We start from the raw sequence: 57,592 nt of genomic DNA on the forward strand, positions 1-57,592 counted from the left end.
AGTATCCTAATTAAAGGTACAATGCCACAAATAGAGGTACAAGCAGCCATTGAAAAGTCAGGGAAAAATTAGCCTCTATTCTCTTTAATTAGGGCACAACGACACGAATTGTGGAAAAGGCGTTGATGTTACTCAAATTTGAACTTGACACCCATAAAATTAGACCTCTACGTTTATGGTGGAACGGCAGGAACAGAGGAGGCTCCCGTCATCCATGAACACAATCTGGAGGAACACCATGTCACGAATTTCATATCCGACCGACCTGCGCACGCAGGCCAGAACTTGGGCGCTCTGCCTAGCCCTGGTGGCTGGCCTTGCCGCCCCCGCCATGGCGCAGGACAAGACGTCGTTCAGAGAGCACAGCGGTGTATTGCCCGATGGTACGTCCTGGCTTATCCGTGTCCCCGCAAACTGGAACGGACGGCTGCTACGCGACCTTGATTTCGCTAGCTTCATCCATGTTCCTGGCTTCGCCCCGCGTTACGACGATCTGTTGGCGCGCGGCTATGCCTTCGCCGGTCTGGCCCGCCATCCACTGCGGCTCTGGCAGTACGATCCGCAGCGCGAGATCCTGAACCTCGAAACCGTGCAAGACACGTTCACCAAACTCGAGCGCGAGCCGGACATGGTCCTTCAGTACGGATGTTCCGGCGGCGGTCTCGACAGTCTCGCCTCTGCGGAAGTCTACCCCGACAAGATCGACGGTTCTGTCGTGCTTGCCGCCCATACGCCGGTCTGGATCATGAGCAGTTTCCTGGATGGCTGGTTCGCCATGCAGACCCTGCTGGGCGAAAGCTATGAGGCCGCTGGGCACGGTCCGGCCAGCGATCTCGCCATCGTCGGCCTGCCCAATGCCGGAGCGGGTGGCGAGCGCAGCCTTGACGCGATCCGTGCGTCCTGGATGGCCGCCATCGAAACGGCGGGCGAAAGCCCGGAGGGCCGCGCGCGGCTGGCGCTTGCCTTCGCCATCGGACAGTGGTCGCCGTGGATGGTCGAGGGGACCGAACTACCCGACACCGCGGATGCCGGCGCCATGGCCGACATGATCGTGGCCTCGGCGCTGCGCATCGGCGGTAATGTTGGCGGGTCCTCGCGGCTTCTGTTCGAAAACGCCGCATCGGGGCAGCAACTTTCCGGGAACGAGGGGGTCGACTATGCCGCCTTCTACCAGAATGCCGCACCCGCGATGGCGCGGACGGTTGAGGCGCTCTACGAACAGGCCGGTTTGGACCTTCAGGCCGACATTGCCAGGATCGACGCCGCCCCCCGCATCGCGGCCTCGGATTATGCGCGCGATTTCTGGGCCGCAGACGGGCGCACGACGACCGGCGATCTGCAGGTTCCGGCGATCCGCATCCACATGCTGGGCGACTGGGCCATTCCCTACACGCTGATGGAAGGCTACGGCGCGCTGGTGCAGGAGCAGGGTACCGGCGATCTGTATCGGCAGTCGCTGGTCCAGGGCACGGGCCATTGCGAGTTCACGGCTGCCGAAAGCACGGCCATCGTCGAGACCCTGGTCGAACGGATCGAAACGGGCGCCTGGCCCGAGACATCGCCCGAGGCGCTGAACGCCGCAGCCGAGGCGCTGGAAACCGGGAGCGCCCCCCGGTTCATCGAACACGGTGATTGGCGCGTGGCAGCCTATAACCGGCCCTGGGTTCCGGCAGAATGAGCCGATGGGGAACTGGCGCTGCGCCGGTTCCCCCACAGGTCCGGTGGCGCAAGTCATTGGTGGACCGTCGCCAACGCGCAGTGGGCATCTCTGGCGAGGGCAAGTGTTCCCATGTCTGGACGACCCCTGCTGCGCAAGCTGGGAATTGACGCGCCTATGCCGAAAGCAGTCATGTCTACGGCCTTTGTGGTGCGGTCTAGCCGCTGGCCCAGATGAAGTCCGCGGATCGGGTCCCAATCAAAATTGCGCGCTTTCTGCGCCTTGACCCCCTGGGGTGTCCCGATCCCCGGTTCGACCGGTTTGTCATCTCTTCTCAGCTTCACGCATTCCGTCAGCGGTTCCGCGCTCAGGAGACAGGGGCCGCGTAGATCTCGTTGCGGCGCAGGAGCGCCCAAGCGATCCGGGCAGTCTTGTTGGCGAGCGCGACCGCAACGACTTTCGGTCGCTTGCGTGCTTTAAGCCCAAGCATCCAAGCCTTGCCGGCATCGCCCTGCCTTGCAAAGCGAAGCACCGCAGTCGCGCCGGAAACGAGCAGTCGCCGGATATATCCATCACCCTGCTTGCTGATCCCGGTCTGTCGATCCTTGCCACTGCTTGAGTTCGCCCGTGGCGTCAGGCCTAGCCAGGCCGCGAACTGTCGTGCCGAGCGGAACAGGCTCGGATCCGGAACATTTGCAGCAATTGCGCTGGCGGTGATCGGTCCGATACCGGGAATGGTCGCCAGTCGCCGGCTCGTCTCGTGCGTCCGGTGCCACTCGAGGATCCGTTTCTCCAGGGCCTCAGCCTGATCGGCAATCGCCTCCGCTTGGCAGATCAACGCATGGATGGCAGCCGCAGCATGGTCAGGCAACTGTCGCGTTGCCCTTAAATCTGAGACACGACGCGTTCGGGGATATTTTTTGCCCTTAATTATGAGATTCCACTGCCATCGCGCCTATGCTTTTCGCGCGCTGCCGGGCGATGTAATCGACCGCGGCAAGCAGACGTGGCTCCTTATCGAAGGCGCGCAATAGAGCAACCCTTGCATAGTCGTCGATGCCGGAGCTTGAGATGGCCGCTTTGACCAGTGGACGGGATTGGGCTGCATCAATTGCAGCAAGGCAAAACAGCCTTACTTCCAGCCTGTGGCCCTGAAGAGCGTATAACGGATCTCCGCGGAAGGCCTTTAATGATATGGCAAAGGTGACCGCGCGCATTGCGCGCCGAAATTGCTTGGAGCTGCGTAATCGCGCGGCGTATTCAAGCCGCGCGGCGCCGTTGCGCGCACGATTTATCAGCTTTTCGGGCATCTGTTCGCCACTGGCCTTGCCGAGCGTCGGCACAAGTCTCGTCCCACAAACCTGGCAGTCGAATGCCCAGGCTCGCCTCCAATGCTTGAGCGAAAGGCCCTCTCTGGAACATTGCAGGCAATGCTGGAATGGTATCTGGGCCGTCAGCGAGGCTTCTCGTGTCGTCATTGCTGGGAAGGTCAAAGATCGCACAACATCTGGGTCAATCCGTGCGGCGTTGGCAATCTTCGCCGCCGCAGCCGCGTCGACGTTGAAGTTCAAGGCGGTGCCATGCGCGGTATCGATTCTGAGATGAGCCAGTAGTTCCGCATCATCACAGTAGTTGGCCGCCGCCAGCCTAGACAACCAACCTGACAACAACTCGTCGGGCAGCGGCGCGACAGTCTTGGGCAGCGGGTGCGGCTTCACACCCCGGACTTCTCGAGCCGCCGATGGGGGTTCGCATGGCGCGACCAAACCGGCGTCCATTTTGCGATTGCGTCATCGGTGATGCATTCATCACCTGTGACAATGGCGTCGATGGAAAGATCCTTGATCAGGGCGAAGATGCGCGAGGTCACCCCGCCGGTCAGCGCAAGTATCTGCTTTAGTGACTTGACCTTCAGATTGGATTTCTTCTCGAGGGGCATTGCCGCGATGAGTGTCTGGATCATGTCCGAGAACTCGGCGTCGTCGCGCCAGTTTGGAAGGTGATGTTCGTCCAGCCGCCTGGCAAGCTGGATATCACCACGGATGGCATCGACGGCCTCGCTGACCCCCAGGCAGACCAGCGACACTTCGAGTTCATTGCTGAGATACCGCAGAACATTGAGAAAGCGGCGCTGTTCGCGGTGGGTCCCGGCCAAGAGGTTGTGGACTTCGTCGATCATGATCATCCGCAGGCCAAGGTCGCGCAAGAGCGCGACGACACGGACTTCGAGGGAGGCCACATTTTGAGCGCGCGCGCTCAGTGCCGTGGCCGGTGCCCCGACGGTCGCCAGGATGTGCAGATAGAACCGTCGTTCGTCGGGAGCTGGTGGTGCTTGTAACAGTAACAGCGGCGTTCGCGTAATTCCCGATGTTGGGTCATATTCCGGTGCATATCTGCGCGAAAGATTGCGGGCGATCATCGTCTTTCCGATCCCGGACGCGCCATGCACAAGAAGGCCAGGCATACGGGTTTGCCTTGGCGCTTCGATCATACACTGCAAACGGTCCAGAACTTGTTCGGCCCGCGGAAAGCCAATCCAGATATCCGATTGAATGAGGGTGATCCGACCGTCTTCCTCTGTTTTTCCTGCCCTCAATTCACCATCTCTCCACCTTGAACAATGGGCGCGATGTATCACCCGTATCGATCGCGCGCAGCCCTTCGGTTGTTGAGACGGCCGAGTTGGCGCCCTCCAATGTCCCTTTTCTTTCACGGGATCGGCGTTCGGCCCTCGTCAGGCTCCGGCTTTCAGACTCGATTTGGCGTTGCTGTCGGATCAGCTCAGCCAGGACCAGCTCATTGGACCCGGACTTGCCAAGGGCACGGGCATTCCTCATGGCTTCGCGATATTCCCAGAGCGACACAGGCGGAATTTCCAGGTTTCGGTACCGAGCTTCGACGTATCGGTCATTATCCAGTTCGACCCAGATCACCGAGAGGTCGCGAGGGTCGTAGCGGACGACCACCTTTCCATCCCCGCGCCCGATGTGGCCTGCAAGCGCATCGGACCAGTACCGTATCTGGAACAGATGGATGCCGTCACGCCTGACCTTGCGCAGTTCACTTGGCAGAAAGCTCACCCGAAAGGCTTCAATCTCGAAGGGGATATCGCCCATCATTTGCTCTGAGAGCGCCTCCCATTTGGCAACGGGCGTGCAGCCAAGACTTGAATGAATGCTGTTGTTGTAGCGGCAGATTTCCAGAGCAAACCAGCGATCGAAGTCGCTTAAGGTCATCGTGGCCATGCCCTCGGCGTCATAGTCGCCCTTGGCCACGACCGAGGATTGCGTTGTTCCAGGCAACAGGTGCACGGCCCCCATCATCGTGCCGATCAATCGTTCGATGTGCCCTCCGAAATGAGGACTGCCTGGCGGCCGATAGACCAGATCGATCCCCCATTCTGCACATGCCGACCGAAAGGCATGCGACCGGAAATCGCGCCCGTTATCGACGTGGATGCTATGCGGTTTACCCTGCGCGGGCCAAGGAACATTGCGCACCAATTCCGCCAGAAGTTCCGCCTTGGGGGCCACAGCCTGTGTCAGGCAAAGCGCCACCGACAGACGCGAAGGTGCCTCGAGAGAGGTGTAATATCCGGTCACCATCCGCGTTGCGACGTCGATCGCCAGCGTGACCCAAGGCCGCCCAATTGGTTTGCGTTCAAAACTGTCGACGAGAATGATGTCCGCAGACGTATGGTCGATTTGCACGACCTCCAGTGGCCGGTTTGCCTTGTTGTCGCCTACGACCGGCGCAAATTTCTGGCGGGCCGCCTTTGCGCCTTCGCGTGCCTTGGCAATTTCACGGGCATCCATTGCATCCAGCCTGCGCTGAACCGTCCGACGTGTCGGCGGTTGCAAGCCCTGCTGCCAGCACGCGCTTCGGATTTCTGTCACGATGCGCGACAGGCTTGGGCGTTCCCGCCGTAAGAAATAACGGCGAAGATGTTCTTCGATCACCGCTTCCACCTTGCCGGATATCAAGGTTGTACCAGTCGGGCGGCCCCGTTTCCGAGAAGCCAGCGCGCTGGTGCGCCCACCCTCTTCGGCCAGACGCTTTATCCAGCGCCAGACAGTCGCCCTGCTGACACCAAGCTCCCAAACGGCGTCATTGATGCCTCTTTCCAGACTGCCAGTTCCTTTGAGATATGCCTGAACAAGCGGACGCAGAACGGCCGCCCTGCGCGCCTCCTCAGCACCAGCGGCAACGAAGTCTTCGCGATCATCATCCATCAATATTTGCCACACGAAGCTGCGAACCCTGTCTCAGGTTTAAGGGCAAAAATATCGGATTTAAAGGCAAAATATCATATTTAAGGGCAAAGCAAGGCCGTTGATTTCGTTGGATTTCTCATCTCACAATTAAGGGCTACGCGACACCAGGCCTTCGTCCATCAGACGATAGATCTCGGTCAGCATGGCGAACTGGATCCGGTTCACAAGAAAGCCTGGACGTTCGAGGATCGCGACACCGACATGTTCGATGTTCTGCACCAGCATGCGGCTCCATGCCACCAACTCCGCTGGCGTATCGGCCGCATGGATCAACTCGATTACGGGAACGATATGACCCGGAGTAACATAGTGAATGCCCATCATCCGCTCTTTGCGTGTCATTTGAGCGGCGATGTCGGAGATTAGGAAGGACGAGGTATTGGTCGCCAGCACCACGTTTTCCGGACAGATCCTTTCGAGTTCCGCGAACAGGGCCTGTTTGACTTCCAGGGATTCCTGCACTGCTTCATGCACGAGGAAGACCCCTTCGATCGCGCTCGCAAGATCCGGCTCAAGTGTCACTCCGGCTAGCATGGCCTCCGATGCATCCGAATCCTCGACCAGTCCTGCCGCGATCGGGCGGGCCCGCTCTACGTAAGTGTCAAGCATGGTCTGATTGCTGTCGCAGATCACCGCATCATAGCCGTGATGCGCATAGAGTGTCGCGATGACACATCCCATGAATCCGGCCCCGACGACGCAAATCCTACCGGACCCGGGCGGCTCCGTACCGAACGCAAATTCCTTCAAACTTTCCTCCTCCCTTCAAATGGTATGAACCTTCGACTCTTCTGGACGACAGGCTTCTAGCCGACTGTATCACTCGAGCCGCTGCGATAGCCGCGCAAGGATCAGGAATGTTCCGATTGTGCGATGCCGAGCGGTCTCGGGTCCAATACGCAAACGTCGACAATATATATGGCTATGGTTATGATTTAATGCCGGGCACTCAATCAATAGAGTTGATTCCTGAACTTGCCCGACTGATTTATTGTGGTTTTGGTATGCTTCCGAGCCATCAAACCGGATGCCTGACACGGGAGAACAGGAATTGCGCAAAGATCGGCCAGAAGAACCGAACGACACGCCGTCGAAAGACTTGCTTCGGTCGCGCAATCTCACGCTGCACAAGCTGCACGTCTTTTGCACGATCGCCAAATTCAACAGTGTAACCCGCGCGGCGGAGTATTTGAATATTGCGCAACCCGCAGTAACCGCCCACCTGCGCAGTCTTGAGAAGAGCCTTGGTGTCAAGTTGGTGCGCAAGGCCGGGCGCAACATCGAACTGACACATGCCGGGCGTCGCACTCTTGCCTGGGCGAAGGAAACTATTCAGCGCAGCTCAGATATGTTTCTTGACCTCGCAGACATCAAGAAAGGTCTGATTGGCCGAACGCGGATCGCCTCGTCGATGGTGGCCGGCACCTACAAGTTGTCTGAAACTATAATTGCGTTCAAAAAGGAATTCCCATCGGCCAGGATTTCGGTGTCGATGGCCAGCCCCTACCTGGCCACGGAATCAGTTCTGCTTGGGGATTGCGACTTCGGTATCACTTTGGTTGATCACAATCGCGACACCTCACGGTTGGAAATCGAATTGCTCTGGCGCGAGCCGCTTTATCTGGTGGCCGCGATAGAGAGCCGACTGGTCGGCGATGTCGCTTACATCGATGAGCTAGGGACATTGCCGCTGATCACCCCGCCGAAGGGGCAAATGGCTCGAGAACTCATCGATGAGGTGCTGCGCGCCGCTGGGGTCGTGAGAACCAACAGCGTACTGGCCTTCGGGCATCCCGAGCCGATCTTAAATGCGATCCGCGCCGATGTCGGGGCCGGTTTCGTCTTCAAGAGCGCATTGCCGAGGGACCCAGAGGTGTCAGGGCTTCGCCTTGTGCATACACCAGAGCTGGAAATTGCGATGCCGCTGTTCCTGGTCTACGACAAGAAGACGGTGTTCTCCGCGCCGCAAATTCAGCTCATGGACCGAATCCGTCAATCCTTCGCCGAGCCTGCATGATCATGGACAGAAGGCTCCGCGCGGGGGACGACACTGCTAGCCACGCAAAGGACGCCCTCCGAAAGGCGCGACGATGCGGTCAGTGGGACATGAACACCGGCACTTGGCTGTTCCTGATGACTTCGTGGGTAACGCCACCGAACAGGTCTTGTGAGAATTTGCTGTGTTCGTAAGCCCCCATCACGATCAACTTTGCCCCCAACTCGGCAGCGGTCCGTTGAATAACGTCGGCTATGCCGTTCTTGCCTTTGGGGCGCTCGACCTGTTCCACGTCAACACCATGGCGTTGGAGGTGGGTGACAATGTCTGTTCCTTCGGGCATTTTCGGCAGGCTCGCGCCAACGCTCAAGATCGTGACCTTGCGCGGTCTCTCCTCCAAGATCGTCATTGCGTCGTTGAGCGCTCGGGCTGCCGAGCGCTTTCCGTCCCAGGCGACGAGAGCATGTGAACCGAGTTTGTCAGTAGAGTATCCATTGGGTACAACAAGGACTGGGCGGCCGCTTTGTAGTGCCATAAGATCTGGGTTCACAGCGCGAAATTCATCGGTAGGAAGGTTCGATTGGTAGCCTGTCACCACAAAATCAAAATTACGTGCGATTTCGGGCAAACTTAACTTTCCGATCTCGCTTGGCATAACAAAACGCGACCGTTCGGCCACTCCTGCCGAAGAAGCTTGCTCCTCAAAAAAGGCTCGAGCAGCTTCGATTTTCTCATTTCGCACATTTCCGAGCTTGTCGAGAAGTTCCTCGGTCAGGCCGAGAACATGTTCGAAGTAGGAAGAAGTGCTGCCATAAACCGCCGTCAGCCATGCATCGTGCTTGGCCGCAATTTTTGTCGCATGACCTACGCCACTCGGGAATCCAGCACTCCCGGAATGCGTAATAAGGATATTCTTGATGCTCATCTTCGCCTCACTGATCGAACGCTAAGACATGCTATCATTTGACTACTTAGATGTCTATGTTTTTTGCCGCGCTTCAAGAGATAGCTAGGTCGCGATAACCGCCAGACATACTGCGTGCCGTTCAAGCATGAAAGAGGCCACCCGGATGTTCTCCGGGCAGCCTCGCAGTGATCCGTATATGCGTGTCCTGTTGAAGACGGACGACGAGAACGGCGTCAACCTTTGGCGTTTGCCTCCAGTTTCCACTCGGACATAACTGGGTCAAGATTGAACAGTTTCTGCGCGTTTCCACCTAGAATGCTCCGCTTGGCCTTCTCGTCCAAGAACGGAAGGTCATAGATCGTGCTCGGAAGATCCATATCCCAATGCGGATAGTCGGACGAATAGAGCAACTGCGATTCTGCGTTTATCATCTTGAAGGTGACTTCCAAGGCTTCGCGGTTGTCCACCAGCTCCATCGGCTGCGTAGAGTAGTACATCTCACGCATGTAATCGCTGGGTTTTTTCTTCAAGAGCGGAGCATCGGACGTACGCATCATGTACTCGTTGTCCAGCCGTTGCATCAGGAAAGGAACCCAAGCCAGACCACTTTCGATCCACATGGTTTTCAGCTTTGGAAAACGCTCGGGCATGCCGTTCATAACCCAGTTGGTCATGTGGATGATGTTACAGAAGCTGAAACCAAGCGCGTGAACTGAGATAAACTTGTTCAGCTGTGCCAACGAGGTGTCGGCCCAGTGATAAGCCGCGTGGAAGCCAAGAGGCATTCCATGCTCTTCCAGTTTGGCATAAATACGCATGTTTGCGCTGTCATGCACTGGCCGCTTGAGATACCCAGTCGAAAGGAACCCAACGACGCCTTTCTTTTCGGCGAACTCGTCAATCATCTTCTCGGCTTCGTGCGGCTCGTTCATGGGCAGATAGACCATGGATACGAGGCGATTGTCTTCTTCAAGAATGCGCTCGCTCAGCCAACGGTTATAGGCGCGGGCCATTGCCACCTCGACCTCGACTTGGGGGTGCGTTGCCAACAACAGCATTGGGGTTGGGAAAAGGCACGCCATATCCGTACCCATCGCGTCCATCCAGCGCCGTGCCAAAGTGATGTCGCGGTGTGGTTCTTCGGGGACAATTTCCTTGTTCCGACCCGCATAGCGCGTCACGCGCCCAGCCATGTCCTGCGAACCGATCGCCTGCGGAATAAGGCCGGCGCGGCCAACGTTACCGGCTGACAAGCCAAGATGGCGCATCACCGGGTCGTCCATGTATTGCAGGATTTCCGGCAAGGCCTCAGTCTCATAGTGGTGGCTGTCCACATCGCAAATGAAGAAGTCTTTGTAATTACGGTCTTCCGCTTGCTTACGTGCGTTCTTCAGCAGCTTGCTGGTGTTAAATTCCTGTATCGCCGGATCGTTATCCGAGCTGTAGTTCATCGTGTTGCCCGTCAAAGACATTTTATCTCTCTCCCCTCGTGTTACGGATTCAGCGTCTGCCACATGCCCAACTCGAACACCGCCATATCGGCGGCATCGAGAATGCCGGTCGCGGCGATGGCGACAGCTGTCGCCGAGACATCGTTGTCTCGTGGGAATGCGGGCAAGCCGTCATTGGTTTCGCGAAGTTTCGCATATGCGGTCACAGCGTGTGAAAGCAGCGCCTGAAGTTGCTCGGCGCGCAGGCCACTGCTTTCGGGGTTGCGCAGTGCATTCAGGACAGCATCGACCGATGCCTCCAGAGCAGGAGCTTCAGCGGCTATCTGGTCAAACTTCGACATAGACCTCACCTCCTCTTTCCACCACGTTGTAACGTTTCATTTTGTACTTTGGATCGCCAACGGCTTCGCCCGTCGCAATCTTGAATTCCCAGCCATGCCACGGGCAAACGAAATGCAGTTCGTCTTCGTTGAAGGTCTGCCGGAGCGCGCGCTGCTGGTCGTCGAGTTCGACGCAGACCTGCGGCATCTTTAGGCCTTCGCATACCGGGCCACCTTGGTGCGGACACACGTTCTTATATGCAACGATGTCTCCTTTGTGCCGAATGACCCCGATCTCGACCCCGTCGACCTCGCAAATCTTTGCCGTCTTGTCGCTCAAGTCCGACACCGCACATAGCAATCTTTCTGGCATCTTAGCTCCTCCGTCTGTTGCCCAGTCTTGCTTCAAGTTAGTAAGATTGCCTTACTATAAGAGTGGCTTTAGAATTGTCAAGAAATAAGACATCTAAATTAGGGGGGCGCAAATCGTGCCGCAATCACCTTCTAGGAAACGTGGTCTTGGGGCGTCGCTCCGCCTGGCGCATCATCTTTATGGTAAGCTGCTGCAGGAGCAGTTGCGCGAAACCGGGCTCAGCATGGCGCAGTACATTCATCTCCGGTGCCTGAGAGAGGAAGGCAAACTAAAACAATCCGAGCTTTCCGGGTTGCTGGGCATCGAAAAGGCGTCATCTACACGCGTACTGGACGAGCTCGAAAAGCGAGATCTTATCACGCGTAACCGCAGCCAGTCCGACCGGCGCGTGGTTCATGTCGACCTGACTGACACAGGCCTTCGAAGGATCGATGGCGCAATGAAATCTGCGCGTCTCGCGGCAGATCACGCCTCGGCGGGATTTGAACCCGACGAGTTGGGTCGCCTTTTCGCTGCGATGGACAAGCTTCTGGATAATCTCGCAAGCGTGTGTTGCCAGTCCCGCTAACCAAACCTTGGCGCAAGGGCGAGAAGTGTCACACCGGTCGCGGCCAGTGCAGACGCCAGGTAGAATCTGGGACCTGGGCGCCGTTCGGTTTTGAAGATATGGCCTGCGAGCCAGGCGGCAAAGAACATCTCGATCGATGACATGATCGCGACGACGGTCACATCAGTAAATATAAGCGAAAAGAACAGCGCCACTTGTCCAACGGTCATCGAACCGCCAGCCAGAAGTTGCCACCCGCTCGGCCGCTGAATTCGCCAGGACAGCGCGTTGCGCGATTTGAACCGGAACACCCAGGAGACCGCGAACCACATTAGACCCGTCATCGCACCGATGAACACGCCGGCCAGAGGGTCTGGCAAAGTCTGCATCGCGAGTTTTCGGGAGACGAAAGAGCCACCATATCCGGCGGCCGACGCTACGGCCATCGCGCGGCCCTTGTTCCTCTCTAGAGGGGCGGGCTCTCCGACCGCTAAGTCAGAAGCCGATTTGACAGAAGCGCGTGACATCATGACCACCACGCCGCTGGTAACCAGAAAGAAGGCGATGACCACAGGTGTGGTGATGACCTCACCCAGCAGAAAGAACGCCAACAGCGCCGCAAACACCGGTATCAGGCGTCGGATGAAACCGGTCTCGATGGCTCCGGCAAGCTCTACGGAGCGAAACAGCGTAAGACGGCCGACAACGTTGCCAAGCACCCCGGCTGCAACGAAATAGGCCACACCAATGAGTACACCGCGTCCAAGTTCCGGCATCGTTGGACCCAGGAGCAGCCAAAGCGCCCCGGAGACAACGGCGGTCATCAGCACAGAGATAAGAACGTCGTTGCCGCGGCCCTGAACCGATTGGGAGCTCTTGGCAATGGAAACCGAACTCAAGGCGTAGCAGAACGCTCCGAACGCGGCCAAGAGGCCACCGAACCCCGCGGTCATCGCGCCTGTCGGCGCGGATTGTTCCTGCTACTCGTCATGGGCCAGCAACTGATCCAGGAAGTGGCCTGAAGACATAACCTCGCGCATTGGCAGCGTCTCCTGCTGCTCCATCAGCTCGGTAGAATAGGTCAACCCTTGGCCGTCCCAGAACCACCAATAGATGATCTTGCCTTGCTTGTCGCGAATCGGCATCCGGAAAATCGGGAAGCTTCTTTCCGAATGCGGAATGTCCGACCTTCCGGCAAGCGCGTGCTTCAACCCTAACCGATTCAATACCCCCGTTAGGGGGACCATGGCTATCGGTGCGGGTTTTTCGGCCAATACAGTCACATTGTCGGGCCGGTGTTCGTAAGACCCCGGGAGGAACTTGACCACGGGAGGATAGCTCGGGTGGGTATGTGTGAGCTGTACGTAAGCCAGCCCCTTCGTTGTTTCGACCTCGACGATATCTCCGGGTGCGTACTTTTCCATTGTGGCGCTCCTCTTAAAGGCTGTAGGCTTCTAGGGTCGAGGGATGGAACAGTTCTTCGATCTCCACCCGGCGCGGCGACAGTCCCTGACTCGCGTGGTAATCCAAAAACTTGTTCAGGACATGGGCGTTGCCGCCGACGCCATAGCTCCAGGGGTCGTCACCCATTAGCGCATGCACGCGGTTGAGATTATCCTCGACGAAGGGCATCGTTACTTTCGTTGCAGAGGTGTCCGACAGGGCCTCTTCTGCTATTAGCTTCGATTGCGTGAACGCCTTGAGCAGGGCGGCGGGTAGGAACGGGTATTCCTCGGCGAGGCTGCGGCGCACCCCAAGAACATGCATGATCGGAAAGATCCGGGTCTTTTCGAAATAGGCTTCGGCCGTAGCGATGCTGTCTGCAAAAAGCCGACCTACGTGCGGATGCCGCTCGGCGAAACAACGCGGCCAACGCGGGCCGACGAAGCCGTCGATCTCACCGGCTTCGAGCATGCCATTCAACGTGCTGCCGACCGGCGCCTCTTCCATGCGGATATCGCCGGGTAACTGAACCTTGATCTTTTCGGGCCGGCCCGGCGTATCCATACCGCCGCGCACCCAGATGATGTCGGAGGGTTTGACACCGTATTCCTCTTCGAGAATGCCGCGCACCCAGACATTGGCGGACAGCTGGTATTCGGCGATCCCAATGCGCTTGCCCCTCAGATCCTGAGGCGTTTCGATTCCTTTGTCGGTTCGAATGTAGACAGAAGTGTGACGGAACGCCCGGCTCAGAAAGACCGGGATCGCGACATAGTGCGGATTTCCGCGGGCGACCGAGATCGAATAGGAGGACAACGAAATTTCGCTGATATCGAAAGCTTCGTGGCGGAACGCCCGGAAGAACATTTCCTCTGGGGACAGTAGCATGGGCACGGGATCGACACCGTCTATCTGCACTCTTCCATCCACAATGGCACGCGTCCGGTCATAATTTCCCATGGCAAGGGATAGTTTGAGATTGCTCATCCAGTTTGTTCCTCCTCATTTGTTTTGCATTGTTGCCGCAGGTCGACAGGTTGGCCGGTCGAGGCGGACTGCAGGATCGCATGGCAAACCTCCAGGCTTGCCAGACCCCACGCGCCCGTCTGGACGGGGGCCTTGTTCTGGCGGACAGCGGCTACCAGTGCATCGTTCACGGTTCTACGTGGCGCGGGCCCGAATGTCACTTCGATGAAGCCACGCTCGGTGTCACCAAATACTTCAACTCCGTCCGGAGTCAGCTTTAGGTCGGCACGGTCGCAAAGCGCGATGACTGGGCCAAAATGCTCGTTGTGCTTTGCGTCGACCGTCTTACCGCTGCCGAATGTGCGCGTCGTCTTGAGGCGCGCCTCGTCATCGGGATCGAGGTCCATCAGCGCCCGCCTTGCATCGCCATAGGCGCCGGCGAGTTTTCGCTGCCCCAGCTCTCCGACGTCGTTCATCCAAATGTCGCTATCGAAATGGGCATAGCCCGAATAGGTGAGATTGGCGACGCATCCACCCTCAAAGTTCATCAGCGCCGTAAAGGCGCCTTCTGTTGGACGCTTTGGATCCCATGCCCCGGTCATGGCATAAATCTTCTCTCCCATGCCGCCCGCAAGCCGTCGGACCACGTCGATCTGGTGGATGGCCTGGCTGAACAGCACCCCTCCTCCTTCTTCGGTGCGCAGCTCCTCCGGGCGTCGGGGACGATACAGGAAGTCAGTGTAGTTAAGGGCCTGGATCATTCTCAGCTGGCCGAACTTGCCGCTCGCGATCAACTGCGCGGCCAGCTCGACCGGCGGATCGAAACTGTGGCTGGGCCCAACGATCAGGTGAACCCCCGCCTCGTTCGCGGCGGCGACCATGGTCTCGGCGTCTTCCATCGAGATCGCGAGCGGCTTTTCCACGAGAATGTGCTTTCCAGCGCGCGCCGCGGCCAGAACGTGATCTACATGCATTTGGTGCGGGGTGGCGATGTAGATCGCTTCCACAGATGGATCGGCGCATAGTTCCTCGACAGTCGGATAGGCGACACCGCCGTATTGCTCTTCGAATGCGGCCCGGCTTTCCGCCCTCGGCGCGGCCGCGGCCGTGAGCTTGACGCGTGCGTCGGCATCAAAGGTGGGGACCATCAGCATGAAAGCCCGCCCCAATCCCGCAACTCCGAGGCGGACGGGATCAGAGGTCAAGAACCAGCCTCCCCGATAGCGCGCGCGATACACAAATCATGATATGGTCGCTCTTTTCCTCTTCCATAAGCACCATGTCGCGATGGTCAGCTTCCCCTTCGAGGAGGCGGGTCTTGCAGGTGCCGCATGTGCCACTTTCACACGAACTGGATGTTGCGAATCCGGCGTCACGCAATGCTTCCAAGATCGAACGATCTTCGGGCACCGTGACGGTTTCGCCACTTTTTTTCAGCTCCACTTCGAAAGAGATATCGTCTTGGCGCACCACATCGACGGGCTTGAAATCCTCGAAGTGAATTCGCCCCTCCGGCCAGTGCCCGGAAACGGCCTTGATTTCATCCATCAGCGGTTTCGGGCCACAACAGAACACATGAGTGGCACGGGGTGTGACCAGATCGTCCCAGAAATCGTAGACCGCATCCGGAGCGCCGCCGTCATGGTGCACAATGATCCGGCCATCGAAATCTCTCATCAGTTCATCCAGATAGGCCGATTCCTCCGGACTGCGGCTGACGTAGATGATTCTGAGCATCTTGCCCTTCTTGTCGAGATACCGCGCCATCGACAGAATTGGCGTGATCCCGATACCGCCGGCGATGAGCAGGTACTTCTGAACATCGGTTAGCGGGAAATCGTTTTCCGGGAACTCGACTGTCAACTCGGAGCCGACGGTCGCCTGTTCGTGCATCGACGCGGAGCCCCCGCGCGAATTCGGCTCTTTCTTGATCGCGACAACAAACTCCTTCGGGTCGCTGCCATCGTTGATCAGTGAATAGCGGCGCATTGCGCCGGACGGAGTTTCCAAGGTGATGTGAGCACCAGGATCGAAACTAGGGAGTACATCGTCTCCAACCGGCACCAGGGTGAATTCGGTGATGCTCGGGGTCAAGTCACGCCGTTTCTCGACGCGCATCTTGATATTCTCCATGAGGTCCTCCCATTTGGTCGTGATTGTGAAATTGTTTAGATAGCTAAGTTGTGTGTGTCAACCGACCATGTGCTGCGCAGTCATCCTGAACGTTGGGCGAGCCATCGAGAACGTGCAGGTGCTACTGGTGGAGGAACCTATTATGGCCGTCGCGTTTCGACGTTGACACCTGAGACAGCGGACACGGATCGTGCACCCACAAAGGTCATGGTTCTCGTCATCTCTTCTTCAAGGATGGAAAGCGCCTGTGAAACGCCCGCCTCGCCTTGCGCCGCCAAGCCATAGAGTGGCGCGCGACCCAGCAGAACGCCCTTCGCACCCAGGGTGAGAGCTTTCACGATGTCACTGCCGCGACGAATGCCGCCGTCCAGCAGTACCGGGAACTTCCGATCCAGTGCCGCGATGATATCGGCGAGAACGTCGATCGTGGCCGGGGCGCCATCAAGCTGCCGGCCACCATGGTTCGAGACCACAATCCCATCCACGCCGGCGCGTTGCGCGTCAATCGCATCTTCTGGGCACATGATTCCCTTGATCAGCAGCGGACCTTTCCATTTCTCCCGAATCCGGCGAACATCTTCCCACGAAAACTCCGGGTTCCGCTGAGATCGTGTATACTCGGCCAGCTCGCTGTCGCTAGCGCTGTTTCCGACAAAGTCCAGGAGGTTCTCAAGTCTGGGACGGTGCGGCCCGAGCCAAACGGAGGTCAGCCAAGCAGGATGCAGAAGCCCATCGAGAACAGTCCGAGTGCCAATGCGGATTTCGTGGGCGAAGCCGTGCCGCAGATCACGTTCGCGCTTGCCGCCCACGAGTGAATCGACAGTCAGTACCAGAGCCGAGTAACCGGCCGCCTGCGCCCGGTCGATCAGCGCTTCAGCGAATTCGCCCTTCCCCCAAGGATAAAACTGGAACCAGAGGGGACCCTTGCTCCTCCGCGCGATCTCTTCCAGCGTCGTGTTCGAGGCGGTCGAAACCGTGAACCCGACCCCGGATCGTTCGGCCGCAGCGGCGAGGTGCAGATCTCCCTGGGGCCAATAGAGGCCGTTCAGCCCTGTTGGCCCTATGAAAAACGGCTTGGAGTATGTTTCCCCGAACAGCTCCAAGGTGAGATCGACGCTCCCCCCTTTGAGGATTCGCGGCGTGAGAACGATATCCGTGAAGGAACTGCGGTTCCGCCGCAGCGTCACCTCTGCTTCCGCGCCCCCATCCAAATAGTCGAACACCACCCGTGGCAGGCGGCGCCGTGCCTGCTCCCGCAAGTCTTCGATATTGATTGCTGTCGTCATCACGCCTGTCGCCCGTCGAGCAGAATCCGTCGAGGCAAGCTATGAAAGTCCGACGGCACCATGAAAAAAGAGCCGCCCAAAACCCCTTGAGGCTCTGGACGGTTCAGGGAAGGAAACATGTAGGCGGGTTACTCCGCCGCTTCCGTCTTGCTCGACGTGTCCACCAGTGTCCGCCAATCGACGTCCTTAGGATACACACCCTCGTGAGAGGCGATTACCCTTTGCGGAATCTTCGAGTCGGTGCCGATCGCCTGGCCGCCTTCGGCGACTTTCTTTGCCGCATCAGCCATGAGCCGGCGGAACTCGACAATCGCTAAGTCAGAGGCCCCAAGAATATCCGTGTGACGCTGCACGCGGCTACCCATCGAAACCCACATCACAATATCTTCGTTCGGAATGCCGTCCACGCCGGTAAAGTGGCCTTCTTTCATCCTTTCGCGGTCCTGCTTGAAGTCGTTCTCCAACGTCCGGAGAGAGCGCCATTTGTGGTCCACGTCCTCACCCGGTACGGCATGGGCAAACTTGCGCCACTCTTCGGTGGAGGGAACGTTCGGTCCGTCGAAGGCTATGAAGTGAAATGCTGTCTCATCGTCATTGATCGGCACGATGACGCTGGCGACCCGGTAGTTGTTGTTCGGCGGAATCAGCGAATAATAAGGCGCGATAAATTCGGTGATACGCAGGTAGTTGTGCGTCTGAGCGTTTTTGATTGGCTTTCGGATCGCCGCGTAGTGGAAACCGTAGCTCGTGGTCTCAGTCTGCATACGTGGGGATTTGTCGGTCGACGGGCGGTACCATGATTTGTCGTCTGCCGCGGCGCCCTCGACCCGTGCCGGAACCATATTCGACGAATGGAGCGACGACGAGTGCGCGCTGTCGATCTGACCCTCGTGGATCTGCGCCCAGTTTGCAGGAACGCGAATTTTCAGGATCGAAACCGGGGTGTCTTCGGTTGGCGCAAAGGCCGGCGGCTGGAACTCGGGCATGTCGTCTTTCTCGCCGAGCCAAGCCCAGACGAAACCGCCCCACTCCCGCACGGGGTAGGAACGATGTTTGACCTTGTCCATCAATGGACTGCCTTCCGGCTCCGAAGACATGGCGACGACATTGCCTTCGACGTCCATCTTCCAGCCGTGATAAAGGCAGCGCAGCCCACATTCCTCGTTTCGGCCATATACCAGAGAGGCCTTTCTGTGCGGGCAAAGCTCATCCAGCATTCCCAGACGACCCTTGGTATCCCGGAACGCGACATAGCTTTCGCCGAGAACTTCGACTCGAAGCGGTTTGCCGTCCGACTCTTCAACCTCTTCGATCAGGCATACGGGCGTCCAGTGTTGACGCATGAGTTGCGCCATCGGGGCATCCCCCGTTACGCGTGTAAGCAGTTCATTCTCTTCGGGTGTAAGCATCTGGGCTCCTCCAAGGGCATCCGACTCTTTCAGTGGATGAGTGGTTCTCTACCGCTCAACTATTCTTAGCTCTCTAAGTTTTGTCTGTCAACGTAACCTGCCACTTTTTTTGCCTGCGTTGTAGGACATGACCTCACTTGTTGCCCGAAATAGCGGGTTCTGAACTAGACCAATCTGACGAGATCGCCTGACCGAGATACTTTCGCGCAATTGTGCTCCGGAACCTCCCCGACAGCGGCTTGCCGGGCCCGTTACTGAGGTGCCATGGCAGCCAGCCTGCGCATGAGTCGCGGCAAGCGCGCCATCTCGCTTCACCGTGTGAGCCATAAACGCAATCTATTGCCCAGAAACGGCGCAACGTAGACACCGTTCACTCCGGTGAGCACCAGCGCAACAAGGAACAGAGACACCGGACCTGGAAGGTTTTGCGTGAGCGGTTGCAGCGCGTAGTAGATAAGGATCAGCAAGGGATAGACACCCAGCATGCTGGCCACCCAGGCCTTCCAAAAACGTGGCGCGGTCGATGGGTTCGGGTCCGTACCGCTGGCTGGCACCTGGTGTCCTACAGTCACCGAAGCGAAGCTCAGCCTCTCTTCGAGATCATGGCCCAAGGCGGCCATTCCGTCTCGGAGCGAATCGGATGCTTCTTCCCCATGCAAGGTCACCGAGAAGATGATCTGGTCAATGCCAGTCTGATTCTGTAGGGACATGTGCGCGTCAAATCGGTTCCAATCTAGGTGATCAAGAGCGGCATCGTTGATCGCCTTCGCGACGACCGCGGCCTGTACAAGGGGTGCTCTGATGGAAACCGACAGCTCGGAGATCGCGTCGGTGCCAATACAAAGCTGTTTTGGCCCAAGTTCTTCCGGCCCCCGTGTTTCATTCATTTCCTGAACCTCGACATACTTTGCGCCGGTTGCGAAGTGATCAGTTCCCACCTATGGAAGTAGCCGCCTGTGTTCCGCGTCATAGGCCGACCGGCCCGGACCAACCTTAAAAATTGGCCCAGGCCACATGCCGTCTCTGGGTTGAATCCCTCGATGACTAGACTGCGCTTCAATCGGGTCAACCTGCTGAGACGCCACAGCTAGGCACTGTCGACGTGGGCGCTTTCTGTCGTGAAAGCGATCTGCCGGATTAGCATTGCGACAATCACCAAAATACAGATCGCGGATACCGCCAAATATGGGCTTACGGCGCCAATCGCAGCGATGGGAAGTATGCCCCTTTCGATTGCAGTGAGTTGCGTCTTGACCAAGCCTTCCAGAGAGGCTGCGACCGCGAGGGCTCCGGCAAAAGCACCCACGACGGCCAAGGTGTTTGCCAGGGGGCCAAGTTCTAGGAGGATACCTGGGTTCCACACGAAGGCGAAGGGCAGCAGGAAGCCGACGATGGCCAGCCGGACTGCAGAGAACGCGATCTTGAAGGGGTCTTCGTCGGCAATCGCTGAGGCCGCGATTGCAGCCACGGCAATCGGTGGCGTCAGTGCCGAGAGAATCGCGTAGTAGAGCAGAAACATCTGGCTGGGCAACGTTGGGAAACCAAGTTTCGAAAGCGCCGGACCTACTAGCACGGCTGCCAGGATATACGCACTGGGCGTTGGCATCCCGAGACCGAGAACAATCGTGACGAGCGCGGCGATAACGAGCGTCAGCAATGGTTGCATGTTGCTGACAGTCAAAATGACGTTCGCGGATTTCATTCCAAGGCCGGTCATCGACAGGCCGCCGATCACAAGACCAGCTGCGGCACAAGCGCCTGCGACCGGCAGGATTTGGAGCGTAGTTGCCCCCAGCCCTTCCACCAACTGCCACAGTGACAGCCGTGTGTCCTTCAGGATCATCGCGGCCAGGATGGTTACCAGAACGCCGACACCGGCTGTGAAGGTCGGGGAATACCCCAGAATGAGGGCGACGATGATGCCGATGATCGGCAGCAGGAAAACCCATCCGGTCTTAAACGTTTCCTTTGCTGAAGGAATTTCGTCCGCGGACGGTCGCAGGTTGTGCTTTACTGACCGGAAGTGAACCTGAGCGAAGACACCAGTGTAGTAAAGAAGCGCCGGCACCAGAGCGGCAAGCACGATGGTGTTATAAGAGATGCCGGAATACTCGGCCATGATGAAGGCAGCCGATCCCATGATCGGAGGCATCGCGCTACCACCTGTCGACGCCGCAACTTCAACCGCCCCCGCGAACCGCGCCCGGTATCCGAGACGCTTCATAACCGGTATCGTGATCGACCCAGTCGCAACAACGTCGGATGTCGGGCTCCCGGACATCGTGCCGTAGAGGCCCGACGAAATGATCGCGATTTTGGCCGGGCCGCCGCGCGCATTGCCGGTCACAAGCGCTGCAAGGTTGAAAAAGAAGTCCCCACCGCCCGCTTTCGCTAGGAAAGTTCCGAACATTACGAACAGAAAGACATAGCTCGCAACAACCTGCAGCGGCACACCAAAGAGCCCATCGGTGGTGAAAACCAGAATATCCAAGAGATAGCTAAACTCGCTGACGCGATGCCCGAACGGCGGCGGCAGAAGGTAGCCAAACAGGTTATAAATCAGGAAGAGGACGACAACGCCGGTCAGGCCTAGGCCGGTGGTCCGGCGCGTCGCTTCGATGGTCAGAAACAACAAGGCTGAGCCAAAGAAGAACTGATCGGTGGTGAATTCGTCGAGAAGACTGATCCGGTCCGCAATCGCTCCCGAGGTCACGTAGAAGTACACCCCTGTGGCCAGGCTCAGCGCAGAGAGAAACCAATCATAGATCGGAATGCTGTCCGGCGCGCGCGAGGTCGCGCCGATCGCAAGGAAGAGAATCGTGAAAATGCCCGATACGAACAGAATGCCCTGAATGAGCGGATCGGAGATGATGAAGAGGTTCGAGTGGATTACCCAAACCGCGAATGCCGCCGCCAGAACCATGACGATGGTTCTCATCGGCGAGCCTAAATTTCTACGACGACCGGTTTCTGTAAGCGAAGGAAAATTCATGTAGACCCCGTATAAGGCAGAGAAGAGAAAGAACCGCGATGTATGGGCCGCGCGATGACATGACGTGACATCTCACGTAGCCACCGCGGGGCATTGCTCTGTGCAGTCGATGAGTGGGCCGGCGCGTGTCGTTGCAGCGCGCGCCGGCCGGATCGCGGGATCGACCTTAATTGAGCAGACCCAGTTCTTTGTAGGCACGCTCCGCACCAGGATGGAACGGCAGCGTGGTCTGCGACGTCAGAAGTTCCGGTGTGAGCGCCTGCATCGCCTTATGCACGCCGCGGATCTCGTCGATATTGGACGCGATGCTCTTTGCGAGCATGTAGCCAGTTTCTTCTGGCAGTACGTCGGAAGTGATCACCATCGCACCCAGTGCGAGCGTGACGACATCTTCGGTCTGGTTCTTGTAGCTGTTGGCTGGAATTGTGAACGTGCCGGTTCCGAAACGCTCGTTGGTCGCAGCGATGATGTTTTCGGGAACGCTGAGCAACACGACGTCATTGCCCTCGTCAACTTTACGGAACGACGAATGTCCGATGAAAATGCCGTTGATCACCATATCGGTGCGGCCGTCTGCAATCAGATCTGCTTGCTGTGACGAACCACCGCGGACAAGCACGCCGCCATTGGACTCGATCGTGGCTTCGTCGTAGCCCGCCTCTTCGAGCATGAAGGTCGTGATGTTGGCGACGATGTTCCCGGCATTGTTGTTCGCAACACGGATCGCCGCGCCGGACGTCGCGAGGTCGTCAATGCTGTCGATGCCATATTCTTCGGCAAGAGACTTCTTGATGAAGAAGTGCATCGGCGCCCAGTTGTACATGTAGCCGATGGCTTGAAGGTTCTCGATCGGCGCGTCAAACGGTTCGTCCCCTGCGAGGGCCAGCTTGATCTCGGCATCATGTGCCATCCCCAGGTCGGTCCGTTCACGGCCCAGAAGGCCGATGTTCGCAAAGCCACCCCCGGTGGCCTGATAGGTCACCACGCCGCTCGGGTCATCCGCCTTGACGGCACGGTCAATACCAGCGCCCAGAAGCGACCAAAGCCCCGAGGGATTGCCGCCTGAAAGGGTCACATTAACGCTTTCTGCGGAAGCAGCGCTCGCAAGAACCGCAAGGCCGATCGATGCGGCAACGGCTTTGATTGGAAATTTCATGTCTTCCTCCCTGTTTTCAGTAGACATCTAATATTAGATATCTATCTTTAATGCCAATAGTCTATCCACTCGCACCCGTCAACCCTGATTGAAGTCGAGATTATTGTTCAGCGAAAGCCACTCAGGTCATAGTTCCTGACGCGGAACACGCCGAAGCCGTGTGTCCGGCGTAGGTGCTTTGTCGTGACGCACTATCAACCCGTGGAGCCCCGGAGCAGCAGGCCTCAAACCCCCGCCCCCATAGGCTCTCTATGTCCGCCACCGCCATTGAATGGCCCGCGCCGGACCCTCGGCACGCATGGCTCGCGATTCAGTTTGCTGTGTTGCCCTTGGTCGGGGGAACACGGACCCCTCTGGCGGCCGCATCCTGTTCGTCATTTTCGAGGTTCCGGATCATCACGGCAAGTGCGTGTCGCAAGTCTTCCTGAGCTTTCTTGGACAGTCCCGCCATCGCTGCATCGTTCACTTCGAGCGCCAGAGGTTCGAGAACGTCGCGCAGCTCCAAGCCCTTCCGCGTCAGAAACGCGTGCTGGCGCCGTTTGTTGCCCTCGACGTTGCGTCGCTCTATGAAACCCAATTCTTCCATTTTGATGAGCGCGGTGTGGGCGGTGGGTTCGGTGAGATGCGCCCGGTCGCTCAGTTCGCGTTGCGACAACCCGTCTTCCTGCCAGAGGATGCGCAGGAAAATCCACTGACCGAACGTAACATTTTCCGTTTGCAGTCGAAGTTGAAGCGCCCGGTTGAACCCGCGGGCCGCCAGTCGTACCAGCCGGGCCATGCGCTCGTCGGGTTGGACAGGTACGTGGCTTGATTGCTTTTCTTTCATCGCATCGCTCACGGCCTGTCTCCACACATGGTTTTTATCCAAACAGCGCGCCCGCCCGGACTTGATAGCTAAGAACTCCAGAGTTGTGGCGCGCGCAACATAGGTGCCGAGCCTTGGTACAAAGTCAAGACATGGAAGCCGGGGTGCCTATCGTTGGGCCCGAGTATGGACTTTCTTCCGGGGTGGTTTTGCCCCTGTGTCGGGATTGTGCGCCGGTTGCTTTCCAGTACGCGACCATCATGCGCCGACACCTGCCTTGCACCACTGTGCCGCACAGCGCCGGGCAACCGTTGTGTAACGCCTCCGGCAAACCCGGCGCGGTTCACGGCCATTCAATAGGTGCAAGGAACATAGGCTCTGCAGTTCGGCTGTGCACACCGTTCGCGCGGAGGGGTTGGTCAGTTCAGATCGTTCAACTTTTGTCGCCAGCGTTCCACCACATCGGGGTTCCTGACATATGTCGGCAGATCACCTTTCATGATGCGTGTTGCGTTTTCGACGAGGACGTCGGGCATGACCGTGTAGAGATCAATGGTGTGGCCCAGGATATGCGGGGTGAGGATCACCCGGTCGAGGCCGCGCAGCGGGTGGTCGGCGGGCAGCGGTTCGGTTTCCGTCACGTCCAGCCCCGCACCGGCCAGGTGTCCTGCTGTCATCACCCGCACCAGCGCATCCTCGTCAATGAGACCCCCGCGCGAGGTGTTGATCAGAACCGCATTTGTCTTCATCGCGCGCAGTTCCGCCTCGGCAATCATGCCTCGCGTCTGCGCGTTGAGCGGCACATGCAGGCTGACCACATCGGACGTGGTCAGCAGCGCGTCGCGCTCCACCAACCGTACGCCCGCGGGTGCGGTGTCAGGTGTCAGGAACGGATCGTGCACCAGGATCTGTGCCGGCTCGAACGCCAGCAGTCGCTCGATCACCCCGGCCCCAATCCGGCCAGACCCGATCAGGCCGATCGTCCGGCCCCGCACCATCCGCGCATACATCTGCTGCGGCCGGCCCGCATTTTCGCGTAGCAGGCGTTCGGATTCATGCAGCCGGTACAGCAGCACCAGCATCAGCATCACTGTCGCCTCTGACATCGCCAGAAAGTTCTCGGGCGTTGCACCATTGGCCACGATCAGACCACGCGCGGCACAGGCCTCCAGATCGACCGCATCCACCCCGATCGTCGGAAAGACCAGCGCCCGCAGCCGTGGTGAGGCATCCAGATCCGCCTCGCTCAGCCGCGACCGCGAGCTGGCCACGATGATATCAACGTCCGACAGCAGCGCCTGCCGTTGCTCTTCCGTCAGCCGCAGCGGAACACCCGGGGTGATCTGGGGGCCGCGAACGACCTCCCAGCCTTCGGCCCGCAGCCGATCCGTTGCGGTGTCCAACACCTCTTCCAGCACAGGATCCTGCGCAATATAGATCTTCGGGGTCATCATCAGTCGCTCCGCGTCAGGCCAGCGACCATGTTGGGGTTATACCCCGGCTGGACACGTGCATCGATCACTACGCTCTTGCCCGCGCGCACCATCTCGACGCCCTGTTTGATCGCCTCGACCAGCTCGCCCGCGGTAAAGACCGGGCCGATCCCTTCGCAGCCCTGCGCCCGCGCAACTCCGGCAATGTCGATATCCGGATCACCGATACGCTGGCCGATCCACTTGTTCTCGACCGGGCGGTTGCGGGCCACTGCCACGCGTTCCTGGTGCACCTCGTCATTGTAGAACGAGCGATTGTTCGACACCACCGCCAGGAACGGAGTGCCATAATGCGCCGCCGTCCAAAATGCCGAGGCCGCCATCATGAAGTCGCCGTCCCCAAGAACCGCAACAGGCAGCCGGTCGCTGTCTTTCAGCGCCAGCGCCGCCCCGATCAGCATCCCAGGACCCGAGCCGATCCCCGCGCCGCCATCCGAACCCAGGAAGTCCAGCGGATGACGGAAGTGCCACGCCTCGCCCGCCCAACCCAACGGCCAACGCACAAAGCTGGCACAGACACCTTCCAAACCTTCGCCAAGCGCCCCGGCCAGCGTCATGATATCAAGCTCAACATCTGCATCGGGGGCGTTCAGCGCGGGTTTGACCGGCAAATCACCGGGCATCTCGCCCGCCCCTACACCCAGGGCATCGGCAATCGCATGCATCGCAACATCCGGGCCACAGGCCAGGTGCAGATCCAGCGCAGGCAGCGCCTGATGCTCCATCCCCCAGCCATTGTGCAGCTGATAATCCAGCGACGCCTGGATCACCTGCGCCGTCACTTCGCCCGCCAGTTTCAGCGTACCCGCGACATCCAGCCAGTCCAGACTCAGGATCACATCGGCCTCGCGCAGCACCGCGCCCGCCGCGTCGTCGATGAAGAAGGCTGGTTTACCCCGATGCCGCGGGTGATCCGTCGGGAAAGACGCCCCGATCCGGATATCCGTCAGAACCTTCGCCCCCAGCCCCTCGACAAAGGCCACACGCCGCGCCCAATCCGCCGGATCGCGCGACACCCGCCCCGCCAGCACCACAGGCGCCTTGGCGTTCTTCAGCAGGTCCGCCGCACGTGCCACGCCTTCGGCCGAAGGAGCCGCAGGCAAAGGCGGCTGGTAACGCGCAAAATCCGGCAGCGCCGGGGCCTGCGCGTGCTGCTTTTCCTGGATCGACACATCAAAGTTCACATAGGTCGGCCCTTTCGGCTCGCTCCGCGCGATCACATCCGCACGCAACATCGATTCCAGCGCCGCCTCCATCGAGCCAGGCTGATCGTCCCATTTCACATAATTCCGGATCATCGACGCCTGGTCACGGCAGGTATGGAGCCAGTCAATCCAAGGACGCCGCAGCGCCGCATCAACCGGCCCCGTCGCACCATAGATCAGCACAGGAACCCGATCACACCATGCGTTGAAGATCGCCATCGTCCCATGCATCAGACCCACGTTGCTGTGCAGAATCACCGCCAATGGCTCCCCCGTCACCTTCGCATAGCCATGTGCAATCGCAACCGCATGCTCTTCGTGCAGACACAACAGCATCTGCGGATCTTCATTACCAAGGTGGTTCACAAGGCTGTCATGCAAACCCCGAAAGCTCGACCCAGGGTTCAGCGCAACATACTTCACCCCCAAACCTCGCAACATATCCGCAAATACATCGCTACCCCAAACTCCCAAACTATCCGACGATACTGGGCGCTCAACCTGATACAGCCTGTGCTCTGTCATGTGTTTTGGCCTTTCCTTATGAAGTGTTGATGCAGCAGCGCCCCATTTTGAAAGGCGTACGCAATAGGTATTTATTGCCCGCCGAAAGGGCGGGCATTTTGCATTTCAGACGGTCTGGAGCGGTTCAGAGGATCAGAAATCCAAACCGAAATCGACGGTCCCCGCCGAATGGGTCAAAGCACCGGAGGAAATATAATCCACATTTGCCGATGCGATTTCGCGCAAACGGCCAAGGGTCACATTCCCGCTGGCTTCTGTCTTCGCCCGCCCGTCAATGCGCTTTACGGCTTCGGCCATGTCTTCGGTCGACATATTGTCAAACATGATGACATCTGCGCCCCCGGTCTGAAGCACCTCGTCCAACTGATGCAAACCGTCGATCTCGATCTCGACCACGACCATGTGACCCACATTTCGCTGAACGGCTTCCAACACCTGTTTGATGCCACCAGCCGCTGCGATATGGTTGTCCTTGATCAGGATTGCATCGGACAGGGAAAACCGGTGATTGTGGCCGCCGCCATGCAAAATCGCGAGTTTCTCGACAAGCTTCAGCCCCGGTGTGGTTTTGCGTGTACAGGTGATACGTGTCTTGGTACCCGCAAGTTCCTGCACATAGGACGCTGTCAAAGTTGCCGTCCCGGACAACCGCCCGGCAAAGTTCAGGGCAACACGCTCTGCGGCAAGGATCGACGCCGCCGATCCCTCTATACGCATCAAGGTATCGCCCGTTTTGCAGGCCGTACCATCCGCGACAACAGTCTCGACAATAAGATCGGGATCAATCAGCCGAAACGCCAGAGAGGCCACCTGCATCCCAGAAACAACCGCGTCCTGCCGTGCACGCATTTGCGCCTTGTAGCGCGTGCCTTCAGGCAGAACGGAACGGGTTGTCACGTCGCCTGCTGCACCCAGGTCCTCCACAATGGCGTTCCGAACCATAGGTTCGAGGATGATATCGGGGACGTTCGCAACATTGCTCATTATTTTTCAGATCCTTGTCGGTTTGCAGAAAGGGTAGGAAGGGATGGTCTCATCCCGGCCAAAGCAATCAATAAAGAAAAAGCTTTTGGATCCCAGACCCCGTTCGCACATTACCTCTGCACCGGGTTACTGACCCGACAGATTGATATGCACATTCTTTTCATGGGTGAAGGAAATCAGCTCGCCAATACCTTCTTCGCGCCCGATACCCGATTGTTTGACCCCACCGAACGGGGCACCAAGGAAATGCCGGCCAACTTCGTTAACCCAAACAAACCCGGCCTCGACACGAGCAGCCGTGCGATGAGCCGTAACCAAGTCCCGAGTCCAAATTGCGCAGGTCAGCCCCAGCTCAAGTGCGTTGACCTCGTTCAGCATGGAATCTTCGTCCGACCATTTGCGGACCGCCAGAACTGGCCCGAAAATCTCTTCGCGAGCGATACGCATCTGCGGCGTTACATCCGCAAAAATCGTCGGCGCAACGAAGTTCCCCTGTGCCAGCGCACCTTCGGTCACTGCATGGCCGCCGGTTACGGCCCGCGCGCCTTCGCTCTTGGCGGATTCGATGAAGTCCATGATCCGATCGAACTGTGTCCGGCTGACGATCGCCCCCATCGTGGTCTCCGGCTCTGTCGGAATGCCTGGCTTGTACCGTTCGACAGCCGCTTTGAGATGTGAGATGACCGCATCGTGGATGTCTACATGCAAGAAAGCGCGGCTCGTCGATCCGCAAGATTGCCCGCACCAGCCGAAATTCATGCCGCCGACGATCGCATCGGCGATCTTCTTCGGATCGCTGTCCGGATAGGCGATCAGCGCGTTCTTGCCGCCGAGTTCGAGCAGCACTGGTTTGACGGTGTCGCTCGCGCTGCGCATCACCGCCCGGCCCGCGGGTACGGAGCCGATGAGTGTGACCTTGGCGACGTCGGGATGTTCGGCCAGCCCAGCTCCTGCCTCGACGCCGCCCGGCAGAACATTGAACGTGCCTTTAGGCAGCAGGCCATCGATGAGCTCCGCCAGCCGCAGCGAAGACAACGGAGCCTGAACCGGCGGCTTGATGATGACGGCATTGCCTGCGGCCAGAGGCGCTGCCATCTTTCCGCCGCAGAACATGAACGGATGATTAAAGGCAAGAATCCTTGCAACCACGCCCATCGGCTGGCGTAGGGTCATGTTGATGCGCTCTGGTCCCATAGGGATCGTATCACCCTTCATTTCGGTCACAAGACCGGCGAAAAACTCCATCTGCGCTGCCGCAATCGCGGCGTCGCCGCGCATTTCAGTATAGGGGTTGCCACAGTTTGCAGCGTCCATCATCGCCAGTTCATCGCCATGCTTTCGCAAGAGATTTGCGATTTCCTTCAGGATACGTGCGCGTTCCAGCGGCACAACATCCCGCCATACCTCGAACCCTTCTTTCGCTGCCGCAACCGCCGCATCGACATCGGCGCGACTTGCCGTCGCAACCGACCCGATCCGCTCGCCGGTTCCTGGGTTGAAAGTGTCTTCGTACTTTCCCTCTAGTGGCGGCACCCATGCGCCGCCGTAGTAGAGATGGGCTGGTTCTTGAAGAGAGAGCTTCGCGTCTAGTTTCAGATTTTCCATCTAAGGTATCCTCCCGGCTTGAGGCCCTAATAACTTAGACTTCTAAATAATGTCAATCAGAGAACCCGCCCGAGGGCCGATTGGACGCCAAGCAAGTGCGGCAAGTATGTTTCAATCGTCTGCTTCGGTGTCCAGCCGGCAGACGACAAACCGATATTGAGAGCAGCGACGGTCAAACCCTTGCGATCATTCAGCGGAACAGCGATTGACCGTAAACCCGTTTCCACTTCCTGGTCCACAAACGCATATCCGTCCTCTCTCGCAGCATCGATCCGGCACAAGGTCTGAACTGGGTCGAGTATTGAGAACTTGGTCCGCGGGGTAAGGTCCGAGCGTCTGACAAGCAGGTCAGCCTCTTCGCGAGGCAGCGCAGCCAACAGAACCCTTCCCATCGAGGTGCAATGGGCGGGGAGTCGTGACCCAGGCATGAGCCCGATGGACATCACACGTTTCTGCGCCGCGCGCGCGATATACACGATCTCGGTCTCATCGAGCAGTGCCACGGAACAGCTTTGACCAATTTGCTCGGAGAGTTGGTCAAGCCAAGGTTGGACAATCTGCGAGAGCGGTAGGGAAGCAAGTGCGGCCACTCCGAGCCGTAGGATGCGCGGGGTAAGAGTAAAAAACTTACCGTCATAGTCGGCGTAACCTTCGCGGTGGAGCGTCAACAGTACGCGTCGCGTAGCAGCGCGATCCAAGCCACTGGCGACGGCAGCTTCGGATATCGAAAGACGCGGGGATGTGGGTCCGAAGGCTTCGATCACTTTCAGCCCCTTGGCGAGGGAGGCGATGTAGTCGGTGGGCTTGTTCAACATGCGAACACTGATATTCACAAATTGAACAAAGATCAATATATGAACATTTTGCTCGCTACGGCGGTAATCTAGGGATACTTCGAAGGGTATCTAAGGAGGATCCTGATGAACAAAACATCGCCCAGCCTCGCTGACGCGGTTTCGGATATCCCCGATGGCGTACAGCTTATGATCGGTGGCTTTGGAGGCTCCGGAGCCCCGATCGAACTGATCCACGCTTTGATCGATCGCTTTCGCGCCACCGGCAGCCCCAAGAATCTTACAGTGATCAACAATAACGCGGGAAACGGCGCGATCGGAATCGCCGCGATGATCAAAGCGGGGATGGTCAGGAAGATGATCTGCTCTTTCCCGCGCAGCTCCAACGCCGAGGCATTCAACGAAAAATACCTGGCAGGCGAAATCGAGCTCGAGTTGATCCCGCAGGGTACGTTGGCCGAACGCATTCGCGCGCGCGGAGCAGGCATTCCCGCTTTTTATACGCCTACGTCTTTTGGTACCGAGCTTGCCGAAGGCAAGCCGACAGAGACGTTTGACGACAAGATGTACGTGCAAGAATTGTGGTTGAAGGCCGACTTCGCCCTGATCAAAGGCCATGATGGCGACGAGACCGGCAACCTTACCTATCGTTTGGCTGGCCGGAACTTCAATCCGTTGATGGCGATGGCAGCCGATCGCACGATTGCGCAGGTCTCCAACCTCCGCGCACCCGGCTCCATCGATCCTGAGGCGGTAGTCACCCCCGGAATTTTCGTCGACAAGATTGTCGAGGTTCCTGCGCCTCAGCAAGAAGAAGTACTCGTGCGTAGGGGGGTGGTCTACTGATGTCCGGTTTCAATTTAATGGAAGACAAACTGACGAACGCGCAGATCGCGTGGCGTGCCGCTCAGGATATCGAAGATGGTTCCTATGTGAACCTCGGTATCGGATTTCCCGAGATGATCGCCAAGTTCCAGCCTGATGGCCGCGATGTAACCTATCATACCGAGAACGGCGTGCTGGGATTCGGAAAAGCCCCTGCGGAGGGACAGGAAGACTGGGATCTTATTAATGCGGGCAAAAAGGCGATTACATTGAAGCCCGGTGCATCCTTTTTCCATCATGCCGACAGCTTTTCGATGGTGCGCGGTGGCCACCTCGATCTGGCCGTTCTTGGCGCGTATCAGGTCGCCCAGAACGGCGATCTGGCGAACTGGCGCGTAGGCACCAAAGGCGTGCCGGCCGTGGGTGGAGCAATGGACCTTGTGCATGGGGCCAAGCGTGTGGCGGTTGTAACTGACCATGTAACCAAGGATGGCGGCCCGAAACTGGTCGAGGCCTGTACTTTCCCGCTGACAGGCGTCGGGTGCGTGACCCGCGTCTACACCTCTCTGGCCGTGATTGACATCGAAGATAGCAAATTCGTGCTTCGTGAAAAACTGCCGGGCATCACTTTGGACGCCTTGCAGGCGGTGACTGGCGCGACGTTGCACATTGTTGGCGAAGTTGCCGAACTCAATGTTCCCGAGGGAATCTCATGACTGACGTATACATATGCGACTACATCCGCACACCAATCGGCCGCTTTGGCGGTGCGCTTTCCTCCGTCCGCGCTGACGACCTTGCCGCGATTCCGCTTCGGGCCATTGCCGCGCGCAATCCGGGCCTCGACCTTGCCGCGATCGACGAGGTGATCTTCGGCTGCGCCAATCAGGCTGGCGAAGACAACCGCAACGTCGCCCGCATGGCGCTGCTTCTCGCAGGCTATCCCGAGACGGTGCCGGGTACGACGATGAACCGACTTTGCGGCTCGGGTATGGATGCGGTCATCACTGCAGCTCGGGCGATCAAATCCGGCGAGGCCGAGCTGCTTGTCGCCGGAGGGGTAGAGAGCATGTCGCGCGCGCCATTCGTGATGCCCAAGGCCACCTCCGCCTTCTCGCGGGCCAATGAGGTCCACGACACCACTATCGGCTGGCGTTTCGTTAACAAGCTGATGAAGGAACAATATGGCGTCGACAGCATGCCCGAGACGGCAGAGAATGTGGCCGAAGATTTTGGCATCTCGCGCCCCGATCAGGATGCCTTCGCCTTGCGCTCGCAGCAGAAAGCGGCCAAAGCCCAAGTCAATGGCCGTTTGGCCCAGGAGATCGTGCCGGTTACGATCCCGCAGCGCAAAGGTGATCCTCTGGTCATCGACACCGACGAGCATCCGCGTTCCACGACTACATACGAAGGCCTGAAAAAACTTCGGCCCTTCGTGAAAGCCGATGGCACTGTGACAGCGGGCAACGCCTCTGGCGTGAATGACGGGTCTGCCGCTTTGATCCTTTCGACGAAAGAAGCTGCCGAAAAGCATGGGCTTAAGCCGATCGCCAGAGTGCTCGGCGGGGCAACCGCCGGCGTGGCGCCGCGCATCATGGGCTTCGGCCCGGCTCCGGCCTCGAGAAAGCTTCTGGCGCGTCTTGGCCTGCGCCAAGAGGAGTTCGCAGTGATTGAGCTTAACGAAGCTTTCGCCTCGCAGGGCCTCGCCACGTTGCGTAATCTTGGGATTGCTGATGATGACGTGCGTGTGAACCCCAATGGCGGGGCAATCGCGTTGGGTCATCCGCTGGGCATGTCGGGTGCGCGGATTACTGGCACCGCGATGCTTGACCTCAAGCCTGGTGAGAAATCGCTATCCACCATGTGTATCGGTGTAGGACAGGGTATTGCTATTGCGCTAGAAGCCGTCTGACTGGCTCAACGACGGGCGCAATCCTCTTCAACCCGCCGGTGCAGAAGCCGCGCCAGCAGATCGGCATGGCTGTCTTCGTCGAACGTGAACTTGCGTGTCAGACCAACCGCCCCGGCCATGTAATCCGACTTTAGATCGAGCGCAGCAAGGCTGCCGCGCGCAATTTCCCGCGCCACGACGCCGCGCGAGATGAACCAGAGCATCTCAGAACCTTCGAGAAGCGTTTGCGCCGCCGGCAGGGCCACCGTCTCGAACACCGGTGTGAGATCGGATAACCCCATCGCGGCAAGGTATTGATCCACGCTCTGACGAATGATCGCACCGGGGTTGGGCAGGATGAGGGGATAGCGTAGCAGAGCGTCGGTCACCGGCAGATCCAGCGCTGGATGTCCGGCGCGCGCCACCAGCAAGATCGGCTCGTCATAGAGATACTCGAAAGACAGGCCTGCCATGTCGGCTGCCCGTGGCATGCGCCCGACCATAAGGTCAATCTTGCCGCCGCGCAGTCGTTCGAGCAGGTAGTGGTTCGGCCCAGTGATTATACCGATCCGCGCATCCGGGCGCGCCTGCGAGAATGCAAGAGCGACCGAGGGGAAGAACCCACCGGCCACGGTCGGCAGCAACCCAACCTTCACCAGCCCCGCCGCCACCTGCCCCGACAGGTCGCGCACCCCTGCCTCGAGGCTTTGCAGCGCGGCGCGGGCATGAGCACGAAAATTCTCACCTGCCGGGGTTAAGACGGCCCGCCGCCCTGTACGCTCGAAGAGATGCGCGCCAAGCAGCCCCTCCAGTTCCGAGATCGTTTTTGACAATGCCGGCTGCGACACGTTCCGTTGCCGCGCCGCAGCAGAGATTGTTCCGGCTTGAGCAACGGTCAGGAAAGCTTCGAGATGGCGCAGTTTCAGACCATTAGGTATATCCATTTGGTTATAGCTTTTGGCCAAGATCATATTTTTGTAAAGGGAAAAGTTATGCCAAATTATCGGCAGGAGGATACCATGCAGGCATTGAAACGCGATTGGGGCACCACGCATCTGCGCGCCACTGACGGCGAAGGTGTCGCGCTTGTCTTCATCAATTCGCTCGGCACAGACCTGCGGATGTGGGACGATGTCGTCGCGCTTCTGCCCGCGGGCTGGTCGAACTTGCGCATGGACAAGCGCGGTCACGGGCTGAGCAGTACCGCGCCCCAGGGATATGGCATTCCAGAGCTGGCCGAGGACGTGCTGGCCGCGATGGACCATATCGGTCTCGCTCAGGCGGTGATCGTCGGTTGCTCCATCGGCGGGCTGATCGCGCAGCACATCGCGCTCATGGCGCCGGATAGGGTGATCGGCTTGGTGCTTTCGAATACCGCCCCAATGTTGGGAAATGCGGATAGCTGGCTGAGTCGGATCGAGGGTGTACGCACTAATGGCATGGCGGCAATGGCAGACGGCATCCTACAGCGGTGGTTCGGCCCCGATATGCTTGCGACTCTTGAAACCGATCTGTGGCGGGCGCTGCTCACCCGGACAGATACGGAAGGCTATATAGCCACTTGCGCGGCGATCGCCGGCACCGACATCACCGACCGCCTTCGCGAAATCACCCAGCCCGCGCTGGTGATCGGCGGCTATCACGATCAGGCGACGCCGCCGGACGTGGTCGAAAAGCTCGCCGCCGCCCTGCCCCGCTCCGATTTAGTCATGTTCGACCGCTCCGGCCATCTTCCTGCGGTAGAGCAGCCAAAGGTATTTGCCCACACCCTGATGAATTTCGTGGAAAGGATCATCCCATGACAGAGACGTTCGACAAAGGCATGCAAGTGCGCCGCGAGGTGCTGGGCGAGGCCCATGTGGACCGGGCAGAGGCAGGCAAGACCGAATTCGACTTGCCGTTTCAGTCGTTGATCACCGAAAGCGCATGGGGAACTGTTTGGGCGTCGGAGCGGATCACCCGACGCGAACGCTCGATGTTGACCCTCGCACTGCTGGCCGCGACAGGAAATTTCGAGGAAATTCCAATGCATATCCGGGCTACCGCCAATACCGGTGCCTCGAAAGCGGATGTCGCCGAGGCGCTGCAACACGTCGCGATCTATGCTGGCGTGCCGAAAGCCAACCACGCGCTGAAGCTGGCCAAGCAGACTTATGCGGAAATGGAGGAAAGTATCTAATGACTGACCATGGACCACTGATTCCGCGCAACCGCGCGATCCACCCCGAGCCCTATGATCCTGGCTACAAAACGAGCGTCGCGCGCTCGCCCTTCCTGCCGTTGCTTTCGATGGAGAGCACTCCCTCGGAAGAGACTGGTCCGAGATTCGGCCACACGAAGCTCGGCGCGCTCGACAACAACCTGATCTTGAACTGGACAAAGGGTGCTGCTCCCGCCGTGGGCGAAAGAATCCTGGTGCATGGCCGCTTGCTGGACGAGATGAACCGCCCGATACCGAACGCGCTAATAGAGATCTGGCAGGCTAATGCGGGTGGGCGCTACCGGCACAAGAAAGACACCTATTTCGCACCGCTCGACCCAAATTTCGGCGGCTGCGGTCGGACCATCACGGATGAAAACGGATACTACGAATTCTTGACCATTCGTCCAGGGGCTTACCCCTGGCCTAACCGTGCCAATGACTGGCGTCCGATGCACATCCACTTTTCGATATTTGGCCACAGCTTCGGCCAAAGGTTAATCTCGCAGATGTATTTCGAGGGCGATCCGCTCATCAATCACTGCCCGATCGCCGCGACCATCAAGGATCGCAGCCAGCTCGACCGGCTGGTCGCGCCGCTCGATTTCTCGAAATCGCGCCCACTCGATTTTCTCGCCTATAAATTTGACATTGTTTTGCGGGGTCGCCGTCAGACCATGTTTGAAAACAAGCTGGAGGGCATGTGAAATGGTTCAGAAACTTGAAACACTGATCGAAAGCGCCTCGCAAACGGCGGGTCCTTATGTCCATATCGGCCTGATGCCTACCTATGCGGGAAACGCAGGATACTATGACGAAGAGATTGGCACCACGCCCTTTCTGGATGAAAGCAAGGCCAAGGGTGAGATCGTTGAGATCGTTGGCTCCGTATTTGACGGCACCGGCTGGGCGATGCGAGATGCGTTGATCGAGAGCTGGCAATGCGATGCTGGGGGCGTGTTTCCGGGCGATAAAAGCGCCGATCCGGCCTTTACAGGCCATTGCCGCTTTGCGGCCGACGCGGAAAGCGGCGAGTTTACCTTGCGCACAGTCAAACCTGGCTCTTACCAGGGGCGCGGTGGAGTCGAGAGCGCGCCTCATATTTCCCTTTGGGTCGTCGCACGTGGGATTAACGTAGGTCTCAATACCCGGATCTATTTCGAAGACGAGGACAACGCCAATGACCCGTTGCTGATCCGAATCGAACAGCGACCACGGGTGAATACCCTGATCGCCAAGAAAACCGGCGACGGCAAGTACCGCTTCGACATTCGACTACAGGGCGAGGGCGAGACGGTTTTCCTCGACATCTGACCAGATCGGGGAAAGCGGCATCATATAGATTGGTCATCCCGCGCTTTCGGCGCACCATAAGGAGCTCGCTATGAGCGCTTCAGTGTTTGAGAGTCCGTGGCTATCCGGTCTGTTCGGCGATGACGCTATGGCAGCGATCCTCTCTCCGGAACGGCATCTTCAGCACATGCTCGCCTTCGAGGCGGCATGGTCGCGGGCCTGTGGCCGGGCAGGACTGATTGACGCAACTCTGGCCGAGACAGCTGCACAAGCAATCGAAGTTGCCAAACCCGATCTAACCGATCTTACCAAAGGTACGGCGCAGGATGGTCTGCCGGTGCCGAGTCTGGTCAAACAGCTTAAGGCTATCGCACCTGAAGAAGCCGTCCACATGGGCGCTACTTCTCAGGATGTGGTCGACACCACGACAGTCCTGGTTCTGCGAGAGGCTTCATTGCTCATCACCAACAGATTGATTGAATTGGAGAAATTCCTCAAGGAGCTAGAAGAGCGGTTCGGGGATGAACCGTTAATGGGGCGCACAAGAATGCAGGCCGCCACGGTGATCAAGGTACGTGATCGGGTTCTACCCTGGCGCCTGCCTTTGGCCGAGCATCGGGTGCGGCTGGATCAAATCCGTCCCCGTATCGAGCGGGTACAGATTGGCGGGGCCTCCGGCGACCGCAAGGCTCTCCGAAATAAGGCGGATGAAGTTGTCGCCGATGTCGCCAACCAGCTCGATCTTGCGCCGACTAAAAAGGCCTGGCACACGATGCGTGACGGGATTGTGGAATATGCGTCTCTGCTTTCAATGATTTCTGGCACTCTAGGCAAGATTGGGCAGGACATCGCCCTCATGGCGCAGCAAGGCATCGGTGTGATCGCGATTTCAGGAGGTGGTACCTCGTCCGCCATGCCTCACAAGAACAACCCGATTGCTGCCGAGCTCTTGGTGACGTTGGCACGGTTCAATTCGGTACAGGTCTCGGCTATGCATCATGCCTTGATCCATGAACAGGAACGGTCGGGTGCAGCCTGGGCTTTGGAGTGGATGGTCCTCCCCCAAATGCTGATGGCAACCGCGAGGGGGTTGGGTGCATGCTGCTCGCTCAGTCAATCAATAACAAGAATTGGTGAAGCGGATACAAAAATTTAACAACTATCTTGTTTGATGGCCGTGTTCCTTCGCAGGTCACAAACTTTGTTTGTTCCGATGGAGATTTGCAGCCGGGTATACGTCGTCCGGTCCATGCGAAGCTGGTTGCCGTCTATGGATTGACCACTCAAAGCCCCAACAGTTTCGGCAGGTCAGCCATATCGGTTAGCCGTCGCGCACCGAAGACGTTCTCTGGATTCAAAGCTGTCTTCGGGAGGTAGGCAAAACAGGTCATCGCAGCGTTGGAGGCCGCCTCGAATCCGCTCATGCTATCTTCGACTACCACGCAATCCTCTGGCGCAACGCCATTCATTTCGGCCGCATGCAAAAACACATCGGGCGCGGGTTTGCTGGCGCCGACATCATAAGCCGAAAACATATTTCCTTCGAACCAGGGAAGCAGCCCCGACCGTTCCAGTGTGACACGCATCTTTGCCAGAAGCCCATTTGAGGCTACGCAGAGCGGAATGCCAGCCGACGAAATCAACGTCACCGCCTCACGGGCGCCCGGGATCGGCTCGACCTCTTTTCCGAGGGCTTCGAGAACTCTGTCGTAGAAGTCGTGTGGCCATTTCGCAGGAAGGCGCAATCCCCTTTCGCTCACATAACGTTCGACATCATGTCTGCTCTTGCCGACGAACAAGCCGTGGCATTCAACGAGTGACAAGCTTGCGCCAGTCGAAAGCAAATAAGCGTGCAGCACGCGATTGAAGGTCGGCTCGGAGTCTACGAGCACACCGTCACAGTCAAAAATCACGAGTTTCGGTGCGCGTCGCGAAATTGGCAAATCCAGTTCCCGTCCTCCTTGTTTGAGAATAATCGCCCAAACTGCTTGGACGATTTCATGCTATAAGCCGCGCTACACCCGGTGTCACCCACCTCCAAACGTTCTGCCATGCGCCGTCGCTAGGTCACTAATTGGTGACTCTCCTTCGCTTGAGCCGGCTGTCCCCAGGCCTTTTTTTGAGGAAGGCAACTGAAGGAGGCCCTACATAAGTCTGACGTGAGATCCGAGAAGAGTATTCACTTGGTCTTCTCTTGAGTTTGAGATCAAGAAATGGCCGATACGCATCGAATTGTCGAGCCGACTCGGAACGCAGAAAGCCTGTTTCAAACTGGGCCCCGACGCCGAGACCGACTCGCGTTCAGGCGAGGTTGGCTTCGGCAAATTCGTAATTCGCCAGGTTGTCGAGGAAGTTGGTCACATAGTCGGGCCGCCGGTTGCGGAAGTCGACGTAGTAGCTGTGTTCCCAGACATCGAGGCCCAGCAGCGTCGTGCCCTCTCCTGTAGCCAGCGGGTTCACGCCGTTCGGTGTTTTGGTGACGGCCAATGTGCCATCAGATTTCTGGATCAGCCACGCCCAGCCGGAGCCGAACTGACCGTTGGCTGCGGTCTTGAAATCGGCCTTGAATTGCTCGACCGAACCGAAGGCATCGACAATCTTGCCTTCGAGTTTACCCGGGATGCCGCCACCCGCAGGCGAAAGTGCGTTCCAGAAATGAATGTGGTTCCAGTGTTGGCCCGCATTGTTGAACACGGGCGCACGATCGGCATCGCCATAGGTGAGCGCGATGATTTCTTCCAGTGTCTTGCCTTGCAGGTCGGCGTTCGCGTCCACAAAGCCGTTGAGCGCGGTTACGTAGGCCTGATGGTGCTTGTCGTGATGCAATTCCAACGTTTCCTGGCTCATCCCCCGCGCGGCAAGGGCTGCGTGGTCGTAGGTTAGGGCGGGCAATTCAAAGGCCATCATGTCTCTCCTTATCGGGTCCGGCTTGCGTCATGGTACGTGAGCGGGTAATTAAACAAGTGAAGACTTTGAAAAACAATCCGGCCAATATGTCAAGCGATCACTTGGAAAAATACCCGGATGCACCACGTGCGCCGTCGGATCGCATCCTGATGACCCTGAAGATGCAGGGCGCGTTGACCTCGTCGCAGATCGGCGAACGGCTTGGGATCACCGGTGAGGGCGCGCGCCAGCAGCTCATGAAGCTCTCGAATGACGGGCTGGTCCGCGAAGAGCGGCGCAGTGCGAGCCGAGGCCGTCCATCGACCTACTGGCACCTGTCCGAAAAGGGGCAGGCACGGTTTCCGAATACCCACGCCGGGCTAACCGTTGAAATCCTGAGCAGCATTCAGGATGAGTTGGGTGCGGAGGCCCTGGATCGGGTTATCTCGGCCAGAGAGACTAGGACACGGGCACAATACGAAGCCGCGATGGTGGGATGCGGCAGCCTGAAGGAGCGCGTCGCCAGACTGGCTGAACTGCGCTCTGACGAAGGCTATATGGCGAGTTTCGAGGATGCCGGTGACGGGACGTTCCTATTTGTCGAAAACCACTGCCCGATCTGCGCTGCCGCGCGTTTCTGTCAAGGTTTCTGCCGGTCCGAACAGGCGGTTTTTGAGCAGGTTCTGGGCCCTGGTACCGCCATCGAGAGGGTCGAGCATATTGTGAGAGGTGGCCGCCGTTGCACCTACCGGATCGGGAAGGTGGCCGCAGGCGCAGCCTGACCGGCGCCGACACCCTATTCAGCGGGGATCTGCGCCTCCTTTCGAGGTACAGAAAGCATCGCCAGAGCAAAAGCGATCACGGAACAGGCTGCGATGGCCACGATCATCGGAATGGGCGTGCCGTCAAAGAATGCGCCCGCAATCCCGATCATGACCGTCGCCGTCATGAATTGCAGTGCACCCATCAGCGCTGACGCCGTTCCGGCTTTTTCTCCATGATCTTCCAGAGCGAGCACCGCCGTGCCCGGCACGACGAGACCCAGAAACGCATAGCCGCATAGAAGCAGAACAATCATCACCGGCAGCGTTGCGATCCCGACCAGTTCCGTGATCAGCAGCAGCAGCATGACAGCCACATTCGCCGCCGTCGCAAACCGGATCATCGGCCCTAGCCCGAAGCGTCGGCTCAGATACCCGTTGAGTTGGGCGACGCCGATAAACCCTGCGGCGTTGATCGAAAAGGCGAGGCTGTATTGCGTCGGGCTCAGTCCATAGTACTCGATCAGGATGAAGGACGAGTTCGCCACATAGGCCATGAAGCTGGCCAACCCGAATGCACCAACAAAGACGATGCCGAGAAACCTCGGTTCGCGCAGAAGGCTTGCGTAGTCCCGGAGCGAGCGTGCAAGGCTGCTGTCGCCGCGCTGTTCGGGGGGGCGGGTTTCCTTGAGCGCGGTGGTCAGAAGCACAAGCGCCGCGATGGCCGCCGCCGCCATCGACCAGAAGATCGTGCGCCAACCACCTGCGGCGAGCGCAGCGCTTCCCGCCAGCGGAGCGAGGACCGGCGCAATACTGACCACCAGCATTAGCGTGGCCATGAGCTGCGCGGCCTGAGGGCCGGTATAGAGATCTCGAATGACGGCACGCGCGATCACCATTCCCGCTGCTGCGCCCAGCCCCTGAAGCGCACGCGCGGCGATCAGCCATTGAATGTCCGGGGCCAGCGCGGAACCGACCGCCCCCAGCAGATAGAGTGTCAGACCGATGAATAGCGGCAGCCTGCGGCCGAACATGTCCGAAAGCGGGCCATAGATGAGCTGAGCCAGTGACATGGAGACAAAGAACGAAAGAAGGCTTAGCTGAACGGTCACCGTGTCGGTGTCAAAGACATCCTCGATGACTGGAAGCGCGGGCAGATACATGTTGATCGCCAGCGGGCCGACCGCAGTCAGCAGGCCCAGGACGAGGGCTGTGAGATAGAAACTGCGCATGAAAGGAACCTTTCCAAGGCTGCCCATTCGTTTGGGCCGATCGACATATGTGTTGACCCGAGGACTGGCTCATCCGGCGTGTCGACCGTGACAAACCTGACAGGTCATTGAAGGCAGGGGCCCGGACCCTAGGAAACCAGGGGCATATCCTCTCCCTTATGGTCAAACGCCTCACGCGCCTGGCGGATCTGGTCATGGCTTCGGTCGGCCCAGACAATCAGCCCGGCCAGAGGTTCGAGCGCGGACCGGCCAAGATCCGTCAGACGATAATCGACCATCGGCGGTGTCGTCGGGTAGACGGTCCGCTCAACCAGCCCATCGCGCTGCAGCGAGCGCAGCGTCTGGGTCAGCATCCTCTTGGAGATGTCACCGACAACCCTGTTCAATGCGCTGAACCTCTTTGGCTCACGAGCGAGCAGCGTCAGGATCAGAACCGACCATTTGTCTCCGATACGGTCCAGCACATCGCGGACCGGACAACTTGCCGTATCAATGCCGCCTTCCGGACTGGTCTCGAAATGCTTGATGAGGTCACCGAGCACATCAGCAGGGTTACTTTGGTGTTCCCTGGTCATTTGCAACTGCCTTCTTCCAATGCTGAGCAATAGTAGGTAACTGAAAGAGACCATACCTCATATGTATACCAGAATCAAAGTAAAGGACATGTTCATGGCGGATCAGACGGCAAAATACCTCGTCACAGGTGCATCGGGCCAACTCGGCGCGCTTGTCGTTGCCGAACTGGTCGGCAAGGTTCCGGCCAAGAACGTCGTGGCCCTTGTGCGTAGACCCGACGCGGCTGCCGCTCTGGAAGGGCACGGCGTTGAAGTGCGCATCGGCGACTACGACGACCGCGCATCGCTCGAGCAGGCCTTTCAGGGCATCGACCGGCTGCTCCTGATCTCTGCTTCCGAAATGGGCAGACGTGCCGAGCAACACAAGAATGCGGTTGATGCCGCTGTGGCGGCCGGTGTTGGCTTTCTTGCCTATACCTCGGTTCTCAGGGCCGAGACGAACAGCATCGGACTTGCCGCCGACCATCGCGAAACCGAAGCGGCGATCAGGGCCTCCGGCCTGCCTCACGCCTTCCTGCGCCATGGCTGGTATACCGAGAACCAGACGGCTTCGATCCCGCCCGCGCTCGAACATGGGGCCTATCTCGGCGCGGCTGGCGACGGGCTGTTCTCTAGCGCGACCCGTCAGGACTATGCAGAAGGCGACGTTGCCGTTTTGGCCGCCGATACCATTCAGTCCGGGGCGATCTACGAGTTGGCCGGGGACGAAAGCTACACGATGGCCGAGTTTGTCGAGGTGATCTCTGCGGCGGCCGGAAAGCCCGTCGCCTATGTCAACATGAGCGAGGCGGAATTTGCTGGCGCTTTGGAAGGCGCCGGCCTGCCCGCCCCGATTGCCGCGCTGCTTGCCGACAGCGACGCCAATGCAGCCAAGGGTGCGCTGATGGATGAAAGCCACACGCTTCAAAAGTTGATCGGGCGCCCGACAACCCCCTGGGCCGAAACGGTCCGCGCCACTGAGAAGGCACTTTGAACGAATAACTCGAACAAGCATCGGGCCTTGCCTGACTGCTACAAACAACAGGAGCGCTCAATTTGGCTGAGATTATTGATTTGGCAAAAGCCCGTTATCCAGATTTAGGTCACCGCCGTGTGGTCATTGCCGGAGGAACCGGAGATGTTGGCGAGGGGATTATTCGCGCATGGGTGAAATCTGGTGCACATGTCGTCGTTCCGTCCAGAACCGATCGCAAGATCGATGAGCTGCGAGGAATCCTTTCGGATCTCGAAGGTCCGGGAAGGGTGGATTTTGTATCCGGCGACTCCGCCAGCTTCGAAGACGCTGAGGAGATGGCCAAGCGCGTCATTAGCGAATTCGGCCCGGTTACGGATATCGTTGCTTCGATCGGCGGATGGTGGCAGAAAAACCCCCTGTGGGAAATCTCGGACGAAGACTGGCAGAGCTTCTTTGTCAGCGTAAGTAGCGCCCATGTCGCGACGGTTCGCGCTTGGGTTCCCCATCTGCCGCAATCTGGAACCTACCAGTTGATCCTCGGGGGAAGCGCCCAGATGCCGGTGCCCGGCGCGTCGATTATCAACATGCAGCAGGCGGCGCTTTTAATGATGCGCAAGGTGCTGACCGCTGAACTTGGTGACCGGCTTCGCGTCGCGTCGCAGGTCCTTGGCCCAGTGGTTACACGTGCACGCGAACACGTTGATCCGAACTGGGTTGCGAATGGGGAAGTTGGGCTGGTTTCCGCCGCAATCGCTGCCGATCCGGCAGTGACCGGCGTCGATTTCGTTTCCTACGACAAGAGCCAGATGTTGGAGACCCTGGTCGCGCTGAAAGTCTACCCCGGGTGAAAGGCCTACGGATCAAAGTTGACAAAATGCCGACCTGGCAAACCACATAGAAATTGATAGTCCCGCTCGCGAGTAAATTAAGGAAGACGGCAATGAAAGCAATCAAATTCAATGAGTTCGGCGGACCTGAAGTCCTTGAACTGGTCGAAGTTGACGAACCCCATGCCGGGCCCGGCCAGGTGCGGATTGCGGTCCGCGCAGCCGGGGTAAATCCGGCGGAGTGGAAGATCCGGGCCGGGTATTTCAAGGATTTCATGCCCGTTGAGTTTCCCGCTGGCGTGGGGTTCGAAGCCTCCGGAATGGTCGATGAGGTTGGTGAAGGCGTGAGCGGCGTGGCCGTGGGCGATGCCGTTTTTGGTGCAGGTATCGGCACATTCGCGGACTATGCAGTGCTGAACTACTGGACGGCCAAACCTGATGCGATGCCCTTTGACGTGGCTGGAGGGATGACAGTCGCTTCGGAGACCGCCATTCGCAGCCTCGACTATGTCGGAGCCAAGGCGGGCGAGACGATCCTGATTTCCGGCGCGGCTGGCGGCGTCGGTTCGGTCGCGGTCCAGGTCGCTAAGGCGCGCGGGATCACCGTCATCGGCACAGCCAGCGCAGCCAAGCATGACTATCTGAGCGGTCTCGGAGCAACGCCGACCACCTACGAACCCGGGCTCGCCGACCGGTTGAAGACCCTTGCGCCAGAAGGGATCGACGCGACCCTCGACCTGGTCGGCGCGGGCAACATTCCCGAACTGATCCAAATCACCGGCGAGGCGTCGCGGGTTATCTCAATCGTCGATTTCTCCGCCCCCGAATATGGTGCCCAATTCTCGCCCACCCCGCAGGCACAGCCGGAACAGGCGCTACAGGAGGCAGCGCGGCTCTACTCCGAGGGCGCGTTGGATCTACGCATCGAAAGAACCTTCTCCCTGGATCAGGTCGGCCCAGCCCATGAACTCAGCGCTGAGGGCCGTGTAACCGGCAAGCTCATTATTGCGATAAGCTGAGCCGGACCCTGGAACAATCGAGCGAACCGCAATGGAAATCGGGCTTTTTACCTTTGGCGATATAGGTCCCAACCCGGTTACCGGGCAGGTCGTTGGCGCGCCCGAACGCCTGCGCAACATCGTCGAAGAGATCACTCTGGCCGATCAGGTCGGGGTTGATGTCTACGGACTCGGCGAACATCACCGGGACGATTACGCCGTCTCCTCTATCGCGGTTGCCCTCGCCGCCGCGGCGACACAGACAAAGCGCATCCGCTTTACCAGCACGGTCTCGGTGCTCAGTTCCGATGACCCGGTGCGGGTGTTTCAGCAATTCGCCACGCTGGATGGTCTGAGCGATGGTCGCGCCGAAATCATCGCCGGGCGGGGGGCGTTCTCTGAATCCTTCCCACTCTTTGGCTATGACATGTACGACTACGATGATCTGTTCATCGAAAAGCTGCACATGCTGTTGGAGATCAACAAGGCCGAGCACGCAAACTGGCCGGGGAGCGCCCACACCCAGCCTCTCGATGGGCTCGGTGTTTATCCGCGGCCGGTTCAGCTGCAACTGCCGATCTGGCTGGGGGTTGGCGGCACGCCGCAATCGGCCATGCGGGCCGGCACCATGGGACTGCCGATGGCGATGGCATTGATTCTGGGCGGCGAATGGAAGCGTGTCGCGCCGATGTTCCAGCTTTATCACCAGGCCGGGCATGAGGCGGGCCATAGGGCACTGCGCCTGATGACATCGCTGACAGCCCATGGTTTTGTGCATAACAGCATGAAATCCGCGCTGGACATCTACTATCCAGCGCATTCGGCGAAGATGGGCAAACTCGGCCGCGAACGCGGCATGCCCATGCAGAGCCGCGAGATGTTCGAGAAGTTTTCCGGTCCCAATGGCGGCTATTTTGCCGGTGGCCCCTCGCAATTGGCCGAAAAGATTCTCGCCGCCCATGAGGTTTTGCGTTTTGATCGGATCCTGCTGCAATTCGGGGTGGGCGTTATCGATCACCGATCCATGCTGGAGGCCATCGAGATTCTCGGCGCAAACGTCATTCCAGAAATACGCCGGGGGCTCGCGAAGGCGGCCGGTTAGGCCTTCGGATTTGGCAGTCAGGCCCGGGGTTCGTTCCAGGGAACACCTTTTTATACAAGTGCGCACCACACTCTGTATCGGCCCTGCCCGGTGATTTCGCGGATGAGTCCCATCTGAGCCATATCATTGAGATTGCGTTGAAGGGCCGCCCGGCTGGCCCCGGTTATTTCTTCTGCCATCGGCGCGGAAACCAGCGGCCATTCGGAGAGAACTTCAACCATTCGCTTCGGCGTGCGTCCCGATCGGCCTTTCAGCGCGTGCGACGCCCTGCCTTGCCACGCCTCAAGCTGATCGAGATGTCGCAGCGTAGCCAGTATCGCCGCCTCTGCCCCCTTCAAAAACCGCCGAAGCCGCTCCGCCGGATTTCCGACGCGACGGAGCCCAGACAGCCCGCCACCCGCCAGCGGCAGGAACACCGCCCCGCCCGTCAACCCGTCGGTGGCGATCCTCGCAGAAAGTACTGCTGCCTCCATCTCTGCGCCTGGCACATGAGCCAGCAGGCCGGTTGGCCCCCACAGGTATTGCCCAAATGCGGCACGACTGATCGGATGCAGGTCCCCGGCCCGGTTCATTTCTTCGCACCATGCGGCCAACTGGTCGCTGATCGGCTCACCGGAAGGATGAAGAATATGATCCACCTCAGCGGGTTCCTGGCGACCCAGGAAGTCCATGACACTCTCAGCCGACGTCACGTCGGGCATTGGCCCGGCCGTCAGTCGGCGGCAGGCCCAATCGGCCCGCGCGAGTGCCTGGTTGTCTTCCTGGACGCCACTGAGCCGCACGGCCCGCCAAAGTGACAGGCGCTCCGCCGAGATCCGTTCGGTCCCGAGCCAGCTCACGCCAGATGCTTCGATCAGCGCGAGCCGGTGCCGCCAGCCCTCTGGGGCCCGGCGCAATCTTTCGTCGAGGGCCCCAAGCTTCGCCGCGACCTTAGCCAATGATACGGCAAGACTGGCCTCCGCCTCACGCCATGCGTCAACATCAATGAGCCTGGAGTGATCTGCCCGGGGGAGCGGAGGCGCGAGGTCGTCAGCTTCCCCACTAAAACTGGCAGGCATGAACCAGAGGTCGTCATCTTGAATTGGCTCCGGATCGTAGATTCCGCGCTCGGACTCTTCGCTACCGGCTTCTAAAATATAGGGATGACGCTGCATAATGAGCAAAATAGGGACATATTGATATCTACTCAAGAGTTTTGCAGAATGCAATGTAAGATACGATAAGATACAATTATCGTATGTTGACAGAAACGACCATTCTCGTCACCCTCAGCGCATGAAACCACGGTCAAAATTACTCAGCGCGACGAGGGAGAGCCCCCTGCCCTATCGGGCTCCGCGTCTCGATGCCGAGGACCGCGAGGCGCTCAACGATCTTTACGCGCGCGGCACACCCGAAAACACAAGGAGGGCCTATGAGCGGGATCTGATCTATCTCTCGGCCTGGAAGAAAATGCGCTTTGCTGATGAACCGGCGTTGGCATGGCCCGAAAGCGAAGATGTCGCGCTGCGCTTCATCCTCGATCACAGTCGCGATCTGAGCAACGATGCACGGAAGGCCGGTGAGGTTGCGCGAGCGCTGATTGCCATAGGACTGCGCAAGAGCCTCGCCTGCCCCGCTCCCTCGACGCTGGATAGACGCATCGCGTCTTGGCGGGCGTTTCACCGGATGCGAAATCTCGCATCACCCTTTGAAGCGCCGCTGGTGCGACAGGCTCGCGCGAAGGCGCGCAAAGCCGCGGCAAGGCCCCCTGCCCCGAAATCGGCTCATCCGATCACGAGAGATTTGTTGTTGCAACTCGCCGAGGCAGCAGGTCCCGGACTTCGCGGCATTCGTGATCGCGCAATTCTGTTGCTGGGTTGGGCGTCGGGCGGCCGCCGCCGTTCTGAGATCGTCAGTCTCAATCGCCGCGACATTGATCTGGAAACCTTTGACGCCACGGGTGTCGTCTGGATCCAGCTGCCCGGGACCAAGACGACAGATGCAGGAAGCACCCCGAAACTCGTGCTCAAGGGCCGCGCTGCCCGGGCGCTCGTCGCCTGGATTGATGCGGCCGAGATCGAAAAAGGACCATTGTTTCGACGGATCACCCGGACTGGAGCCCTGGGGCAGAAGCGGTTGTCGGACGCATCGGTAAATCAGATCGTCAAACGGTTGTTGGAGACCGCCGGAATCGACAGGGATTTTGCATCCCCACACGGGCTCCGCTCTGGCTTCCTGACCCAGGCAGCCCTTGCCGGTACTCCCCTGCCCGCCGCGATGCGGCTTTCTCTACATCGCTCGCCGGCACAGGCGCAGAAGTATTACGACGATGTCGACGTCGCTGAGAACCCGGCGAGCGAGCTTCTCGACTAAATGGTCGTTTAGTAACGGCATATGAAATTGCAATCGGCCCCGTTTTCATGCCCCTGATAGGCTATGCCCGCGTTTCCACGGAGGATCAGACCCCCCTGCCCCAGTCTGAGGCGCTGCAATCTGCGGGCTGTGCCGAGATCTTTGAAGAGCACGCCTCAGGCGGCAATCGCGCGCGTCCTGTACTCGCGCGTTTGCTCGAACGCGTCCAGAGCGGCGATACGCTGGTCGTTGTGCGGATCGACCGGCTTGCGCGATCCCTGTCGCATCTGCTGGAGGTGATCGAACGTCTGGAGGCCAAGGGAGCTTTCTTCCGCTCGCTGCAGGATCCAATCGACACCGCCTCCCCTCAAGGAAAATTCACATTGCAGGTTCTGGGCGCCGCGGCCGAGTTCGAGCGCGCGCTGATACGTGAGCGCACAAAGGCCGGGCTTGCCTCTGCGCGCGCCAAAGGGCGCGTTGGTGGCAATCCTGGGCTTCGCACCAAAGACCCCGCCGCGCTGCGCAAGGTGCGGCTGGCACGACAGGACGGCTACATGGAGCGCCTGAGCGAAACCGCGCAGGATTGGGTGCCCCACGTGCGACGCCTACGGCCGGATATGGCCTGGGAAGATGTTTTGCGAATCATTAATGGCCCCCTGCCCCACGACCGGCACTGGACCCAAAGCCGCCTACTCCGTGCTGTGAAAGCCTATGTCCGCGACGGGTTTCTACCAGATGAAGTGCTTGGCCGCGCCGGACGCCGCGAAACCGATGACCGCCTGCCAGCTATCGTGGCTGCCATCAAAGGCTCGGACCCCGAAATCACACTGCAGGCGATCTGCGACCGGCTAGAATCGATGCGTGAGCGCACCCCTCGAGGCCGTACTAGCTGGCAGCCTTCCTCTGTGAAGATGCTGCTGGAGCGTGCTGAAAAGCTGGGGTTGCTGAGGTCCGCGCACTAATCGCAACCTTGTAAATCTTCCACGCCATGGAACGATTGCATTGTTGCAGCGCACTTTGCGGGCAGGTGAATGGGTTCACGAAGCGCAACAGATGTTCCACGCGCAATCCGTCGTGCATTTCCCCGCTCCAAAATGCTGGCACCCGGCGATCAGTGGGCCAGACACAAACGCCGTACTATAGACAGATAGATGATATGTCTCTGCCGGGGCGCAACCTACCTAATGCGTTTTGACCTGCAAACCCTCGACCGGGCACGAACCTGTGGTGGCGTCGAGTAAAGGTACGGTGCGCTCCCAACGGTTTCGACTTGTCTCCAGTAGCTGACAATCGATTTAGCCAAGACCGGGACAATGATCGAGGTCCCTGCCCTAGTATTTCTCGACGACGGTTCCTGAACCTGGATCTTCGGAAAGTATCAGCCATCGATCATTCTACGCGGATCATCTGAACAACAAAACTGGGCGCAATTTGCCCTCAGAGAATCGGTGACGGGAGCCATAGGTTGTGCTGAAGCAAAAACGTGGTCCGCGGTTGCTTTCCAGTGGTCTTCGAAGCCGTCGAGTGAGCGCATCGGCTTCTTTGAGTGCTGAACTTATGATCCCTGAACAATCTCTTGAACCCAGAATGTCACGGATCGCACCTCCTCCTTCTATGATTTGGTCTCATCGGATAGGTCTCGCGGTTAGGTGAGGCGTGGTTGAATTGGTCCTGTCTACGCTGTGCTTTGTGCCGGATACTGTTCCCGCGACGCGAGAAGCCGCGATGCCCCCTACCCTGCTGGGGATCATTGACGCCTCAGACAACAGGGCCTTGTGCATCCATGCGCATGAAGTGCGTTTGATCTGATCGTTTGGGCCCGGCACCCAAGTATCAATGTAGCTTTGAATGTCGATCCAATTGGGCCTTGGGTTTGCCGTAAGTCTGTCGGTGCGTTGTCCGATCCGGCCTGAGTTCGCTGTATCTCTCGCTAATCGGATTTTCGGTCAAGACACCATTGAGAAACCGTGCGCTAGCGACACCCAGTCTGCGCCAGATGCACTCGTGAACCACAATTTTGTGAGTGCTGTTAACAGCTGTTAACTCTAGAGGGTGCGTGGCTTCCCTAGTAGACCTTTGGTCCGACAGCACAATTTGTGGATAAAATCCTTGACTTAACATGGTGAATCACGGCCATTAGAGTCAAGTTGCGCAAATAAGCGCGTTCGAGCAGAGAAATAGCAACCATGTTTCAGACGGCACCAATCGAAGCGGCGTCTCAATCCGAGCTTACAAGCCAGATGGCGGCGCGTCTACACACCGCGCTCACGACGCATCTTCAACAAGCCTACGCGCCCGATCAACGCAAGAATTTGAGACTATTCAGCGCTACAGAGACTGCTGATCTTCTAGGGGTGACCGGGCAATTCTTGCGCAAGTGCCATAGCGACGGGTCCTTGCCGGAGCCTGAAGTAATCAAGAACGGACGGCGCTTCTATTCCGGTGATGAGATCCTGCAAGCGCGCCATTTCCTGGAGGCAAGCTCTCGAAAGCCGGGTAAGTATCTTCCTGGGCGTCGCGAGGGTGACAAGCTTCAGGTTATTCAGCTGATGAACTTCAAAGGTGGATCTGCAAAGTCCACCTCTGCGATCCATCTGTGTCACTACCTTGCTTTGAGTGGTTACCGGGTGCTGGCGATTGACTTGGACCCACAAGGGAGCCTCACTGGCTTTTGCGGGATTCAAACTGAACTGGAGTTTGAAGGCGCTTCGATTTACGACGCACTTCGTTATGACGATCCAGTACCGATGTCGGAAGCTGTTGTGGAAACCTATTTCCCTGGATTGCACTTGGCACCTGCCCGCCTTGTGCTGAGCGAATTTGAGACTGAAACAGCGGTCAATGCAGGGCGCGGTGTTGCGTTCTTTGAGAAGCTCAGTCTGGCGATCCAGTCCGTTGAGAGCGACTACGATGTAGTGGTGATCGACAGCCCGCCAGCTCTCGGATTCTTGACTTTGACCGGCCTCTACGCTGCGACCTCGGTCATCGTGCCGATGACGCCGAGCATGCTCGACCTTGCTTCCACCCAGCAGTTTGTCGAAATGACTTCTGCTTATCTTGGTGTGATCGAGGACACGGGCGTCAAACTCGATCATGATTTTTTCTCCTTCCTCATCACGCGGGACGATCCGAGCGATATCCCAAGTCAGCAGATCGTGAGCCTAATGCGCGCTCTGTTCCAGGATCGTGTCGTTGGGGCGACCGGACTACGTAGTACGGCTATCGGCGACGCATCGATGCTCAAGATGTCGATCTACGAGGTTGCGCGCTCCGAGATGACAAGGTCGACCTATGATCGCGCAAAGAACAGCATGGATGCGGTTGGTTCGGAGATTGCGGGAATGCTTCAAAAGGCTTGGGGGCGGTAATCATGGCAATGGGTAAAAACAAAACCGGCATCATGGCTGCGATAACTGCGGCGACTGAGGGGTCGAAAGACGGGGCTTCTGATAGAGCTCATCGAACATTGCCGAAAGGAACTATCGGCTCTGTTCGTGCGGGTCTCGGCGGCATTCAGGAAATCGACGCCAACTTGATCCTTGCTTGGGGTCCGAAAGACCGACTGGATATTGAGTTAACAGCTGTTAACAGCGCCGCACCGAATGAATCGATCAAGGATCTCGCAACCAGCATCGCTGATGCCGGGCAGCAAGTCCCGGTGCTTCTACGTCCTTCGAAGGATCGTGACGGGCATTTTGAGATCATCTACGGCCAGAGACGAATACTTGCGTGCCGCTATCTGGGGATACCAGTGCGGGCTCTGATACGGACGCTCGATGATACCGATGCATTGATGGCGAAAGGCCTCGAAAATGCCGGCCGCGCGGAGCTGAGCTACTATGAACGTGTCCGGTTCGCGCACGCGATCCTGGAGCAGGGCTACTCGCGTGCGGAGGCGTGTCAGGCTTTGGCTATCAGCAAGAACACTCTTTCGCAGCTTGAGCGTATCAATCGGCTAGTGCCCTTGGCTGTCGGTGAAGCCATCGGCGCAGCTCCAGGGGCAGGGCGCCCGAAATGGACCACACTCGCAACGGCGTTTGAGAAAGTACAACTCTCGGAGGAGGGTGTTCTGGGTGTTCTTGGTCAATCTGGTGATCTCGACTCCGACGGACGGCTGGACCTCGTTCTCAAGGAAATTGGCAAGCGAGGTAAGCAAGAACGATCTGTCGAGGAGCGCTCGCCCGTTCCCGGTGTGCAGATCAAAAGTGGTAAATCGGGGCTCTCAGTCACCGTCAAGCGGGCAGGGGAAAACACGAGATTCGCGAATTGGCTGGATCAGAATCTGGACCAGCTCATTCAGGATTCCTTCGATCGGTTCCAATCAGAGAGCCACGAAGGATAGCGGCGGTTAACAGCTGTTAACCGCCAAAACAGAGGCAACGAGCAAAAAGGAGAACGGCACCAAAAAGAAAACCCTCGAAACCGAAGTCCCGAGGGCTGCTGCGCACAAGGCGCGATTTGTTTTCACACCACAATCCTAGCAGCCCGCGAATCGCTAAACAACGAAAAACGTCTTCGGGCGAACAGGTTTTCTGTGCCTAGCTAAAAAATGAAAAAATTCAATGATGCTCCGCATGGAGCGACTGGGACAGTCATGCCTCAGAACGGTGGAGGTATGTCCAATATCAACCAACCCTCGGGGTGGCGCAAAGCGACGGCCGGACTCGCGGTCGCTGAACAGCACGCACAAGCTGGTGAAAGAGCAGCCGTGCCCAAGACACGGGCCTTTGTTGCCGTGAAACGCGTTGGTGCGCATATTGGCCTCAAGGCTGGCGACGTACTGCTTCTCGACACGCTTGGGGCCTTCACTCGGGCCCAGGACTGGGAAGAGGGGCAGCGTCCGATCGTCTGGGCGTCCAACTCTTACCTGATGGAGCAAACAGGCTTCTCGCTCTCGGCGCTCAAGCGCCATGCACGGCGCCTGGCTGAGATCGGCGTGATAGCCTTCAAGGACAGCCCCAATGGCAAGCGTTGGGGCAACAGGGACGCAGAAGGCCGTATCATCGAGGCCTATGGCTTCGACTTGTCGCCGCTCTCGGCTCGAGCCGAAGAGTTTGAGCAGCTACACGCAGAACTGCAGGCCGAGCGCGAACTCTGCCAGCGCCTGAAGCGCCAGATCACGGTTGCGCGCCGAATGATCCGCGCCAGGATCGAAGCGGCCCTCAGCGGCGCTCTGAGAGGCCCCTGGACACAGCTCTCAAGCCTCTTTGAGGATCTTTTGGACCGCCTCCCACGCCGGAACACGGCCTCTGAGACGCTTGCGCGGCTTCTGGAATGGTTCAGGGAGCTCCAGGAGCGTGTCGATGCGACCTATCTCAAGGCAGCTCGAGCGGATGAAGTTGTGGAAAACACGCCGGCAACCACTGAACAAGGGCTTCAAAAGACTCAAGAAATGGACCCCAGGGAGGTCATTTCTGATCCTCATATACTAATTACAAATCAACTTAATCCTGTAACCTGTAATTCCTCAGAAAAAGAGGAAGCGGCGAGCGTGGTGCCAAATGCGCCACCGGAAGAGCGAGTTGATAGGGAGTTGGAAGATTGGGTGGCCGAAACGCGCAAGAAGCGCGGGGCAGCTCTTGATCTGCCGACAGTCATGCAAGCCTGTCCTGAATTTGCGTCGTGGGCGCGCAATATGGGCGGATATCTGAAGGATTGGGGCGATCTGCACCGTGTTGTGGGGCAGTTGAGGCCGATGATCGGCGTTTCTGAACACGCCTGGAACCTCGCGCAGGACCGACTTGGGCCACAAATCGCGACTGCGGCGCTGGTTCTCACGTTCGACAAGCATTGCGCCGGCGAAGTGGCGTCACCGGGCGGATATCTGCGTGGGATGGTCGAGAAAGCCGGGGCAGGGGAGCTGCATCTCGAGCGCAGCTTCTATGGTCGATTGAGCGGGCAGGCTGCATAATGGGATGGGGACGCAGTTTTTGCACGTTGAGAGTTCCAGGTGGGGCATGCGGAGATTGCCGCCTGTATTCTCCGCAGATTTTGCGGCAGTTATTGTTGTCTTGACGAGATTATGCGGTATAATCTCCGCAAGGAATGCGCAAAATATGACCTACATTCACGAAATCACTGACTGGCCGCAGTTTTCTTGGGACAAGGCCAAGCTGTCTTCACAACTTGCCGCTGTCCGCCACCGACAAGGCAAGCTCTTGGGACGCATGGAAGGCCTTGGCTTTGATCTTCGAAACGAAGCGATGTTGCGAACTCTCACCAGTGATGTCGTCAAGAGCAGCGAGATCGAAGGCGAGACGCTCGACAAAGATCAGGTTCGGTCGTCTATCGCAAAACGGCTGGGGCTCGAAATCGGCGGGCTGATCCCGTCTGATCGCCATGTCGATGGGGTCGTCGAGATGATGCTGGACGCGACGCAAGCGTATGACCAACCACTGGACGCAGAGCGATTGTTCGGCTGGCATGCCGCCCTTTTCCCAACCGGGCGAAGCGGAATGACCCGGATCACCGTGGGGCAGTGGCGTGAAGGCCCTATGGAAGTTGTTTCAGGACCTATGGGTCGTGAACGCGTGCATTTTGAGGCGCCGGGAGCGGCACGGCTTGATACAGAGATGGGGCGGTTTCTGACCTGGTTCAATCAGGTCCCTGACACGGATCCTGTTATTCATGCCGCAATTGCACATCTGTGGTTCGTCACGATCCACCCCTTCGACGATGGCAACGGGCGCATTGCGCGTGCGATCGCGGATATGGCGTTGGCGCGATCCGAACGCAGTTCACAGCGGTTTTACAGCATGTCGACCCAAATCCGGCAGGAGCGGAGCGCCTATTATGATATGCTCGAGACGACGCAGAAGGGCGGGCTTGATGTCACCGCCTGGCTCAATTGGTTCCTCAATTGCCTCGACCGTGCTTTTGATGGCGCAGAGATCATTCTGGAGGCCGTGTTTCAAAAGGCGCGGTTCTGGGAGAAATACGGAACGGCCAACATAAACGACCGCCAACGGGACATGCTTAACCGCCTCCTCGATGGGTTCGAAGGAAAACTCACGACGTCGAAATATGCGAAGATCGAGAAGTGCTCACAAGACACCGCATATCGCGACATCCTCGACCTGATCGATTTGGGAGCACTTGAGAAAGATGACGCTGGTGGACGTAGTACCAGCTATTCCCTGGCAGCGAAGTGAAGAGGCTTGTCGCATCCGGTGCTCAGGACATGCACCGCATGGATTTACCAGAGAAAATTGCCGATCTGAGTTTTGCTATAATATATTGATATTATTAAAAAATTAGAAATCGTAGGTAAGACCTTGCCGATGTTCGTTGCCGATCTGGAGTTTCTGCGTGCAATGAAGAAAACTGGGGCTGTGCCGGCCCCTGAAGTTCTTTTCCCGGGCTGGTGGGGCCGGGAAAAGTGAAAGTGTCCTTCGGGTTTTGTGACTGACGGATGAGGGCCTTTGGGGTCCCTCGGACGGGTCCGGGCCGGGTTCCGGTCTGTCTTTCCTGATGAAGGGCATTCCCATGCAAACAGGTATCTTGCGCGTGCTGCGCGCGACCGCTGCCTCGTGGTGGCGACACAAGGAACTGCGCCGAACCGGCCAGTCGGCGCGGGCGCGGCAGCTCGAACGCGAGACCGTCCTGCGTGATCTCGGCTATCTCCGGCAGGCAGCGACATTGCCGAATGCCCATGTAATCTGCGGCGAGGGCGGGACGTTCATCTATCTCGGTTGGACGACTGTGTCGACCTTCGCGCCGATCGAACGCTTTCCCTTGGCCACTCTTGCGGTTGCAGGTGGCACGCCGTTCATCGATATCCGACCCGTCAACAATGTCATCGCCTTCGCGAACCTGCCCCGCGTGAAACGGGGCGGATCGGTCGACCCTGAACCTTGCGGTCCTGGCAGGTCCGTCTCGCTGACCACCTACATCGACATGGCTGAGGAGCTCGGCGCCAGGATCGTCAACGATCCACGCGCCAGTCGGCCAACCTGATCACTATCCCCTCACACCAACACTCGAAAGGAAGCCAGCCATGGCCAGATCCCGCACGCCCAAATCTGATGCCTCCGAGGTCATCACAAACGAAATCATCCGTATCATTGAGCGCGGCGTCCTGCCGTGGCGCAAGCCCTGGACGGCTGGTGGCAGTACACGTCCCCTGCGCGTGGGCGGCGAGGCATATCAAGGCGTCAACAACTTCCTGCTGACCATGCGGACCGTGATGGCGGGCTACAGCTCGCCCTACTGGATGACCATCCCACAGGCCAATGCCCTGGGTGCCAAGGTCCGCAAGGGCGAGAAGTCCTCCGTGGTGGTCTATTACGGCCAGAGCCGGAAACAGGACGAGGCGTCTGGAGACGCCGACGAGGCAGATGGTGACGAGGCCCGCGTCTTCCGTTTCCAGAAATCCTATCGCGTGTTCAACGCCTGCCAGATCGAGGGGTTGCCGGATAGCTTCCATCCCGAGCCGGACCCGGTGCCTGAGCATCCGCCCGCTGAACCCATTCCCCATATGCAGGCTTTTTTTGATGCCATCGATATCACCACCGTCTTCACGGGTAGCGATGCCTACTATCTGCCGCCGGTAGACAAGGTCTACATGCCGCCGATTACGCGGTTCCAGAACCCGCCAAATTTTTATGGGGTTTGGGCCCATGAACTGGGCCATGCCACAAAGGCGCGCCATCGCTTGAACCGCGACTACGGTCTTTCGCGGTTTGGCAACACAGCCTATGCGCGCGAGGAGATCGTGGCCGAGCTCACGTCCTGCTTTCTGGGGCAGGAACTTGGGTTCACGTCGCATACGCTCGAGATGAATGCCGCTTACCTCTACAACTGGCTGCGGGTGCTGCGCTCGGACAAGCGGGCGATTTTCAAGCACGCGGCCGATGCGCAGCGCGCCTGTGATTACCTTATCGCGCGATCGGAGGCGGGCAGGGCAGGGGAGGTCGACCAGGCCGCTTGAGGGGATGTGTGTCGGCAAAGGGAAAGCAGGCTTTGGGAAGGGTGTTTCAAACTTCTCAAAGGACAGACCCATGACCAACGCAGCACAGCCTCCGACAGACCGCCCAGACCCCGCCGTAATCGCCGCTCAGAATGACGCTTTCCGCAAGCTCGCCTGCCTCGGGATAGCACCAGAGGCGCCCATCCAAGGCCGGATGCATGTTACCCGTTCGCTTATGGAGGCCGGGGACGGTTTCATGGCCGAGGCGGTGAATGTCACGGGGGCGTTCGACACATTCGAACCCGAGAATGACCCGGAGGGCTGGCATGATTTCGGGGCGGTCGAGATCCAGGGTGAAACCGTATTCTGGAAAATTGATCTGCATGAGGAAATTACATTTTCAAGTCCTTTTCTTTCTGTGCAACGCTGGTTTGGCTCCTCGATTATGCTCACTCCAGTGGCATCGACTTGCATACGGTGGGCG

Annotated in this window: 55 protein-coding genes and 1 pseudogene; 25 read left to right on the plus strand and 31 right to left on the minus strand. The window is 58.5% G+C overall.

Annotated elements, in window-relative coordinates:
• Positions 1-238 precede the first annotated feature (238 nt).
• The gene (locus IEX10_RS19125) at positions 239-1,678 is read left to right on the plus strand and encodes a hypothetical protein (protein WP_188678866.1); all 1,440 of its coding nucleotides are present in this window, start codon (positions 239-241) and stop codon (positions 1,676-1,678) included.
• A gap of 346 nt (positions 1,679-2,024) precedes the next feature.
• Here IEX10_RS19125 and IEX10_RS19130 read toward each other — a convergent pair.
• The 5 genes and pseudogenes from IEX10_RS19130 to IEX10_RS19150 all read right to left on the minus strand — a co-directional run.
• A pseudogene (locus IEX10_RS19130) lies at positions 2,025-2,540 on the minus strand (IS110 family RNA-guided transposase); the annotation flags it as partial.
• A gap of 43 nt (positions 2,541-2,583) precedes the next feature.
• Complete coding sequence (locus IEX10_RS19135) at positions 2,584-3,375, minus strand: TniQ family protein (protein ID WP_007803196.1); 792 nt, start codon at positions 3,373-3,375, stop codon at positions 2,584-2,586.
• Complete coding sequence (locus tag IEX10_RS19140; RefSeq protein ID WP_229678651.1) at positions 3,372-4,295, minus strand: TniB family NTP-binding protein; 924 nt, start codon at positions 4,293-4,295, stop codon at positions 3,372-3,374. Before IEX10_RS19140 ends, IEX10_RS19135 begins: the two co-directional genes overlap by 4 nt.
• A complete protein-coding gene (locus IEX10_RS19145; RefSeq protein WP_188678869.1) occupies positions 4,255-5,889 on the minus strand; it encodes a TnsB C-terminal domain-containing protein in 1,635 nt (544 codons plus the stop codon). Before IEX10_RS19145 ends, IEX10_RS19140 begins: the two co-directional genes overlap by 41 nt.
• A gap of 129 nt (positions 5,890-6,018) precedes the next feature.
• A complete protein-coding gene (locus tag IEX10_RS19150) occupies positions 6,019-6,681 on the minus strand; it encodes a 3-hydroxyacyl-CoA dehydrogenase family protein (RefSeq protein ID WP_007803148.1) in 663 nt (220 codons plus the stop codon).
• 301 nt (positions 6,682-6,982) lie between these two features.
• On the opposite strand from IEX10_RS19150, the gene IEX10_RS19155 reads away from it, so the two are divergent.
• The gene (locus IEX10_RS19155) at positions 6,983-7,948 is read left to right on the plus strand and encodes a LysR family transcriptional regulator (RefSeq protein WP_162277754.1); all 966 of its coding nucleotides are present in this window, start codon (positions 6,983-6,985) and stop codon (positions 7,946-7,948) included.
• 79 nt (positions 7,949-8,027) lie between these two features.
• Here the strand turns inward: IEX10_RS19155 and IEX10_RS20070 are convergent, their stop codons facing one another.
• From IEX10_RS20070 to IEX10_RS19175, 4 genes are all read right to left on the minus strand, one after another.
• The gene (locus IEX10_RS20070; protein ID WP_229678652.1) at positions 8,028-8,852 is read right to left on the minus strand and encodes a universal stress protein; all 825 of its coding nucleotides are present in this window, start codon (positions 8,850-8,852) and stop codon (positions 8,028-8,030) included.
• Between the two features lie 215 nt (positions 8,853-9,067).
• Complete coding sequence (locus IEX10_RS19165; RefSeq protein WP_007803158.1) at positions 9,068-10,306, minus strand: amidohydrolase family protein; 1,239 nt, start codon at positions 10,304-10,306, stop codon at positions 9,068-9,070.
• Between the two features lie 20 nt (positions 10,307-10,326).
• Complete coding sequence (locus IEX10_RS19170; protein ID WP_007803160.1) at positions 10,327-10,626, minus strand: hypothetical protein; 300 nt, start codon at positions 10,624-10,626, stop codon at positions 10,327-10,329.
• Complete coding sequence (locus IEX10_RS19175; RefSeq protein WP_076626060.1) at positions 10,613-10,978, minus strand: Rieske (2Fe-2S) protein; 366 nt, start codon at positions 10,976-10,978, stop codon at positions 10,613-10,615. Before IEX10_RS19175 ends, IEX10_RS19170 begins: the two co-directional genes overlap by 14 nt.
• 115 nt (positions 10,979-11,093) lie before the next feature.
• On the opposite strand from IEX10_RS19175, the gene IEX10_RS19180 reads away from it, so the two are divergent.
• Positions 11,094-11,546, plus strand: coding sequence for a MarR family winged helix-turn-helix transcriptional regulator (locus tag IEX10_RS19180; protein WP_229678653.1), 453 nt, complete (start codon positions 11,094-11,096; stop codon positions 11,544-11,546).
• On the opposite strand, the gene IEX10_RS19185 is transcribed toward IEX10_RS19180, so the two are convergent.
• From IEX10_RS19185 to IEX10_RS19260, 16 genes are all read right to left on the minus strand, one after another.
• Entirely contained in the window at positions 11,543-12,478 is a 936-nt protein-coding gene (locus IEX10_RS19185) for an EamA family transporter (RefSeq protein ID WP_188678871.1), read from the minus strand. The genes IEX10_RS19180 and IEX10_RS19185 overlap by 4 nt on opposite strands.
• Before the next feature lie 27 nt (positions 12,479-12,505).
• On the minus strand, positions 12,506-12,949 hold the full coding sequence (locus IEX10_RS19190) for a hypothetical protein (RefSeq protein WP_007803168.1): 444 nt from the start codon (positions 12,947-12,949) through the stop codon (positions 12,506-12,508).
• Positions 12,950-12,962: 13 nt separating this feature from the next.
• Positions 12,963-13,955, minus strand: a complete 993-nt coding sequence (locus IEX10_RS19195; protein ID WP_179949503.1) for an ABC transporter substrate-binding protein — start codon at positions 13,953-13,955, stop codon at positions 12,963-12,965.
• Positions 13,952-15,172: a Gfo/Idh/MocA family protein gene (locus IEX10_RS19200; RefSeq protein ID WP_256359826.1), complete on the minus strand. Its 1,221-nt coding sequence runs from the start codon at positions 15,170-15,172 to the stop codon at positions 13,952-13,954. The genes IEX10_RS19195 and IEX10_RS19200 overlap by 4 nt, the downstream gene beginning before the upstream one ends.
• Positions 15,129-16,067, minus strand: a complete 939-nt coding sequence (locus IEX10_RS19205; RefSeq protein ID WP_188678872.1) for a PDR/VanB family oxidoreductase — start codon at positions 16,065-16,067, stop codon at positions 15,129-15,131. The genes IEX10_RS19200 and IEX10_RS19205 overlap by 44 nt, the downstream gene beginning before the upstream one ends.
• A 140-nt stretch (positions 16,068-16,207) precedes the next feature.
• On the minus strand, positions 16,208-17,353 hold the full coding sequence (locus IEX10_RS19210; RefSeq protein WP_102855994.1) for an alpha-hydroxy acid oxidase: 1,146 nt from the start codon (positions 17,351-17,353) through the stop codon (positions 16,208-16,210).
• A 128-nt stretch (positions 17,354-17,481) separates the two neighbouring features.
• Positions 17,482-18,762 carry a Rieske 2Fe-2S domain-containing protein gene (locus tag IEX10_RS19215; protein ID WP_188678874.1) on the minus strand — a complete coding sequence of 427 codons (1,281 nt, stop codon included), beginning with the start codon at positions 18,760-18,762 and terminating at the stop codon, positions 17,482-17,484.
• Between the two features lie 311 nt (positions 18,763-19,073).
• Positions 19,074-19,700: a putative antibiotic biosynthesis monooxygenase gene (locus IEX10_RS19220; protein ID WP_188678876.1), complete on the minus strand. Its 627-nt coding sequence runs from the start codon at positions 19,698-19,700 to the stop codon at positions 19,074-19,076.
• 149 nt (positions 19,701-19,849) lie between these two features.
• Positions 19,850-21,700: a TRAP transporter permease gene (locus IEX10_RS19225; RefSeq protein ID WP_188678879.1), complete on the minus strand. Its 1,851-nt coding sequence runs from the start codon at positions 21,698-21,700 to the stop codon at positions 19,850-19,852.
• Between the two features lie 220 nt (positions 21,701-21,920).
• Positions 21,921-22,910, minus strand: coding sequence for a TAXI family TRAP transporter solute-binding subunit (locus tag IEX10_RS19230; protein ID WP_188678881.1), 990 nt, complete (start codon positions 22,908-22,910; stop codon positions 21,921-21,923).
• A 310-nt stretch (positions 22,911-23,220) separates the two neighbouring features.
• Positions 23,221-23,748, minus strand: coding sequence for a MarR family winged helix-turn-helix transcriptional regulator (locus IEX10_RS19235; protein ID WP_229678654.1), 528 nt, complete (start codon positions 23,746-23,748; stop codon positions 23,221-23,223).
• 386 nt (positions 23,749-24,134) lie between these two features.
• Positions 24,135-25,169, minus strand: coding sequence for a 2-hydroxyacid dehydrogenase (locus IEX10_RS19240; RefSeq protein WP_007803182.1), 1,035 nt, complete (start codon positions 25,167-25,169; stop codon positions 24,135-24,137).
• Positions 25,169-26,938 (minus strand): thiamine pyrophosphate-binding protein, encoded by a 1,770-nt coding sequence (locus IEX10_RS19245; protein WP_040545931.1) that lies wholly within the window; start codon positions 26,936-26,938, stop codon positions 25,169-25,171. Before IEX10_RS19245 ends, IEX10_RS19240 begins: the two co-directional genes overlap by 1 nt.
• A gap of 132 nt (positions 26,939-27,070) precedes the next feature.
• A complete protein-coding gene (nadC, locus tag IEX10_RS19250) occupies positions 27,071-27,922 on the minus strand; it encodes a carboxylating nicotinate-nucleotide diphosphorylase (RefSeq protein WP_007803184.1) in 852 nt (283 codons plus the stop codon).
• A 126-nt stretch (positions 27,923-28,048) separates the two neighbouring features.
• Complete coding sequence (locus IEX10_RS19255; RefSeq protein WP_188678883.1) at positions 28,049-29,527, minus strand: aldehyde dehydrogenase family protein; 1,479 nt, start codon at positions 29,525-29,527, stop codon at positions 28,049-28,051.
• A gap of 56 nt (positions 29,528-29,583) precedes the next feature.
• Positions 29,584-30,342, minus strand: a complete 759-nt coding sequence (locus tag IEX10_RS19260; RefSeq protein WP_188678902.1) for an IclR family transcriptional regulator domain-containing protein — start codon at positions 30,340-30,342, stop codon at positions 29,584-29,586.
• Between the two features lie 105 nt (positions 30,343-30,447).
• On the opposite strand from IEX10_RS19260, the gene IEX10_RS19265 reads away from it, so the two are divergent.
• Genes IEX10_RS19265 through pcaF form a run of 3 tightly spaced genes read left to right on the plus strand, consistent with a single transcriptional unit; the run spans position 30,448 to position 33,058 of the window.
• Positions 30,448-31,167, plus strand: a complete 720-nt coding sequence (locus IEX10_RS19265; protein ID WP_188678885.1) for a 3-oxoacid CoA-transferase subunit A — start codon at positions 30,448-30,450, stop codon at positions 31,165-31,167.
• Positions 31,168-31,184: 17 nt separating this feature from the next.
• Positions 31,185-31,862 (plus strand): 3-oxoacid CoA-transferase subunit B, encoded by a 678-nt coding sequence (locus IEX10_RS19270; RefSeq protein WP_008335453.1) that lies wholly within the window; start codon positions 31,185-31,187, stop codon positions 31,860-31,862.
• Positions 31,859-33,058, plus strand: coding sequence for a 3-oxoadipyl-CoA thiolase (gene pcaF, locus IEX10_RS19275; RefSeq protein ID WP_076626053.1), 1,200 nt, complete (start codon positions 31,859-31,861; stop codon positions 33,056-33,058). The genes IEX10_RS19270 and pcaF overlap by 4 nt, the downstream gene beginning before the upstream one ends.
• A gap of 5 nt (positions 33,059-33,063) precedes the next feature.
• On the opposite strand, the gene IEX10_RS19280 is transcribed toward pcaF, so the two are convergent.
• Positions 33,064-33,981 (minus strand): LysR substrate-binding domain-containing protein, encoded by a 918-nt coding sequence (locus IEX10_RS19280; protein ID WP_158524502.1) that lies wholly within the window; start codon positions 33,979-33,981, stop codon positions 33,064-33,066.
• Positions 33,982-34,056: 75 nt separating this feature from the next.
• Here IEX10_RS19280 and pcaD point away from each other — a divergent pair, with 75 nt between their 5' ends.
• From pcaD to IEX10_RS19305, 5 genes are all read left to right on the plus strand, one after another.
• Positions 34,057-34,839 (plus strand): 3-oxoadipate enol-lactonase, encoded by a 783-nt coding sequence (gene pcaD / locus IEX10_RS19285; protein WP_096705153.1) that lies wholly within the window; start codon positions 34,057-34,059, stop codon positions 34,837-34,839.
• On the plus strand, positions 34,836-35,216 hold the full coding sequence (gene pcaC, locus IEX10_RS19290) for a 4-carboxymuconolactone decarboxylase (RefSeq protein ID WP_076626051.1): 381 nt from the start codon (positions 34,836-34,838) through the stop codon (positions 35,214-35,216). Before pcaD ends, pcaC begins: the two co-directional genes overlap by 4 nt.
• Entirely contained in the window at positions 35,216-35,944 is a 729-nt protein-coding gene (gene pcaH / locus IEX10_RS19295) for a protocatechuate 3,4-dioxygenase subunit beta (RefSeq protein ID WP_076626050.1), read from the plus strand. Before pcaC ends, pcaH begins: the two co-directional genes overlap by 1 nt.
• Before the next feature lies 1 nt (position 35,945).
• Positions 35,946-36,551, plus strand: a complete 606-nt coding sequence (gene pcaG, locus IEX10_RS19300; protein ID WP_076626049.1) for a protocatechuate 3,4-dioxygenase subunit alpha — start codon at positions 35,946-35,948, stop codon at positions 36,549-36,551.
• A gap of 70 nt (positions 36,552-36,621) precedes the next feature.
• Positions 36,622-37,686, plus strand: coding sequence for a 3-carboxy-cis,cis-muconate cycloisomerase (locus IEX10_RS19305; protein ID WP_076626048.1), 1,065 nt, complete (start codon positions 36,622-36,624; stop codon positions 37,684-37,686).
• 127 nt (positions 37,687-37,813) lie between these two features.
• Here IEX10_RS19305 and IEX10_RS19310 read toward each other — a convergent pair whose 3' ends face one another.
• Positions 37,814-38,473 (minus strand): HAD family hydrolase, encoded by a 660-nt coding sequence (locus tag IEX10_RS19310; protein WP_188678887.1) that lies wholly within the window; start codon positions 38,471-38,473, stop codon positions 37,814-37,816.
• Positions 38,474-38,831: 358 nt separating this feature from the next.
• The gene (locus IEX10_RS19315) at positions 38,832-39,434 is read right to left on the minus strand and encodes a superoxide dismutase (protein ID WP_188678904.1); all 603 of its coding nucleotides are present in this window, start codon (positions 39,432-39,434) and stop codon (positions 38,832-38,834) included.
• 59 nt (positions 39,435-39,493) lie between these two features.
• Here IEX10_RS19315 and IEX10_RS19320 point away from each other — a divergent pair, with 59 nt between their 5' ends.
• A complete protein-coding gene (locus IEX10_RS19320) occupies positions 39,494-40,198 on the plus strand; it encodes a helix-turn-helix transcriptional regulator (protein WP_229678655.1) in 705 nt (234 codons plus the stop codon).
• 14 nt (positions 40,199-40,212) lie between these two features.
• On the opposite strand, the gene IEX10_RS19325 is transcribed toward IEX10_RS19320, so the two are convergent.
• Positions 40,213-41,409 (minus strand): multidrug effflux MFS transporter, encoded by a 1,197-nt coding sequence (locus IEX10_RS19325; RefSeq protein ID WP_076626045.1) that lies wholly within the window; start codon positions 41,407-41,409, stop codon positions 40,213-40,215.
• A 128-nt stretch (positions 41,410-41,537) separates the two neighbouring features.
• Positions 41,538-41,984, minus strand: coding sequence for a winged helix-turn-helix transcriptional regulator (locus IEX10_RS19330; RefSeq protein ID WP_076626044.1), 447 nt, complete (start codon positions 41,982-41,984; stop codon positions 41,538-41,540).
• A gap of 94 nt (positions 41,985-42,078) precedes the next feature.
• Between IEX10_RS19330 and IEX10_RS19335 the strand changes: the two genes are divergently transcribed.
• From IEX10_RS19335 to IEX10_RS19350, 4 genes are all read left to right on the plus strand, one after another.
• Positions 42,079-42,957, plus strand: a complete 879-nt coding sequence (locus tag IEX10_RS19335; protein WP_188678889.1) for an SDR family oxidoreductase — start codon at positions 42,079-42,081, stop codon at positions 42,955-42,957.
• Positions 42,958-43,019: 62 nt separating this feature from the next.
• The gene (locus IEX10_RS19340) at positions 43,020-43,787 is read left to right on the plus strand and encodes an SDR family oxidoreductase (RefSeq protein WP_188678891.1); all 768 of its coding nucleotides are present in this window, start codon (positions 43,020-43,022) and stop codon (positions 43,785-43,787) included.
• A 92-nt stretch (positions 43,788-43,879) separates the two neighbouring features.
• Complete coding sequence (locus IEX10_RS19345; RefSeq protein WP_188678893.1) at positions 43,880-44,785, plus strand: NADP-dependent oxidoreductase; 906 nt, start codon at positions 43,880-43,882, stop codon at positions 44,783-44,785.
• 31 nt (positions 44,786-44,816) lie between these two features.
• Positions 44,817-45,866, plus strand: a complete 1,050-nt coding sequence (locus IEX10_RS19350; RefSeq protein ID WP_188678894.1) for an LLM class flavin-dependent oxidoreductase — start codon at positions 44,817-44,819, stop codon at positions 45,864-45,866.
• A 50-nt stretch (positions 45,867-45,916) separates the two neighbouring features.
• Here the strand turns inward: IEX10_RS19350 and IEX10_RS19355 are convergent, their stop codons facing one another.
• The gene (locus tag IEX10_RS19355) at positions 45,917-47,056 is read right to left on the minus strand and encodes a helix-turn-helix domain-containing protein (protein ID WP_229678656.1); all 1,140 of its coding nucleotides are present in this window, start codon (positions 47,054-47,056) and stop codon (positions 45,917-45,919) included.
• A gap of 85 nt (positions 47,057-47,141) precedes the next feature.
• On the opposite strand from IEX10_RS19355, the gene IEX10_RS19360 reads away from it, so the two are divergent.
• The 9 genes from IEX10_RS19360 to IEX10_RS19400 form a co-directional block, all read left to right on the plus strand.
• Positions 47,142-48,221 (plus strand): tyrosine-type recombinase/integrase, encoded by a 1,080-nt coding sequence (locus tag IEX10_RS19360; RefSeq protein WP_188678896.1) that lies wholly within the window; start codon positions 47,142-47,144, stop codon positions 48,219-48,221.
• Positions 48,222-48,268: 47 nt separating this feature from the next.
• Positions 48,269-49,162, plus strand: coding sequence for a recombinase family protein (locus IEX10_RS19365; protein WP_058314140.1), 894 nt, complete (start codon positions 48,269-48,271; stop codon positions 49,160-49,162).
• A gap of 1,224 nt (positions 49,163-50,386) precedes the next feature.
• The gene (repA, locus tag IEX10_RS19370; RefSeq protein ID WP_058314141.1) at positions 50,387-51,568 is read left to right on the plus strand and encodes a plasmid partitioning protein RepA; all 1,182 of its coding nucleotides are present in this window, start codon (positions 50,387-50,389) and stop codon (positions 51,566-51,568) included.
• A 2-nt stretch (positions 51,569-51,570) separates the two neighbouring features.
• Positions 51,571-52,542 carry a plasmid partitioning protein RepB gene (repB, locus tag IEX10_RS19375; RefSeq protein ID WP_058314142.1) on the plus strand — a complete coding sequence of 324 codons (972 nt, stop codon included), beginning with the start codon at positions 51,571-51,573 and terminating at the stop codon, positions 52,540-52,542.
• A gap of 273 nt (positions 52,543-52,815) precedes the next feature.
• Positions 52,816-54,111 (plus strand): plasmid replication protein RepC, encoded by a 1,296-nt coding sequence (gene repC / locus IEX10_RS19380; protein WP_058314163.1) that lies wholly within the window; start codon positions 52,816-52,818, stop codon positions 54,109-54,111.
• Between the two features lie 145 nt (positions 54,112-54,256).
• Positions 54,257-55,351 (plus strand): Fic family protein, encoded by a 1,095-nt coding sequence (locus IEX10_RS19385; protein ID WP_058314143.1) that lies wholly within the window; start codon positions 54,257-54,259, stop codon positions 55,349-55,351.
• Between the two features lie 319 nt (positions 55,352-55,670).
• Entirely contained in the window at positions 55,671-56,156 is a 486-nt protein-coding gene (locus IEX10_RS19390; protein ID WP_058314144.1) for a hypothetical protein, read from the plus strand.
• Between the two features lie 40 nt (positions 56,157-56,196).
• A complete protein-coding gene (locus tag IEX10_RS19395) occupies positions 56,197-57,129 on the plus strand; it encodes an ArdC family protein (RefSeq protein ID WP_188678898.1) in 933 nt (310 codons plus the stop codon).
• A gap of 70 nt (positions 57,130-57,199) precedes the next feature.
• The coding region (locus IEX10_RS19400) for a DUF3768 domain-containing protein (RefSeq protein WP_188678900.1) at positions 57,200-57,592 on the plus strand (393 nt) is incomplete at its 3' end.

Source organism: Neptunicoccus cionae, from assembly GCF_014643735.1.
In the GTDB taxonomy this organism is placed as follows: Bacteria; Pseudomonadota; Alphaproteobacteria; order Rhodobacterales; family Rhodobacteraceae; genus Amylibacter; species Amylibacter cionae.

Excerpts from the sequence above, each read along its gene's own strand:
- IEX10_RS19270 (WP_008335453.1), top strand. The coding sequence starts at position 31,185 with ATGGAAGACAAACTGACGAACGCGCAGATCGCGTGGCGTGCCGCTCAG.
- IEX10_RS19175 (WP_076626060.1), bottom strand. The coding sequence starts at position 10,978 with ATGCCAGAAAGATTGCTATGTGCGGTGTCGGACTTGAGCGACAAGACG.
- nadC (WP_007803184.1), bottom strand. The coding sequence starts at position 27,922 with ATGAGCAATGTTGCGAACGTCCCCGATATCATCCTCGAACCTATGGTT.
- IEX10_RS19395 (WP_188678898.1), top strand. The coding sequence starts at position 56,197 with ATGGCCAGATCCCGCACGCCCAAATCTGATGCCTCCGAGGTCATCACA.
- IEX10_RS19255 (WP_188678883.1), bottom strand. The coding sequence starts at position 29,527 with ATGGAAAATCTGAAACTAGACGCGAAGCTCTCTCTTCAAGAACCAGCC.
- IEX10_RS19335 (WP_188678889.1), top strand. The coding sequence starts at position 42,079 with ATGGCGGATCAGACGGCAAAATACCTCGTCACAGGTGCATCGGGCCAA.
- IEX10_RS19185 (WP_188678871.1), bottom strand. The coding sequence starts at position 12,478 with ATGACCGCGGGGTTCGGTGGCCTCTTGGCCGCGTTCGGAGCGTTCTGC.
- IEX10_RS19350 (WP_188678894.1), top strand. The coding sequence starts at position 44,817 with ATGGAAATCGGGCTTTTTACCTTTGGCGATATAGGTCCCAACCCGGTT.
- IEX10_RS19345 (WP_188678893.1), top strand. The coding sequence starts at position 43,880 with ATGAAAGCAATCAAATTCAATGAGTTCGGCGGACCTGAAGTCCTTGAA.
- IEX10_RS19330 (WP_076626044.1), bottom strand. The coding sequence starts at position 41,984 with ATGACCAGGGAACACCAAAGTAACCCTGCTGATGTGCTCGGTGACCTC.
- IEX10_RS19360 (WP_188678896.1), top strand. The coding sequence starts at position 47,142 with ATGAAACCACGGTCAAAATTACTCAGCGCGACGAGGGAGAGCCCCCTG.
- IEX10_RS19225 (WP_188678879.1), bottom strand. The coding sequence starts at position 21,700 with ATGAGAACCATCGTCATGGTTCTGGCGGCGGCATTCGCGGTTTGGGTA.
- IEX10_RS19390 (WP_058314144.1), top strand. The coding sequence starts at position 55,671 with ATGAAGGGCATTCCCATGCAAACAGGTATCTTGCGCGTGCTGCGCGCG.
- pcaG (WP_076626049.1), top strand. The coding sequence starts at position 35,946 with ATGGTTCAGAAACTTGAAACACTGATCGAAAGCGCCTCGCAAACGGCG.
- IEX10_RS19125 (WP_188678866.1), top strand. The coding sequence starts at position 239 with ATGTCACGAATTTCATATCCGACCGACCTGCGCACGCAGGCCAGAACT.
- IEX10_RS19280 (WP_158524502.1), bottom strand. The coding sequence starts at position 33,981 with ATGGATATACCTAATGGTCTGAAACTGCGCCATCTCGAAGCTTTCCTG.
- repB (WP_058314142.1), top strand. The coding sequence starts at position 51,571 with ATGGCAATGGGTAAAAACAAAACCGGCATCATGGCTGCGATAACTGCG.
- IEX10_RS19170 (WP_007803160.1), bottom strand. The coding sequence starts at position 10,626 with ATGTCGAAGTTTGACCAGATAGCCGCTGAAGCTCCTGCTCTGGAGGCA.
- IEX10_RS19265 (WP_188678885.1), top strand. The coding sequence starts at position 30,448 with ATGAACAAAACATCGCCCAGCCTCGCTGACGCGGTTTCGGATATCCCC.
- pcaC (WP_076626051.1), top strand. The coding sequence starts at position 34,836 with ATGACAGAGACGTTCGACAAAGGCATGCAAGTGCGCCGCGAGGTGCTG.
- pcaF (WP_076626053.1), top strand. The coding sequence starts at position 31,859 with ATGACTGACGTATACATATGCGACTACATCCGCACACCAATCGGCCGC.
- IEX10_RS19325 (WP_076626045.1), bottom strand. The coding sequence starts at position 41,409 with ATGCGCAGTTTCTATCTCACAGCCCTCGTCCTGGGCCTGCTGACTGCG.
- repA (WP_058314141.1), top strand. The coding sequence starts at position 50,387 with ATGTTTCAGACGGCACCAATCGAAGCGGCGTCTCAATCCGAGCTTACA.
- IEX10_RS19385 (WP_058314143.1), top strand. The coding sequence starts at position 54,257 with ATGACCTACATTCACGAAATCACTGACTGGCCGCAGTTTTCTTGGGAC.
- IEX10_RS19365 (WP_058314140.1), top strand. The coding sequence starts at position 48,269 with ATGCCCCTGATAGGCTATGCCCGCGTTTCCACGGAGGATCAGACCCCC.
- IEX10_RS19230 (WP_188678881.1), bottom strand. The coding sequence starts at position 22,910 with ATGAAATTTCCAATCAAAGCCGTTGCCGCATCGATCGGCCTTGCGGTT.
- IEX10_RS19260 (WP_188678902.1), bottom strand. The coding sequence starts at position 30,342 with ATGTTGAACAAGCCCACCGACTACATCGCCTCCCTCGCCAAGGGGCTG.
- pcaH (WP_076626050.1), top strand. The coding sequence starts at position 35,216 with ATGACTGACCATGGACCACTGATTCCGCGCAACCGCGCGATCCACCCC.
- IEX10_RS20070 (WP_229678652.1), bottom strand. The coding sequence starts at position 8,852 with ATGAGCATCAAGAATATCCTTATTACGCATTCCGGGAGTGCTGGATTC.
- repC (WP_058314163.1), top strand. The coding sequence starts at position 52,816 with ATGTCCAATATCAACCAACCCTCGGGGTGGCGCAAAGCGACGGCCGGA.
- IEX10_RS19215 (WP_188678874.1), bottom strand. The coding sequence starts at position 18,762 with ATGCTTACACCCGAAGAGAATGAACTGCTTACACGCGTAACGGGGGAT.
- IEX10_RS19190 (WP_007803168.1), bottom strand. The coding sequence starts at position 12,949 with ATGGAAAAGTACGCACCCGGAGATATCGTCGAGGTCGAAACAACGAAG.
- IEX10_RS19195 (WP_179949503.1), bottom strand. The coding sequence starts at position 13,955 with ATGAGCAATCTCAAACTATCCCTTGCCATGGGAAATTATGACCGGACG.
- IEX10_RS19245 (WP_040545931.1), bottom strand. The coding sequence starts at position 26,938 with ATGACAGAGCACAGGCTGTATCAGGTTGAGCGCCCAGTATCGTCGGAT.
- IEX10_RS19315 (WP_188678904.1), bottom strand. The coding sequence starts at position 39,434 with ATGGCCTTTGAATTGCCCGCCCTAACCTACGACCACGCAGCCCTTGCC.
- IEX10_RS19205 (WP_188678872.1), bottom strand. The coding sequence starts at position 16,067 with ATGGAGAATATCAAGATGCGCGTCGAGAAACGGCGTGACTTGACCCCG.
- IEX10_RS19145 (WP_188678869.1), bottom strand. The coding sequence starts at position 5,889 with ATGGATGATGATCGCGAAGACTTCGTTGCCGCTGGTGCTGAGGAGGCG.
- IEX10_RS19210 (WP_102855994.1), bottom strand. The coding sequence starts at position 17,353 with ATGACGACAGCAATCAATATCGAAGACTTGCGGGAGCAGGCACGGCGC.
- IEX10_RS19240 (WP_007803182.1), bottom strand. The coding sequence starts at position 25,169 with ATGATGACCCCGAAGATCTATATTGCGCAGGATCCTGTGCTGGAAGAG.
- pcaD (WP_096705153.1), top strand. The coding sequence starts at position 34,057 with ATGCAGGCATTGAAACGCGATTGGGGCACCACGCATCTGCGCGCCACT.
- IEX10_RS19305 (WP_076626048.1), top strand. The coding sequence starts at position 36,622 with ATGAGCGCTTCAGTGTTTGAGAGTCCGTGGCTATCCGGTCTGTTCGGC.
- IEX10_RS19165 (WP_007803158.1), bottom strand. The coding sequence starts at position 10,306 with ATGTCTTTGACGGGCAACACGATGAACTACAGCTCGGATAACGATCCG.